At 73.8% G+C, this 56,977-nt stretch carries 51 protein-coding genes, 1 tRNA gene and 1 riboswitch (2 of these 53 running past the window's edge); of the genes, 19 read left to right on the top strand and 33 right to left on the bottom strand.

The genetic code is table 11. The annotated features are described in order from the left end of the window. Window positions 1-1,884 carry the 3' portion of a glycoside hydrolase family 18 chitinase gene (locus RMN57_RS30850; RefSeq protein WP_313766572.1) on the top strand. The gene continues 372 nt to the left of window position 1, outside the view, so the window shows 1,884 of its 2,256 coding nt (coding positions 373-2,256); its start codon lies off the left edge, out of view; the stop codon is at window positions 1,882-1,884. 76 nt (window positions 1,885-1,960) lie between these two features. On the opposite strand, the gene RMN57_RS30845 is transcribed toward RMN57_RS30850, so the two are convergent. From RMN57_RS30845 to RMN57_RS30815, 7 genes are all read right to left on the bottom strand, one after another. After that, a complete protein-coding gene (locus tag RMN57_RS30845; protein ID WP_313766571.1) occupies window positions 1,961-2,671 on the bottom strand; it encodes a spermidine synthase in 711 nt (236 codons plus the stop codon). A 71-nt stretch (window positions 2,672-2,742) separates the two neighbouring features. Continuing rightward, the gene (locus tag RMN57_RS30840) at window positions 2,743-3,786 is read right to left on the bottom strand and encodes a putative sulfate exporter family transporter (RefSeq protein WP_313768027.1); all 1,044 of its coding nucleotides are present in this window, start codon (window positions 3,784-3,786) and stop codon (window positions 2,743-2,745) included. Between the two features lie 13 nt (window positions 3,787-3,799). Next, window positions 3,800-4,366 carry a cysteine dioxygenase family protein gene (locus RMN57_RS30835; protein WP_313766570.1) on the bottom strand — a complete coding sequence of 189 codons (567 nt, stop codon included), beginning with the start codon at window positions 4,364-4,366 and terminating at the stop codon, window positions 3,800-3,802. Window positions 4,367-4,453: 87 nt separating this feature from the next. Continuing rightward, complete coding sequence (locus tag RMN57_RS30830) at window positions 4,454-5,368, bottom strand: LysR family transcriptional regulator (RefSeq protein ID WP_313766569.1); 915 nt, start codon at window positions 5,366-5,368, stop codon at window positions 4,454-4,456. Window positions 5,369-5,658: 290 nt separating this feature from the next. Continuing rightward, window positions 5,659-5,904, bottom strand: coding sequence for a LapA family protein (locus tag RMN57_RS30825; RefSeq protein WP_313766568.1), 246 nt, complete (start codon window positions 5,902-5,904; stop codon window positions 5,659-5,661). A gap of 317 nt (window positions 5,905-6,221) precedes the next feature. Further along, window positions 6,222-7,994, bottom strand: a complete 1,773-nt coding sequence (locus RMN57_RS30820) for an ABC transporter ATP-binding protein (protein WP_313766567.1) — start codon at window positions 7,992-7,994, stop codon at window positions 6,222-6,224. Window positions 7,995-8,043: 49 nt separating this feature from the next. Further along, on the bottom strand, window positions 8,044-9,816 hold the full coding sequence (locus RMN57_RS30815) for an ABC transporter ATP-binding protein (protein WP_313766566.1): 1,773 nt from the start codon (window positions 9,814-9,816) through the stop codon (window positions 8,044-8,046). 423 nt (window positions 9,817-10,239) lie between these two features. Between RMN57_RS30815 and RMN57_RS30810 the strand changes: the two genes are divergently transcribed. After that, window positions 10,240-11,103: an aldo/keto reductase gene (locus RMN57_RS30810; protein WP_313766565.1), complete on the top strand. Its 864-nt coding sequence runs from the start codon at window positions 10,240-10,242 to the stop codon at window positions 11,101-11,103. A 160-nt stretch (window positions 11,104-11,263) separates the two neighbouring features. Here the strand turns inward: RMN57_RS30810 and RMN57_RS30805 are convergent, their stop codons facing one another. Continuing rightward, the gene (locus RMN57_RS30805; RefSeq protein WP_313766564.1) at window positions 11,264-12,160 is read right to left on the bottom strand and encodes a MarR family winged helix-turn-helix transcriptional regulator; all 897 of its coding nucleotides are present in this window, start codon (window positions 12,158-12,160) and stop codon (window positions 11,264-11,266) included. Between the two features lie 446 nt (window positions 12,161-12,606). Between RMN57_RS30805 and fabG the strand changes: the two genes are divergently transcribed. After that, window positions 12,607-13,374 (top strand): 3-oxoacyl-ACP reductase FabG, encoded by a 768-nt coding sequence (gene fabG / locus RMN57_RS30800; protein WP_313766563.1) that lies wholly within the window; start codon window positions 12,607-12,609, stop codon window positions 13,372-13,374. A gap of 230 nt (window positions 13,375-13,604) precedes the next feature. After that, entirely contained in the window at window positions 13,605-14,438 is an 834-nt protein-coding gene (locus RMN57_RS30795; protein ID WP_313766562.1) for a phosphatase PAP2 family protein, read from the top strand. Here the strand turns inward: RMN57_RS30795 and RMN57_RS30790 are convergent. Next, entirely contained in the window at window positions 14,389-14,577 is a 189-nt protein-coding gene (locus RMN57_RS30790; RefSeq protein ID WP_313766561.1) for an I78 family peptidase inhibitor, read from the bottom strand. The genes RMN57_RS30795 and RMN57_RS30790 overlap by 50 nt on opposite strands. Window positions 14,578-14,643: 66 nt before the next feature. Here RMN57_RS30790 and RMN57_RS30785 point away from each other — a divergent pair, with 66 nt between their 5' ends. Continuing rightward, window positions 14,644-14,916, top strand: coding sequence for a DUF6343 family protein (locus RMN57_RS30785; protein WP_313766560.1), 273 nt, complete (start codon window positions 14,644-14,646; stop codon window positions 14,914-14,916). A gap of 90 nt (window positions 14,917-15,006) precedes the next feature. Here RMN57_RS30785 and RMN57_RS30780 read toward each other — a convergent pair whose 3' ends face one another. The 15 genes from RMN57_RS30780 to RMN57_RS30710 all read right to left on the bottom strand — a co-directional run bounded on the left by RMN57_RS30780 (window position 15,007) and on the right by RMN57_RS30710 (window position 32,726). Further along, window positions 15,007-16,413 carry an aspartate aminotransferase family protein gene (locus RMN57_RS30780; RefSeq protein ID WP_313766559.1) on the bottom strand — a complete coding sequence of 469 codons (1,407 nt, stop codon included), beginning with the start codon at window positions 16,411-16,413 and terminating at the stop codon, window positions 15,007-15,009. Beyond that, window positions 16,403-18,313: a 1-deoxy-D-xylulose-5-phosphate synthase gene (dxs, locus tag RMN57_RS30775; RefSeq protein ID WP_313766558.1), complete on the bottom strand. Its 1,911-nt coding sequence runs from the start codon at window positions 18,311-18,313 to the stop codon at window positions 16,403-16,405. The genes RMN57_RS30780 and dxs overlap by 11 nt, the downstream gene beginning before the upstream one ends. Before the next feature lie 121 nt (window positions 18,314-18,434). Beyond that, the gene (hpnH, locus tag RMN57_RS30770) at window positions 18,435-19,460 is read right to left on the bottom strand and encodes an adenosyl-hopene transferase HpnH (protein WP_313766557.1); all 1,026 of its coding nucleotides are present in this window, start codon (window positions 19,458-19,460) and stop codon (window positions 18,435-18,437) included. A gap of 2 nt (window positions 19,461-19,462) precedes the next feature. Further along, the gene (locus RMN57_RS30765) at window positions 19,463-20,152 is read right to left on the bottom strand and encodes a 1-hydroxy-2-methyl-2-butenyl 4-diphosphate reductase (protein ID WP_313766556.1); all 690 of its coding nucleotides are present in this window, start codon (window positions 20,150-20,152) and stop codon (window positions 19,463-19,465) included. Next, window positions 20,149-22,239 (bottom strand): squalene--hopene cyclase, encoded by a 2,091-nt coding sequence (shc, locus tag RMN57_RS30760; protein WP_313766555.1) that lies wholly within the window; start codon window positions 22,237-22,239, stop codon window positions 20,149-20,151. Before shc ends, RMN57_RS30765 begins: the two co-directional genes overlap by 4 nt. Window positions 22,240-22,246: 7 nt before the next feature. After that, window positions 22,247-23,335 (bottom strand): polyprenyl synthetase family protein, encoded by a 1,089-nt coding sequence (locus RMN57_RS30755; protein WP_380233500.1) that lies wholly within the window; start codon window positions 23,333-23,335, stop codon window positions 22,247-22,249. 137 nt (window positions 23,336-23,472) lie between these two features. After that, window positions 23,473-24,906: a hydroxysqualene dehydroxylase HpnE gene (gene hpnE, locus RMN57_RS30750; RefSeq protein WP_313766554.1), complete on the bottom strand. Its 1,434-nt coding sequence runs from the start codon at window positions 24,904-24,906 to the stop codon at window positions 23,473-23,475. A gap of 175 nt (window positions 24,907-25,081) precedes the next feature. Next, entirely contained in the window at window positions 25,082-25,939 is an 858-nt protein-coding gene (gene hpnD / locus RMN57_RS30745) for a presqualene diphosphate synthase HpnD (protein ID WP_313768025.1), read from the bottom strand. 41 nt (window positions 25,940-25,980) lie between these two features. After that, window positions 25,981-26,916: a squalene synthase HpnC gene (gene hpnC, locus RMN57_RS30740; RefSeq protein WP_313766553.1), complete on the bottom strand. Its 936-nt coding sequence runs from the start codon at window positions 26,914-26,916 to the stop codon at window positions 25,981-25,983. Window positions 26,917-27,265: 349 nt separating this feature from the next. Then, the gene (locus RMN57_RS30735) at window positions 27,266-28,075 is read right to left on the bottom strand and encodes an ABC transporter ATP-binding protein (RefSeq protein ID WP_313766552.1); all 810 of its coding nucleotides are present in this window, start codon (window positions 28,073-28,075) and stop codon (window positions 27,266-27,268) included. After that, entirely contained in the window at window positions 28,068-29,009 is a 942-nt protein-coding gene (locus tag RMN57_RS30730) for an ABC transporter permease (RefSeq protein WP_313766551.1), read from the bottom strand. The genes RMN57_RS30735 and RMN57_RS30730 overlap by 8 nt, the downstream gene beginning before the upstream one ends. Before the next feature lie 184 nt (window positions 29,010-29,193). After that, window positions 29,194-30,039, bottom strand: coding sequence for a glycosyltransferase (locus RMN57_RS30725; RefSeq protein ID WP_313768024.1), 846 nt, complete (start codon window positions 30,037-30,039; stop codon window positions 29,194-29,196). A gap of 53 nt (window positions 30,040-30,092) precedes the next feature. Then, window positions 30,093-30,830 carry a CDP-alcohol phosphatidyltransferase family protein gene (locus tag RMN57_RS30720; protein WP_313768023.1) on the bottom strand — a complete coding sequence of 246 codons (738 nt, stop codon included), beginning with the start codon at window positions 30,828-30,830 and terminating at the stop codon, window positions 30,093-30,095. Window positions 30,831-30,921: 91 nt separating this feature from the next. Next, a complete protein-coding gene (locus tag RMN57_RS30715; protein ID WP_313766550.1) occupies window positions 30,922-31,983 on the bottom strand; it encodes an iron-containing alcohol dehydrogenase family protein in 1,062 nt (353 codons plus the stop codon). Then, on the bottom strand, window positions 31,971-32,726 hold the full coding sequence (locus RMN57_RS30710; RefSeq protein ID WP_313766549.1) for a phosphocholine cytidylyltransferase family protein: 756 nt from the start codon (window positions 32,724-32,726) through the stop codon (window positions 31,971-31,973). Before RMN57_RS30710 ends, RMN57_RS30715 begins: the two co-directional genes overlap by 13 nt. A 531-nt stretch (window positions 32,727-33,257) precedes the next feature. Between RMN57_RS30710 and idi the strand changes: the two genes are divergently transcribed. After that, window positions 33,258-33,914, top strand: coding sequence for an isopentenyl-diphosphate Delta-isomerase (idi, locus tag RMN57_RS30705; RefSeq protein WP_313766548.1), 657 nt, complete (start codon window positions 33,258-33,260; stop codon window positions 33,912-33,914). 147 nt (window positions 33,915-34,061) lie between these two features. On the opposite strand, the gene RMN57_RS30700 is transcribed toward idi, so the two are convergent. Further along, complete coding sequence (locus RMN57_RS30700; RefSeq protein WP_380233497.1) at window positions 34,062-34,568, bottom strand: ATP-binding protein; 507 nt, start codon at window positions 34,566-34,568, stop codon at window positions 34,062-34,064. Window positions 34,569-34,899: 331 nt separating this feature from the next. On the opposite strand from RMN57_RS30700, the gene RMN57_RS30695 reads away from it, so the two are divergent. Then, window positions 34,900-34,984, top strand: a tRNA-Leu gene (locus tag RMN57_RS30695). A gap of 397 nt (window positions 34,985-35,381) precedes the next feature. After that, window positions 35,382-37,067 carry an APC family permease gene (locus RMN57_RS30690; protein WP_313766547.1) on the top strand — a complete coding sequence of 562 codons (1,686 nt, stop codon included), beginning with the start codon at window positions 35,382-35,384 and terminating at the stop codon, window positions 37,065-37,067. Window positions 37,068-37,300: 233 nt separating this feature from the next. Here RMN57_RS30690 and RMN57_RS30685 read toward each other — a convergent pair whose 3' ends face one another. Further along, window positions 37,301-37,741: a hypothetical protein gene (locus RMN57_RS30685; RefSeq protein WP_313766546.1), complete on the bottom strand. Its 441-nt coding sequence runs from the start codon at window positions 37,739-37,741 to the stop codon at window positions 37,301-37,303. 59 nt (window positions 37,742-37,800) lie between these two features. Here RMN57_RS30685 and RMN57_RS30680 point away from each other — a divergent pair, with 59 nt between their 5' ends. Continuing rightward, window positions 37,801-38,268: a MarR family winged helix-turn-helix transcriptional regulator gene (locus RMN57_RS30680; protein WP_313766545.1), complete on the top strand. Its 468-nt coding sequence runs from the start codon at window positions 37,801-37,803 to the stop codon at window positions 38,266-38,268. A 249-nt stretch (window positions 38,269-38,517) separates the two neighbouring features. On the opposite strand, the gene RMN57_RS30675 is transcribed toward RMN57_RS30680, so the two are convergent. Further along, window positions 38,518-39,507, bottom strand: coding sequence for a class I SAM-dependent methyltransferase (locus tag RMN57_RS30675; protein ID WP_313766544.1), 990 nt, complete (start codon window positions 39,505-39,507; stop codon window positions 38,518-38,520). Between the two features lie 565 nt (window positions 39,508-40,072). Here RMN57_RS30675 and RMN57_RS30670 point away from each other — a divergent pair. Then, on the top strand, window positions 40,073-41,443 hold the full coding sequence (locus RMN57_RS30670; protein ID WP_313768021.1) for an aldehyde dehydrogenase family protein: 1,371 nt from the start codon (window positions 40,073-40,075) through the stop codon (window positions 41,441-41,443). A 61-nt stretch (window positions 41,444-41,504) separates the two neighbouring features. Here RMN57_RS30670 and RMN57_RS30665 read toward each other — a convergent pair whose 3' ends face one another. After that, on the bottom strand, window positions 41,505-42,965 hold the full coding sequence (locus tag RMN57_RS30665; RefSeq protein ID WP_313766543.1) for a glycine hydroxymethyltransferase: 1,461 nt from the start codon (window positions 42,963-42,965) through the stop codon (window positions 41,505-41,507). Window positions 42,966-42,994: 29 nt separating this feature from the next. Next, window positions 42,995-43,091, bottom strand: a riboswitch (ZMP/ZTP riboswitch). Window positions 43,092-43,363: 272 nt separating this feature from the next. Between RMN57_RS30665 and RMN57_RS30660 the strand changes: the two genes are divergently transcribed. From RMN57_RS30660 to RMN57_RS30650, 3 genes are all read left to right on the top strand, one after another. Further along, window positions 43,364-43,927, top strand: coding sequence for an EF-hand domain-containing protein (locus RMN57_RS30660; RefSeq protein WP_313766542.1), 564 nt, complete (start codon window positions 43,364-43,366; stop codon window positions 43,925-43,927). A 221-nt stretch (window positions 43,928-44,148) separates the two neighbouring features. Continuing rightward, window positions 44,149-45,213 (top strand): PhlD, encoded by a 1,065-nt coding sequence (locus RMN57_RS30655; RefSeq protein WP_313766541.1) that lies wholly within the window; start codon window positions 44,149-44,151, stop codon window positions 45,211-45,213. A gap of 285 nt (window positions 45,214-45,498) precedes the next feature. Beyond that, window positions 45,499-46,002, top strand: a complete 504-nt coding sequence (locus RMN57_RS30650; protein WP_313766540.1) for a flavoprotein — start codon at window positions 45,499-45,501, stop codon at window positions 46,000-46,002. Between the two features lie 99 nt (window positions 46,003-46,101). On the opposite strand, the gene RMN57_RS30645 is transcribed toward RMN57_RS30650, so the two are convergent. Further along, a complete protein-coding gene (locus RMN57_RS30645; protein WP_313766539.1) occupies window positions 46,102-46,677 on the bottom strand; it encodes a TetR family transcriptional regulator in 576 nt (191 codons plus the stop codon). A 157-nt stretch (window positions 46,678-46,834) separates the two neighbouring features. Then, window positions 46,835-47,869, bottom strand: a complete 1,035-nt coding sequence (locus tag RMN57_RS30640) for an EamA family transporter (RefSeq protein WP_313766538.1) — start codon at window positions 47,867-47,869, stop codon at window positions 46,835-46,837. Window positions 47,870-48,148: 279 nt separating this feature from the next. Between RMN57_RS30640 and RMN57_RS30635 the strand changes: the two genes are divergently transcribed. From RMN57_RS30635 to RMN57_RS30610, 6 genes are all read left to right on the top strand, one after another. Beyond that, window positions 48,149-48,562, top strand: a complete 414-nt coding sequence (locus tag RMN57_RS30635; protein WP_313766537.1) for a gamma-glutamylcyclotransferase family protein — start codon at window positions 48,149-48,151, stop codon at window positions 48,560-48,562. Window positions 48,563-48,758: 196 nt separating this feature from the next. Continuing rightward, complete coding sequence (gene cbiE / locus RMN57_RS30630) at window positions 48,759-50,012, top strand: precorrin-6y C5,15-methyltransferase (decarboxylating) subunit CbiE (RefSeq protein ID WP_313766536.1); 1,254 nt, start codon at window positions 48,759-48,761, stop codon at window positions 50,010-50,012. Next, window positions 50,009-50,770, top strand: coding sequence for a precorrin-4 C(11)-methyltransferase (gene cobM, locus RMN57_RS30625; RefSeq protein WP_313766535.1), 762 nt, complete (start codon window positions 50,009-50,011; stop codon window positions 50,768-50,770). Before cbiE ends, cobM begins: the two co-directional genes overlap by 4 nt. Continuing rightward, window positions 50,770-51,537, top strand: coding sequence for a cobalt-precorrin-6A reductase (locus tag RMN57_RS30620; protein WP_313766534.1), 768 nt, complete (start codon window positions 50,770-50,772; stop codon window positions 51,535-51,537). The genes cobM and RMN57_RS30620 overlap by 1 nt, the downstream gene beginning before the upstream one ends. Before the next feature lie 41 nt (window positions 51,538-51,578). Then, window positions 51,579-52,082, top strand: coding sequence for a DinB family protein (locus RMN57_RS30615; RefSeq protein ID WP_313766533.1), 504 nt, complete (start codon window positions 51,579-51,581; stop codon window positions 52,080-52,082). A gap of 33 nt (window positions 52,083-52,115) precedes the next feature. Next, window positions 52,116-52,622 (top strand): protein phosphatase, encoded by a 507-nt coding sequence (locus tag RMN57_RS30610; protein WP_313766532.1) that lies wholly within the window; start codon window positions 52,116-52,118, stop codon window positions 52,620-52,622. A gap of 32 nt (window positions 52,623-52,654) precedes the next feature. Here the strand turns inward: RMN57_RS30610 and RMN57_RS30605 are convergent, their stop codons facing one another. From RMN57_RS30605 to RMN57_RS30595, 3 genes are all read right to left on the bottom strand, one after another. Continuing rightward, entirely contained in the window at window positions 52,655-54,184 is a 1,530-nt protein-coding gene (locus RMN57_RS30605; protein WP_313766531.1) for a UDP-N-acetylglucosamine 1-carboxyvinyltransferase, read from the bottom strand. A gap of 138 nt (window positions 54,185-54,322) precedes the next feature. Further along, window positions 54,323-55,462 (bottom strand): cobalt-precorrin-5B (C(1))-methyltransferase, encoded by a 1,140-nt coding sequence (locus RMN57_RS30600; RefSeq protein WP_313766530.1) that lies wholly within the window; start codon window positions 55,460-55,462, stop codon window positions 54,323-54,325. 153 nt (window positions 55,463-55,615) lie between these two features. Then, window positions 55,616-56,977, bottom strand: partial view of a precorrin-2 C(20)-methyltransferase gene (locus RMN57_RS30595; protein ID WP_313766529.1) — the 3' portion only. 156 nt of this gene lie beyond the right edge of the window; 1,362 of the gene's 1,518 nt are visible here — the last part of the coding sequence; the start codon falls outside the window, past its right edge; the stop codon is at window positions 55,616-55,618.

Here is a 56,977-nt window from a genome sequence, read left to right as displayed (position 1 = left end):
AAGCTGAACGGCCTGCCCTGCGAGGGGGGCGGCGGGGACGTCGTCGCGCCCAGCGTTCCGGGCAACCTCCAGGCCGGCGCCACCACCCAGACCACCGTGGACCTCTCCTGGACGGCGAGCACCGACAACGTCGCGGTCACCGGCTACGACGTGTTCCAGGGCGGCACCAAGGTGGCCACCACGGACGGCGCCACCACCGCCGTCACCGTCCAGGGCCTGACCGCCGGCACCGCCTACCAGTTCACCGTCCAGGCCTTCGACGCCGCGGGCAACCGCTCGGCCGCCGCCGGCCCGGTCGGCGCCACCACCAAGCCGCCGGTCGACCCGGACAAGCAGCCGCCGACCACCCCCGGCACCCCCGCCGTCACCGGCTCGGACGCCAACAGCATCTCGCTGAGCTGGGCGGCCAGCACCGACAACGTCGGCGTCACCGCCTACGACGTCTACAACGGCACCGCGCTCGCCGCGACCGTCACCACGCCGTCCGCCACCGTCGGCAACCTGGCGCCGGACACCTCCTACACCTTCACCGTGAAGGCCCGCGACGCGGCCGGGAACGTCTCGCCCGCCTCCGGCCCGGTGACCGGCAAGACCAAGCCGGGCGGCACCAACCCCGGGGCGCTGAAGATCGGCTACTTCACCCAGTGGAGCATCTACGCCCGCGGCTACAGCGTGAAGAGGCTCGACACCTCGGGCTCGGCCGGGCGGCTCACCACGCTCAACTACGCCTTCGCCAACATCCACCCGACCACCAAGCAGTGCTTCATCACCAACAAGGCGGCCGGGAACGACTCCGACCCCAACGCGGGCGACGGCGCCGGTGACGCCTGGGCGGACTACGGCAAGGGCTGGGACGCGGGCAACTCGGTCGCCGGCACCACCGACACCTGGGACCAGAAGCTGGCCGGCAACTTCAACCAGCTGAAGCAGCTCAAGGCCAAGTACCCGAACCTGCGGATCCAGATCTCGATCGGCGGCTGGTCGTACAGCAAGTGGTTCTCCGACGCGGCCGCCACCGACGCCTCCCGCAAGGCGCTGGTCAGCTCCTGCATCGACCTGTACCTCAAGGGCAACCTGCCGGTCATCGACGGCCGCGGCGGCGCGGGCAGCGCGGCCGGCATCTTCGACGGCATCGACCTCGACTGGGAGTGGCCGAACTCCGACGGGCACCTGGGCAACATCTTCAAGCCCGCCGACAAGGCCAACTACACGCTGCTGGCCCAGGAGTTCCGCCGCCAGCTGGACGCGCTCGGCGCCACCACCGGCAAGCACTACACGCTGAGCGCCTTCCTCCCGGCCGACCCGGCGAAGATCACCGCGGGCATCGACGTGCCCGGCCTGTTCGGCGCCTTCGACTTCGCCACCATCCAGGGCTACGACTACCACGGCGCCTGGGAGATGACGACCAACCAGCAGTCCGCGCTCAAGGTCGCGGCCGGCGACCCGTCCACCCCCGACCGCCGGTTCAGCTCCGAGATCGCCATCAACGCGTACGTGAACGGCGGCGCCCCGAAGAGCAAGCTCACCCTGGGCGTCCCGTTCTACGGCCGCGGCTGGACGGGCGTGCCGCGCGGCACCACCAACGGCCTCTTCCAGAGCGCCACCGGGCCGGCGCCGGGCAGCTACGAGAACGGCTTCGAGGACTACCACAAGCTCAAGGACCTTGCCACGAGCGGCGGTTACACCCTCTACCGGGACCCGGTGGCCGGCTTCGCCTACCTCTACAACGGCACGGTGCTCTACACCTACGACGACCCGACCGAGATCGCCCGCAAGACCGCCTGGATCAAGTCCCAGGGGCTGGCCGGCGCGATGGTCTGGTCGTTCGACGGCGACACCGCGAACGGTGAGCTGATGGCCGCGGTCGACAACGGCCTCAAGTAGCTCGGGCCACCTCTCGGATCCGGCCGGCCCGCCGCCGCCCGCTCGACCGGCGCGGCAGGCCAGGCGGTGCAGCAGGTCAGCCGGTGCGGCGGGCCAGGTGCACGACGTCCGGCACCCCTCGGGCGACCGGGATCTCGTGGGTGGCCACGTCCGAGAAGCCCGCCGCGCGCAGCGCCTCCTCGAAGGCCGGGGAGGGCTGCGCGCTCCAGACCGCCAGCACCCCGCCGGGCTGCAGCCGCTGCCGGAGCACCGCGAGCCCGTCCGCGCCGTAGAGCCCGGCGTTTGAGTCGGTGACCGTCCAGTCCGGCCCGTTGTCGATGTCGAGGCAGAGCGCGTGGTAGCGCTCGCCGTCCGACGCCGCCAGGTACTCCAGCAGGTCGGTGTGGAGCACCTCGACCCGCACGTCCTCCAGCGCACCGGCCGAGAACGCGGCCAGCGGGCCGGTCCGGTGCCAGTCGATGATCGCGGTCTCGCGCTCGACGATCGCGATCCGGCCCCAGCGCGGCTCGGCCGCCGCGTACGCCAGGGAGAAGCCGACGCCGAGCCCGCCGATCAGCACCGAGGGCCGGATCGGGGCCGTGCCGGCGCGGTCCAGCTCGTCCAGTGCGGCCTGGACCAGCAGCCGCTCGGAGCGCCCGTCGGCGGTGTCCATCAGGAAGCAGCCGTTGGCGATGATCTCGAAGTGCTGGCCCCGCTGCCGCAGGACCACCTCGCCGAAGGGGCCCTCCCGCCGGTCGAGCGTGACGACGGCGTCGTGACCGTCCCGTTCGGGCAGTGCGGTGGACATTCGGGTTCCCCTGCAGACTCGGGTGCACGGACTACCCGCCCGACAATAGCCGAGGCCGCGCCCGCCCCGGGTCACGTCGTGATCAGTACCCCCGCGTAGGAGACGCCGGCGATCATCACCCAGGACGCCAGGCCGAGCAGGGCGATCCGCCCGCCGGTGCGCAGCAGGGTGGGCAGGTGGACGGCGCTGCCGAGGCCGAACAGGGCGGCGGCCAGGAGCAGCTCCTGGGCGTCCGCGGCGAGGGTGAGCGCCCGGTCGGGCAGCACGCCGGTGGTGCGCAGCACGATCATGGCGAGGAAGCCGGCCACGAACAGCGGCACGATCGGCGGCCGGGCGGCCTTGCCCTCGCCTTCGCCCCGGCCGGCCCGCGAGCGGCGCACCGCGACCACGACGCCGGCGACCAGCGGTGCCAGCAGCATCACCCGCATCAGCTTGACCAGGACGGCCTCCCGCAGCGCGCCGGCCCCGCCGGTCTGCGCGGTGGCGACCACCTGGCCGACGTCGTGCACGCTGGCGCCGACCCAGCGGCCGAACTCGGCCTCGCCGAGCCCGAGCGGGTGCTGGAGCAGCGGGAGGACGGCGATGGCGAGGGTCCCGCAGAGCGTGACCAGGGCGACGGAGGCGGCGGCGTCCTCCTCGTCGCTGCCGGCGGCCTGGCTGACCGCGCCGATCGCGGAGGCGCCGCAGATCGAGTAGCCGGTGGCGACCAGCAGCGGCTGGTCGCCGGGCAGGCCGAGCCGGCGCCCGAGCCACCAGGTGCCCGCGAAGGTGGCGGCGACCACGGCGATCACCATGGCCACGGTGGCCCAGCCGAGCCCGAGCACGTCGCCGAGGGAGAGTTTGAGGCCTAGCAGGACGATGCCGATCCGCATCAGCCGCTTCCCGGCCGTGGAGAGGCCGGGGCGGGCGACGCCGCGGACGACCGGGCGCAGTCCGGGCAGGTGCGCGGCGCCGATGCCGAGCACCACGGCCGCGGTGAGCTTGGGCACGGCGGGGACGGCCTGGTGGACGGCGAGGGCCGCGGCGACGCCGACGGCGGCGAGCAGCAGGCCGGGGGCGTCTCCGCCGAGCGGGGGGAGCAGGCGGGTGCGGACGTGCCGCTCCCGGACGGTCAGTGCCACCGGGTGCTCACTTCCGGCCGTCGGCGGGCAGCCGGTAGGTCCGTCGGACGCTGGTGCCAAGGCGGGAGATGTCGGCACCGTAGATGTGGATCGAGTGGGCGATGGTGGTGCCCGTGTTGCGGACGACGTGGATGTCGCCGGGCGGGGCGAAGGCGGCGACGCTGCCGGCCGGGGCGACCACGTGCTCGGTCTCCACCAGGTGGGCGGTGCGGCCGTCGGAGACCAGCCGGTAGCGGGTCTCGCTCTCCTGGCCCTCGTGGACGCCGGCCACGCACCAGGCGACGTGGTCGTGGATCGGGGTGTGCTGGCCGGGGAGCCAGACCAGGGCGACGACGGAGAAGCCGCCGTCGGGCTCGGCGTGCACGAGGTGCTGGCGGTAGCGGTCCGGGTCACCCTCGCGCTGGTCCTCGGTGAGCAGGTCGCTCTCGCGCAGGCGCGGGGCGAGGCGCTCGCCGACCAGGTAGGCGGTGAGCTCGGGCGGCAGTCCGCGGTCCACGACCGCGCGGACCTCGCCGACCAGGGCGGTCATACGCTCGGTGAGCCGGCCGCTGCCGACCGTGGCTGAGGGTGTCATGGCAGCAGGTTCGCGGTACCCCACCTATCACGTCCAACGATGGTTCGTTAGCCGTGTGCAAAATTCCGCTTATGGATCGCGGTGGCGTCAGCAGCCGACCCTGGCCGCGGCCGCCGACCGCAGGTGGTCCAGCACCAGGGCGGTCGCCGGAATCCGGCGATGCTCGCGGAGCACGTACGCGCTCACCTGGCGGCGCAGGTGCGGTTCGACCGCGCGCCCGGTGACCTTGCGGTGGCACATGAAGGAGAGCACCAGCGCGGGCATCAGTGCGATCCCGACCCCGGCGGCGACCAGGCTCTGCACGGCCAGGTTGTCGTCGGTGGAGAAGACGATGTCGGGCGCGAAGCCCTCCTCGGCGCAGACGTGCAGCAGGTTGGCCCGGCAGCGCGGACAGCCGGCGATCCACCGCTCGCCGTCGAGGTCGGACAGCCGGACGGCGTGCCGGCGCCCGAGCGGGTGGCCGACCGGCAGCAGGACGGTGAGCAGGTCCTCCATCAGGGGTATCTCGTCCACGCCGTCCGGCAGCTCGGTGACCACGCCGGGGTAGCGGAAGGCCAGCGCTATGTCGCACTCGCCGCGCAGCAGCCGCTGGACGGAGTCGGGCGGCTCGGCCTCCAGCAGCTCGACCCGGACGCCGGGGTGCTCGGCCAGCAGCCGGGCCATCGCCTCGGGGATCAGGGTGGCGTTGGCGCTCGGGAACGCGCAGACCCGGACCCGCCCGGCGCGCAGCCGGGCCAGCGCGGCGAGCTGCTGCTGGGCGGCCGAGAGGCTGCCGAGGATCTGTTCGGCGTGCCGGGCCAGCGCCTCGCCGGCTTCGGTGAGCCGCAGTCCGCGCCCGGCCCGGGTGAAGAGCGGGAGGCCGACGGAGCGTTCCAGCGCCTTCATCTGCTGGGTGATGGCGGGCTGGGTGTAGCCGAGTTCGCGGGCGGCCGCCGAGTAGGAGCCTGCCCGGACGACCTCGTGGAAAGTCCTGATGTGCCGCGAATCGAATACCGGCTCCACTGCCCCTCCGCCCGTCCGCTCCGCTGCAGTCCGGCAATCATAAGCAGACTTTGGAGGAGCCCGGCCTGACCCCGTGCGCACCTATGGTTTACGGCCGAAGCACCCACCCCACCGGAACCACGGGCCGGGCCCACGGCCGGGCCCACGGCCGGGCCCCTTCGCCGAAGTGCCAGGTGACCCCGCGCGGCTCGATCAGCGGCACGAAGACCGGGGCCGCCGGGCCGGCGGCCGGGGCGTCACCCGTTGGGCCGGCGGCCCGGGCGTCACCCGTTGGGCCGGCGGCCCGGGCGTCACCTGCTGCGACGGCCCTTCAGCAGCCAGCCCAGCGCGCCGCCGGCCACCAGCGTGGCGAGCAGGGCGATCCAGAGCGGGGCGGTGACGGTGAATACCCAGAACTGGATCTGGACCCTGTCGAGGTTGGCGAACAGGAACCACACCGCGAGCACGACGATGACCCCGATCCCGATGTACCGGGTGGGGATGCCGGCGATCTCGCTGCGCTTGGCGCCGGACGAGCCGTCTGAAATCTTGGTCACACGCGCAGTCTGCGATCCGACCGGCGGATTTCTCCGGTTACGCGCCCGGGAGTAGCCCGCACGGGGCAACCCACCGCGCGGGCCTCCGACCGCGTCGCCCCGGCCGCCCGGCGGGGCCGCCACCGCGGCCGGGCAAGGGACGGACGGCCCGGGGACGGACGGCCCGGGGGCGGACGGTCCGGGAGCCCGGCCAGGGAGCCCGGCCAGGGGACGGCAGCCCGAGCGACGGACGGGGCCGCCGAGCCGGGCCGGGGGCCGCCCAGGAGAGCCGCCCCCGGCCCGGCCGGTTCAGCGCTCGTCGCGCTGGCCCGGCCGGTTCAGCGCTCGTCGCGCCAGGACCGCCAGAGCGCCGCGTACGGACCGCCCGCCGCCACCAGCTCGGGGTGGCTGCCGTACTCACTGATCCGGCCGCCCTCGACCACGGCGATCACGTCCGCGTCGTGCGCGGTGTGCAGCCGGTGCGCGATGGCGATCACCGTCCGCCCCTCCAGCACCCGGGAGAGCGAACGCTCCAGGTGCCGGGCGGCCCGCGGATCCAGCAGCGAGGTGGCCTCGTCCAGCACCAGGGTGTGCGGGTCGGCCAGCACCAGCCGGGCCAGCGCCAGCTGCTGCGCCTGCGGCGGGGTCAGTGCGGTGCCGCCCGAGCCGACCTCGGTGTCCAGGCCCTCGGGCAGCGCGTCCACCCACTCGCCGGCGTCCACGGCGTCGAGTGCGCCGCGCAGCTCGGTGTCGTCCGCCTCCGGCGCGGCCAGCCGCAGGTTGTCCCGCAGCGTGCCGACGAAGACGTGGTGCTCCTGGTTGACCAGTGCGACCTGCGCCCGGACCCGCTCGGCCGGCATCCGGGCCAGCGAGGCCCCACCCAGCGTGACGGTGCCCCGGCCGGGGGCGTAGATCCCGGCCAGCAGTCGGCCGAGGGTGGACTTGCCGGCGCCGGACGGTCCGACCAGCGCCACCCGGCTGCCCGGGGCGACGTCCAGGCTGATGCCGTGCAGCACGTCGGCGCCCTCGCGGTAGCCGAACCGGACGTCCGTCGCCTCGACCCGGCGACCGCTCGGCCTGGCGTCCTCGTCGGTCTCCTGCTCGGGCACCTCGCGGACCCCGACCAGCCGGGCCAGCGAGGCCTGCCCGATCTGGAGCTCGTCGTACCAGCGCAGGATCAGGTCGACCGGTGCGGTGAGCGCCTGGGCGTAGAGCACCCCGGTGGTCAGCTGGCCGACCGAGATCCAGCCCCGCAGGGTGAACAGGCCGCCGAGCACCAGGGTGCCGAGCACGGCCAGGGTGTACACCGCGTCGATGGTCGGGAACCAGACCGAGCGCAGCCAGAGGGTGTACCGCTCCCAGGCGAGCCACTCGCCCAGCTTGCGGTCGGTCAGCCGGACCCGCTCGTCGCCCAGGCGTAGCGCCTCGACCGTCCGCCCGGCGTCGACCGTCTCGGCCAGCACGGTGTTCACCGCGGCGTAGCCGGCCGACTCGTGGCGGTAGGACTGCGGGGCGCGCCGGAAATACCAGCGCGAGGAGGCCAGCAGCAGCGGCAGGCCGATCAGCGCGGTGAGCGCGAGCAGTGGGGAGGTGAGCACCAGCGCGCCCATGACCAGCAGCAGCGACACCACGGCGACGGCCAGCTCGGGCACCGCCTCCCGGACCGACTTGTCGAGCCGGTCGATGTCGGTGGTGCCCCGGGAGACCAGGTCCCCGGTGCCGGCCCGCTCCAGGACGCCGGTCGGCAGCGCCACCGAGCGGACCAGGAAGTCCTCGCGCAGGTCGGCCAGCACCCGCTCGCCGAGGATGCTGCCGCGCAGCCGCGACCACCAGGTGAACGCGGAGTGCACCACCAGCGCCAGCAGGTACCAGGCCACCGCGACCGCGATGGTCGACTCGGCGGTGCCGGTGGCCAGCGACTCGACCAGGGTGCCGAGCACCCAGGGCCCGACCAGTCCGGCGACGGTGGCCACCGAATGCAGCAGCACCACCGAGGAGAAGCCGGCCCGGTGGCGCCGGGCGAGCAGCCGCAGGTAGGCGCGGACCGCGGTCGGGGAGCCGACCGGGAGGGTGGCGGCCGGCCCCTGTTCCCGTTGGACGGGGGGCTTCATGTCAGGCTCCTCAGCGGGTAGGTCGTCCGGTGTGCGGCGGGGTGGTCGGTCACACGCCCTCCCCGACCGGGGCCGGCTCCTCGTCGCGGGTGACCACGGCGCGGTAGACCGGCTCGGTGTGCATCAGTTCGCGGTGGCGGCCGGAAGCGATCGCCCGGCCGTCCTGGACCAGCACCACCCGGTCCGCCTGGTCGAGCAGCAGCGGGCTGGTCGCGAACACCACGGTGGTGCGGCCCTCCCGGTTCTTGCGCAGCCCGGCGGCGATCCGTGACTCGGTGTGGGCGTCCACGGCGCTGGTGGGCTCGTCCAGGACGAGCACCGGCGGGTCGGCCAGCAGCGAGCGGGCGAGTGCCAGCCGCTGGCGCTGGCCGCCGGAGAGCGAGCGGCCGCGCTCGGTGATCCCGGCGCGCATCGCGTCCCCGCCGCAGTCGGGCGAGCCGTCCATCAGGGCGTCAAGGACGTCCTCCGCCCGGGCCGCGGCCAGCGCCTCGGCCGGCGCGACCCGGCCCGAGGACGGGACGTCCAGCAGCGCGGCCAGGGTGCCGGAGAGCAGCACCGGCTCCTTGTCGTGGACCAGGACGGCCGCGCGGGCCTCGGCCAGCGGGACGGCGTCCAGCTCGGTGCCGCCGAGCCGGACCGAGGGCTCCGGTTCCTCGCCCTCGGCCAGCGGGACGTGCCCGCCGAGCCGCTCGGCGAGCGCCCCGGCGAAGTCCGGGTCGCCGCAGACCACCGCGGTCAGCTCGCCGGCCCGGGCCGTCAGCCCGGTGGCCGGGTCGTACAGGTCGGACCGGCCGGGGCCGGAGAGCCCGGCCTCGGCGGTGGCCGTGGTCCGGCTGAGCGAGAGCACCCGGACGGCCCGGCCGGCGGAGACCCGGGCGACGCTCCAGGCGTGCGCAGCCTCCCCCAGGATGCGCAGCGGCGCGGCCAGGAAGGCGGTGGCGCCGTAGACGGCGACCAGGGTGCCGACCCCGATCCGGCCGGAGGCCGCCAGGTGGGCGCCGTACCAGCTGACGCCGACCACGAACAGGCCGGGCAGCAGGATCTGCTGGGCCTGCATCAGGGACCAGACCCGGGCCGACCGGACGGCGGCGGCGCGGACCTTCTGGGACGCGGCCCGGTAGCGGTCGAGGAACAGCTCCTCGCCGCCGATGCCGCGCAGCACCCGGAGCCCGGCCACCGTGTCGGCGGCCAGCTCGGTGGCCTTGCCGCCGAGCGCGCGCTGCTCCGAGTAGCGCCGCTCGAACGGGCCGAGCAGCGGCCAGACGGCGGCGGCCAGCACCGGCACCCCGAGCAGCACGGCGAGGCCGAGCAGCGGCTCGGTGACGAGGACGGCGCCGCTGACCGCGAGCCAGACGACCACCGCGCCGCGGACCCGCGCGACCAGCTCGACGTACCAGCCGATCTTCTCGACGTCGCCGCTGCCGACCGCGACGATCTCGCCGGTGGCGATCCGCCGGGCGAGCCCGCTGCCGAGCCGGGAGGCCTGACGGGCCACCAGCTGGCGGACCTGGGTCGCGGCGTGGATCCAGTTCCACACCGCCTGGCGGTGCAGCAGGACGGTGCCGAGCGCGGCGACGGCGGCGAGGGCCAGGGCGAGGCCGCCGGCCCGCCAGATGCCGGCGGCGTCGCCGTCGACGGCGGCCTGGACACCCAGGCCGAGCGGGACGGGGAGGGCCGCCTGGCAGCCCATCTCCAGCACGGACCAGCAGGTGGCCAGTACCTGGCCGCGGCGCTGGCTGCGCTGGAGCCAGCGCAGGAAGGCGAGGGGGGAGGACAGATCGGGACTGCCGGGATCGGCCAGCGGCAGGGTCTTGAGCGGCATGACGCTCCGTTGCGGATGGTACGGGCGGTTGGCGCGGGGAGTGCGGCGACGCTGGTGGCGTACGAAGGCGGCCGCGCGGGTGGCGCGGGGCGACGGGGGACCGGCCGGTGGGGTCACGGCCGTGACGAGCTGGTCAGGAGGTCATGGCAGTGAGACTGCCAACCCCGGTGTGACCTGCGCAACAGGTTTTCCCGCCGCGCGCGCCCCCTGCCCGCCCCCCTCCGCGCCCGACCGCCCCCGGCCCCCGGCCACCGGCCACCGCTTACGGACCCCTGCCGCAACCCCGCCACAACCCGCTGGCGCAACCCGCTGCGCACGCCGGTACCACGCGTCAGAAATTTCTTTCCCGAACCGGGAACAATCCGGACACGGAGCCGGTTCTGGCACTGGAAGCACTTGGACAACCCGGAGGCACCCCTTCCCGTGAGCAGCATCCCGAGCGTCACCCTCAACAACGGCGCCCAGATCCCGCAGCTCGGCTTCGGCGTCTGGCAGGTCCCGGACGCGGAGGCCACCGCCGCCGTGCACGCCGCCATCCAGGCCGGCTACCGCTCGATCGACACCGCCGCGATCTACGAGAACGAGGCCGGCACCGGCCAGGCGATCGCCCAGGCGCTGGCCGGCGGCGTGGCCCGCGAGGACCTCTACATCACCACCAAGCTGTGGAACTCCGGCACCCGCGACTGGTCGGGCGAGCAGGGCCGCGACGCGGTGCTGCGCGAGTTCGACGCCTCGCTGGCCAAGCTGGGCCTGGACTACGTGGACCTCTACCTGATCCACTGGCCGCGCCCGATGCACGGCAGCTACGCCAACGTCTGGAAGGCGTTCGAGCAGCTGGCCGCCGACGGCCGGGCGAAGTCGGTCGGCGTCTCGAACTTCGGCCAGGAGCAGCTCACCCGCCTGCTCGACGAGTCCTCGGTCGTCCCGGTGCTGAACCAGGTCGAGCTGCACCCCTACTTCCCGCAGGACGAGCTGCGCGCCTTCCACGCCGAGCACGGCATCGCCACCGAGGCCTGGAGCCCGCTGGGCCAGGGCAAGGACCTGCTCGCCGAGCCGGCGCTGCTGCAGATCGCCGAGAAGCACGGCCGCACCGTCGCCCAGGTGGTGCTGCGCTGGCACCTGCAGAGCGGCGTCATCGCGATCCCGAAGTCGGTCACCCCGTCCCGGATCAAGGAGAACCTGGACGTCGCCGGCTTCGAGCTGGACGCGGCCGACATCGCCGCGATCGCGGGCATCGCCACCGGCCAGCGGATCGGCCCGGACCCGCAGGGCTTCGACTGGAACTGACGCCCCACCCGGTCGCGGTCGGCCACCGGCCGCGACCGGCCGGCGGTCACCGCGACCGCCGGGGGTCAGTCAACCCCGAAGGCCGCCTTCCCTCTTCCGGGTCGGCGGCCTTCAGTACGTTGGCGAATCGTTTTGGCTGGAGATTCCAGTGCTTCCCAGCCTAGAACCGCGCCGCCTTGGCGATCAGCGCCAGCGCGGTCTCGTGCTCGTGCTCCTCCAGCGGGGCGAGCAGCAGCCGCTGGACCTGGGCGACGCCCGCGGCCGAGCGGTGCAGCAGGTCCTGGCCCGCCGGCGAGAGCGACAGCAGGTTGCGACGCCCGTCCGAGGGGTCGCGCCGGCGCTGCACCAGACCGCGCCGGACCAGCCGGCTGACCATCTCGGCCATCGTGGCCTTGTCCAGCGAGGCCAGCTCGCCCACCGTCCGCTGGTCGGCACCCGGCTCCAGTTCGAGCGCGTCCAGCACCGCGTACTGCGGCGCCGTCAGCTCCGAACCGACGTGCTCCGACCAGAGCTTGGTGTGCACCTGCTGGCTCACCCGGATCAGGTAGCCGATCGCCCGCTGGGCGTCCAGCATCGGTCGCGCGTCGCTGAGGACGGCGACCTGGGCCGGCTCCAGCCTGGCTATCTTGGCCATCACCCGCACGATCTCCAGCTGCTCCTCCGGGGAGAGCGGCTCGAACAGCGTGCGCTGCACGCGGACCACCCCGCCAGTGGCCTCGCGCACCGCCTGGGCACCGCCCTGCGAGAGCGCGAGCAGTTTGCGCCGGCCGTCGGCCGGGTCGCGGCGTCGCAGCACCAGACCGCGCCGGACCAGCCGGGCGACCATCTCGGCCATCGTGGCCTTGTCCAGCGAGGCGCGCTCGCCGACCGTCCGCTGGTCGGCACCCGGTTCGAGGGCCAGGACCAGCAGTACGGCGAACTGCGGAGCCGTGAGGTCGGCTCCGACGTGTTCGGACCACAGACGGGTGTGAACCTGCTGTGCAACGCGGATGAGGTGCCCGGGCGACTGCTGCAGTCGCGCGGACACGCGGGTCGTCGGGATCTCCCCCAGCACCATGTATCCGTCCCGATGTCACACCCGGTGTGTGTGGGACACCCGGGTGGGGCAGTAACGGCGAGTGGGCGTCCCGCTGTGAGGGAGGGCGCTCCAGCCGTGCAGCCGGTGGCTGCTGGCGGACACTATACAAACGGCAGGCCCTCGCTGGCAGGCGGGGGCGGATAGTAGACGCAGGTTCGCCAACATTGGCATATTTACGCGCCGTGCCGACTCGACAGTAACCCGAACGCAGGAGAAAGCCGACCGGCCGGTCCTTACCCTCGGTCACCTGCGGCTTCGCCCTGGCCGCGCACCCTACCCGCCGGTAGGGTGTGGCCACTCGACGGTCCGCCCCGAGCCGCCGCTCCGCGCGACGCCCGCGCGGACCCCGCGACGCTCCGCACCGGATCCGGCGAGACCCGAGCGGGATCGACGATCCCGCAGATCCGAGAGAGACGAGAGCGAGCATGACCGAGCAGACCACCGCCCCCCGGGTCGCCGTCGTCACCGGCGCCGCACGCGGACTGGGCGCCGCCACCGCCGAGCGCCTGGCGGCCGACGGCTACGCCGTCGCCGTCCTCGACCTGGAGGAGGCGGCCGGCAAGGACACCGTCGACCGGATCACCGCGGCCGGCGGCCGGGCGATCGCCGTCGGCGCGGACGTCTCGGACGCCGAGCAGGTGCAGGCCGCGGTCGACCGGATCGTCGCCGAGCTCGGCGCCCCGGTCGTTCTCGTCAACAACGCGGGCGTTCTGCGCGACAACCTGATCTTCAAGATGTCCGAGTCCGACTGGGACACGGTCATGAACGTCCACCTCCGCGGCGCCTTCCTGATGACCCGCGCGGTCCAGAAGCACATGGTCGACGCCGGCTTCGGCCGGATCGTCAACCTGTCCTCCTCCTCCGCCCAGGGCAACCGCGGCCAGGCCAACTACTCCGCCGCCAAGGCCGGACTCCAGGGCTTCACCAAGACCCTGGCGATCGAGCTCGGCAAGTTCGGCATCACCGCCAACGCCGTCGCCCCCGGCTTCATCGCCACGGACATGACCGCCGCCACCGCCGCCCGGGTCGGCATGGACTTCGAGGACTTCAAGCGCGCGGCCGCCACGCAGATTCCGGTCCAGCGGGTCGGCGTGCCCGAGGACGTCGCGAACACCATCTCGTTCCTGGCCGGCGAGGGCGCCGGATTCGTCTCCGGCCAGGTCATCTACGTGGCCGGCGGCCCCCTCGACTGAGCACCGGACCTACACAGGGTGACCACGGAGTGGGAGCCGGCTCGGCCGGTCTCCCGCTCCGTTCGCTTTGCCCGCCCTTGGGAATGCCTGCCCGAATACCGGACGTACGAGCGATCGAAGAATATCGGAAAAGCATCCCTGTATGACCGGATTCCGGCCGCATCGATGCTTTCCGGAGAATTCCGAATTCCCCGGCCGGCGGCCCCGACCCCGTGGGTATGGTCACCGGCGTGCAAGCGCCGAGTGAATTGCCGGAGAACGGGACCACCCGCCGTGAGCGCGTGCGCCGCACCCCCGCCCAGCCCGGCCGGGACGCCTGCCGGGAGCCCGGCCGGGACGCCGGCTGGCCGCCGCTGAGCCGGCGCCACGCCGGCCTGCTCGCCCTCACCTGCCTCGGCTACCTGCTGGTGGTGGCCGGCGTGCTGCTGGACACCGCACTGGTCGACCTCGACTGGTCGCTCCGCCTGCTCCACCCCCGTGAACGGTGGCCCGGCCTGCGACCGCTGCTCGACAACTGGGTGGTGGCCGGGCAGCGCGGTCCCTCCGCGATCGCGGCCCTCGCCTGGCTCGGCTGGCGCGCCCACCGGCTCCGGCGGCTGCGCCCGCTGCTGGTGATGGGCGCCGCACTGCTGCTGCTCAACGTCACCGTGGGCGCGGTGAAGATCGTCACCGGCCGGCTGGGCCCGCACTACGCCCACTACGTCGGCTCACCCGAACTGTTCTCGGGCGGCACCATATTCCCCTCCGGCCACACCGCCAACGCCGTCGTCACCTGGGGCGTCCTCGCCTACCTGGCCGTCCGCTGGCGGCGCACCGGCGCGGTGCTCGCCGCCGCCACCGCCTGCTCGGTCGGGCTGACCACCGTCTACCTCGGCACCCACTGGGTGTCCGACGTGCTGGCCGGCTGGACCGCCGGGCTGCTGGTGCTGCTCGCGCTGCCGCTGCTCGAACCCCTGGTGACCGCCGCCGAACAGCGGGTGGCCGCCCGCCGGGCCCGCCGGGCGGCGCCGGCGGTCATCCCTCCCAGGAGCGTTCCACGACCCCGTCGCGCACCGCGAGGTTGAGCCGGCCCTCCCGGTGGTCCATGGTCATCGCCGCGCCGGGCGGCAGCACCCGGACCGAGGCCCAGCCGTGCCGGCGGGCCAGCTCCTGCGCCCGCTCCACCCGCAGCCCCGCGTAGCCCTCCGCGTCCGCCTCGGTCATCGTGCCTCCCCGCTTCCCGGCCCGGACGTACGCTGGAATCGTAGACCGCCGAAGGAGGTGACGGGCGTGCGCACCACGACTCCGCGCCGGTGGCGGAGCGGCACCGAACCCGCCACCGCCCGCAGCGATCTCAAGCTGCGCTACCTGCTCTCGCTGACGTTCACCCCGCTGTTCGCCCTCGCGACCGCGGCCTTCGCGATCTGGGCCGCCAACGCACCCGAGTACGGCGCCCCCAGCCGGGGCACGCTCACCGGCTTCGCGGTGGCCTGCGGGATCCTCACCCTGTTCGCCGTCGTCGATCTCGTCGTCGTGGTCCGGCGCCGCCGGACCGAGCTCTGACGCGGTGTCTCCCCCGGAGGGGGCGGCCGGGCCCGCCCGGCCTCCCCCTCCACGGTGCCCCGAACGAGAGGCTCTGGGACCGGACAGGACCTAGCGGTTGCCGACCGCCTGCTTCACCAGGGTCCGGCCGAAGTCCCACATCAGCCCGCTCCCCCGGTGGGCGTCGTCCATCACGTCGACGAAAGCGTCCATGAAACGGTCGACGTCCCGCTCGGTGATGATCAGCGGCGGAATCAGTTTGATCACTTCCAGGTGGTCCCCGGACACCTGGGTGAGGATGCGGTGCCGCTGCAGCAGCGGGACGACCACCATCTGCGCGAACAGGCCCTTCCGGGCGGCCTGCAGCGCCGTCCAGCCGGTCCGCAGCTTGAGCGACTTCGGACGGCCGAACTCGATGCCGATCATCAGGCCCCGGCCGCGGACCTCGGCCAGCAGCTCGTACCGGTCGACCAGCGCCGCCAGCCGCTCGCGGAACAGGTCGCCGATCCGGCCCGCGTTCTCGACCACCTTCTCGTCCCGCATCACCTCCAGGGTGGCCAGGCCCGCCGCCATCGCCTGCGCGTTGGAGCCGAAGCTGGCCGAGTGCACCAGCACCCGGTCCATCGAGGAGTACACCTTCTCGAAGATCCAGCTCTTGCCGAGTGTCGCCCCGACCGGCACGTAGCCGCCGGAGAGCGCCTTGGCCGCGCAGACCAGGTCCGGCAGCACGCCCTCCTCGTGCTGGTAGGCGAAGAAGTCGCCGGTGCGGCCGACGCCGGTCTGCACCTCGTCGCAGATCAGCAGCGCCTTGTGCGCGTGCAGCAGCTCCTGCGCCTCGCGCAGCCAGCCCGGCGGCGGCGCCTGCACGCCCTTGCCCTGGATCGGCTCCACGATCAGCGCCGCGACGTCGCCCTTCTTCAACTCCTTGGCCAGGGCCGCGAGATCGCCCAGTGGGACGGCGGTGTCCGGCAGCAGCGGGTCGAAGCCCTTGCGGAACCCGCTCTCCCCGTTGACCGAGAGCGAGCCGGTGGTCAGCCCGTGGAAGGCGTGGTCCGCGTAGAGGATCCGCCGGCGGCCGGTCGCGTACCGCGCGAACTTGAGCGCCGTCTCGACCGCCTCGGTGCCGCTGTTGCCGAAGAAGACGCGGTCGAGCCCGGGCGCGTACGAGAGCAGCCGTTCGGCGAAGAGGCCGGGCAGCGGCGAGCAGTCGAAGCGGACCAGGTCCGGCAGGTCGAGGTCCATCACCTGCTGGATCGCCGAGCGCACCACCGGGTGGTGGCGGCCCAGGGCGAAGATGCCGAACCCGGCCAGCATGTCCAGGTACTCGTTGCCCTCGGCGTCGTAGAAGTACGGACCCTCGGCGCGCTCGTAGTACTTGTCGAAGCCGATCGTGTGCAGCATCCGCGGCAGCTGCGGATTCAGGTAGCGGCTGTGCAACTCGTAACGCTCGGCGCCGCGTTCGGCGATCAGGGCGGCGAGGTCGAAGCGGGGACCGGTTCGGTCGGGGTCAGCCGGCATGGCGCTGTTTCGCTCCTCGGGTCGGTAGCAGGTTCTTGGCGAAGGCGGCGGTCTGGGCGGCGACCCCGGTGCCGGTCAGGCCGGTCTCCTCCAGGATCTCGCCGCGGGCGGCGTGCCCGAGGAACTCCTGCGGCAGGCCGAGCACCCGCACCGGGACGTCCACGCCGGCGTCCTGCAGTGCCTGGGCGACCGCGGCGCCGACACCGCCGGTGCGACCGTTGTCCTCGACGGTGACGACCAGCCGGTGCTCGGCGGCCAGCACGGCGAGGGCCGGGTCGACCGGCTTGACCCAGCGCGGGTCGACGACGGTCGCGGTGAACCCCTCGGCCAGCAGCAGCCGGGCCGCGTCCAGCCCGGCGCCGGCCGTGGTGCCGACCGCGACCAGCAGGATCTCCGGCAGCTCGCCGGTGCGCAGCAGCACGTCCACGCCGCCGACCCGCTCCACCGCGGGGACGGCCGGCCCGATGTTCGCCTTCGGGAAGCGGACCACGGTCGGGGCGTCCGCGACGTCCACCGCCTCGCGCAGCTGTGCCCGCAGCTGGTCGGCGTCGCGCGGTGCGGCGAGCCGCAGGCCGGGGACGACCTGGAGGATCGACATGTCCCACATGCCGTTGTGCGAGGCGCCGTCCGGGCCGGTCACGCCGGAGCGGTCCAGGACGAAGGTGACGCCCAGCCGGTGCAGGGCGACGTCCATCAGCACCTGGTCGAAGGCCCGGTTGAGGAAGGTCGCGTACACCGCCACGACCGGGTGCAGCCCGCCGGTGGCCAGCCCGGCCGCGCTGGTCACGGCGTGCTGCTCGGCGATGCCGACGTCGAAGGTCCGCTCCGGGAAGGCCTTGGCGAACTTGGCGAGCCCGACCGGTTGGAGCATCGCCGCGGTGATCGCGACCAGGTCCGGCCGCTCCGCCCCCAGGGCGTACATCTCGTCGCCGAACACGGACGTCCAGGAGACCCCGCCGCTCGGCGAGATGGGCAGGCAGGTGTACGGGTCGATCGGGCCCACCGCGTGGAACCGGTCCGCCTCGTCCTGTTCGGCCGGGCGGTAGCCGCGGCCCTTGACGGTCAGGCAGTGCACGATCACCGGACCGCCGAAGCCGCGCGCCTGGCGCAGCGCCTGCTCGATCGCCGGCAGGTCGTGCCCGTCGATCGGCCCGAGGTACTTGAGCCCGAGGTCCTCGAACATGCCCTGCGGGGCGAAGGCGTCCTTGAACCCCTTCTTGGCGCCGTGCAGCGCGTCGAAGATCGGCTGGCCGACCAGCGGGGTGCGCTGCAGGGCGCCCTTGCCGAGCGCGAGGAAGCGCTCGTAGCCCTGGGTGGTGCGCAGTGTGGCGAGGTGGTTGGCCAGGCCGCCGATGGTCTTGGCGTAGGAGCGCTCGTTGTCGTTGACGACGATGACCAGCGGCCGGTCCCGGGCCTCGGCGATGTTGTTGAGCGCCTCCCAGGCGAGCCCGCCGGTGAGGGCGCCGTCGCCGATGACCGCGACGGTCTGCCGGTCGTACTGGCCGAGCAGACGGGCCGCCTTGGCCAGGCCGTCCGCGTAGGACAGCGCGGTGGAGGCGTGCGAGTTCTCGACCAGGTCGTGTTCGGACTCGGAGCGCGAGGGATAACCGGAGAGCCCGCCCCTGCTGCGCAGTTTCGAGAAGTCCTGCCGTCCGGTGAGCAGTTTGTGGACGTAGCTCTGGTGGCCGGTGTCCCAGACGATCCGGTCGTAGGGCGAGTCGAAGACCCGGTGCAGGGCGATGGTCAGCTCCACCACGCCGAGGTTGGGGCCGAGATGGCCGCCGGTCCGGGTGACGGCGTCGATCAGGAAGTCGCGGATCTCGTCGGCGAGGAGTGGTAGCTCGGCGGCCGGGATCTTCCGCAGGTCGGCCGGGGACTTGACGCTGGAGAGCAGTGACATGTGTTCACCTCACGACTCGGGGTGGTGCGGTGGTACCGGTGGTACCGCTGGTGCGGCGGTACCCCTGGTGCAGGGGCCGCCCGGCCCGGGAGGCCGTTCCCGTGCCGGGCGGGGGGTGCGATCAGCGGCGGCGGTTGGCGCCGACGGTGTCGGTGATCGCACGCAGCGATTCCTTGAGCGAGCCCATGGTGGCGAGCACGGCGGTCGGCTCGTAGCCGCAGTGCGCCATGCAGTTGGCGCAGCGGGCGTCCCGGCCGCGGCCGTACTTCGACCAGTCGGTCTCCTCGATCAGCTCGCGGTAGGTGGCGACGTAGCCGTCCGCCATCAGGTAGCAGGGGCGCTGCCAGCCGAACAGCGAGTAGTTGGGGATGCCCCAGGCGGTGCACTCGAAGTCGACCTTGCCCTCCAGGAAGTCCAGGAAGAGCGGGCTGTGGTTGAGCCGCCAGCGGCGCCGGTTGCCGCCGGCGAAGGTCTTGCGGAAGAGCTCCCGGGTCTGTTCGACACCGAGGAAGTGCTCCTGGTCGGGGGCCTTCTCGTAGGCGAACGCCGGGGAGATCATCATCTCGTCGACCTGGAGTTCGTCGTTGAGGTAGTCCAGGACGTCGATGATGGTCTGCGGGGTGTCGGTGTTGAAGAACGTGCTGTTGGTGGTGACCCGGAAGCCGCGGCGCTTGGCCTCCTTGATCGCCTCCACCGCCTCGTCGAAGGTGCCCTCCTTGGCCACCGAGGCGTCGTGCCGCTCGCGCAGCCCGTCGATGTGCACGGTGAAGGTGAAGTAGGGCGAGGGCGTGAACTTGTCGAGTTTCTTGCGCATCAGCAGGGCGTTGGTGCAGAGGAAGACGTACTTGCGGCGCGCGACGAGCTGCCGCACGATCTCGTCGATCTGCGGGTGCATCAGCGGCTCTCCGCCGGCGATCGAGACCATCGGCGCACCCGACTCCAGCACCGCGCCGACAGCCTGCGCGACCGGCATCCGCTGCTTCAGCACGCCCGCCGGGTGCTGGATCTTGCCGCACCCCTCGCAGGCCAGGTTGCAGGCGAAGAGCGGTTCCAGTTCGACGATCAGCGGGAACTTCTCCCGCCGCCTGAGCTTCTGCTGCATGAGGTAGGTACTGACCCGCACGGTCTGGCGCAGCGGCATGGCCATGGCTAGCTCGCCTCCTGGGGGATCGAGGGTGTGGGGTGGGTGAGGGCGCCGGGTGCCGGGCGCCGCCGGTCCGGCCGGTTCTGTTCGTGCCAGTCGACCAGCGCGGGCACGGCGGCCCGCAGCGTGCGCCAGGCCCGGACGCCGGCCGGCAGGGTGCCCGGGCGCAGCAGTTCGTGTTCGGGGGTGTCGACCACCACCCGCAGGACGGCCGCGGGCAGCACCGGGCGGAGTTCGTGCAGGGCGGCGAGGACGGCGGCGGCCTCCATGTCGACGGCGAGCGCCCCCTGCAGGTGCAGGGCGCGCCGTTCCAGGCCGCGCACCACGTGGTCGGCGGTGTGGTGGGTGCCGGTGTGGGCGGTGAGGCCGCGCGCCGTCAGGGCCCGGGTGAGGTCCGGGCCGGAGTCGACGGCGAAGTGGTTCCCCTCGGCGTCGCGCACCCCGTCCGCGACGATGATGTCGGCGGGGGCCACACCGGGCCCGACGGCGGCGCCGAAGCCGGCCACCACGACGGCGCCGTAGCCGCCGGGGGCCGAGGTGAGCAGCCGTCGTACGGCGTGCGAGGCGCGCCGCCGCCCGACGCCGGTGCGCACGAGCACCGGTGGACCGCCGGCCGCGCCGCGCCAGTCCCCTCCGCGCAGGGCCCAGACCTCGGGGCCGAGCGCGCAGAGCACCAGCAGCGGGGCAGGGTTCACCGGGCCGCCCCGATCGCCGGGGTGCCGGTGGCCGGGCGGCCGGTGGCGGGGTTGCCGTGCAGGTACCGGCCCAGTGCGGTGACCGGGAAGACCAGCCGGTACAGGTGGTAGTTGATGGAGAAGTCCCAGGGGAAGCCGGTGCCGGTGAACTGCGGTTCGTCCCAGGTGCCCTCGGGCAGCTGGGTGCGGACCAGCCAGTCGACGCCGCGCTCGACCGCCGGGTTGGCCCGGCCGTCGGGGCCCTCGCCGGCCGCGAGCAGGGCCATCAGCGCCCAGGCGGTCTGCGAGGCGGTGGAGTCGCCGCGCCCGGCCCAGCGGACCGGGTCGTCGTAGGAGCGCATGTCCTCGCCCCAGCCGCCGTCGGTGTTCTGCCGGTCCTCCAGCCAGCGGACGGCGCGGCGGATCGCGGGGTGCTCGTCCGGGACGCCGACGGCGACGAGGGCGGGCAGCACCGAGCCGGTGCCGTAGATGTAGTTGGTGCCCCAGCGGCCGAACCAGGAGCCGTCCGCCTCCTGGTTGCGCAGCAGCCACTCGACGCCCCGCCGGGTGCGCGGGTCCTTGGCCTTGCCGACCTCGGCGAGCATCTCCACCACGTGCGCGGTGACGTCGGCGGACGGCGGGTCGACCACCTCGCCGAAGTCGCAGAACGGCAGCTTGTTGGGCAGGGTGCTGGTGTTGTCGACGTCGAACGCGCCCCAGGCGCCGTTCTTGGACTGCATGCCGAGGTTCCAGCCGACGCCGCGGTCGACCGCTCCGCCGACCTTGCCGGGGTCGGGGTGGTGGACCCGGCGCAGCGCGAGGACCACCTCGGCGGTGTCGTCGATGTCGGGGTAGGTGTCGTTCTCGAACTCGAAGGCCCAGCCGCCGGGGGCGAGCGAGGGCCGCTGCACGGACCAGTCGCCGCGCCGGGTGATCTCCTCGGCGAGCATCCAGTCGACGGCGGAGACCAGGGCGGGGTGGTCGGCCGGCAGCCCGGCGTCGACCAGCGCGATGGTGGCCAGGCAGGTGTCCCAGACCGGGGACTGGCAGGCCTCCAGCCAGCGGCGGCCGTCCTCGGTGTGCACGGTGAAGCGGTCGAAGGAGGAGAGCCCGGCCTGCATCACCGGGTGGTCGAGCTCGTAGCCCTCCAGGTGCAGGGCGATCAGCGAGTAGACGGCGGGCGGCTGGATGCCGCCCCAGCAGCCGTCCGCCTCCTGGCGTTCGACGATCCAGCGGCAGGCCTGGGAGACGGCGAGCCGGCGCAGCGGGCGCAGGGCCCTGCGGTGGTAGGCGTGCAGGACCTTGTCCAGGCGTTCGAAGACGCCGTCCCAGCTGGTGGCGGGGGCGAGCGGGCGCTCGGGGAAGGGGTGGTCCGGGTCGGTGTGCAGCTCGCTGAGCGGGAAGGGCGCGGGGCGGACCGGGCGGTGGGCCGAGACGATGGTCAGCGGCACGATGGTCTGGCGGGCCCAGCAGCCGAAGGCGTAGATGTTCAGCGGGAGCCACTTGGGCAGGAACATGATCTCGGGCGGCATCTCGGGCAGCCGTTCCCAGGGCCACCAGCCGAAGAGCGCGAGCCAGATCCGGGTGAAGACCCGGGCGGCCGCGATGCCGCCGGCGGATCTCACGTAGCGGGCGGCGGCGGCCATGTGCGGGTCGTTCGGGTCGTCGCCGGCGAGTCTGAGGGCGACGTAGGCCTCGACGGTGGTGGAGAGCTCGGGCGGCCCGCCGTGGAAGGTGGACCAGGTGCCGTCCTCCCGCTGTTGGGAGCGGATCCACTCCGCGGTGGCCTTGGTCTGGTCCTCCGTCCGGATCCCGAGGAACTGCCGGAGCAGTAAGTCCTCCGCGTCCATGGTGACGTTGGTTTCCAGGTCTCCCTTCCACCAGCCCTCGGAGCTCTGCAGCGAGAGCAGGTGGGTGGTGGCCCGGGCCAGGGCCTCCTCGGCGGAGGCGGGCCCGGGCGGCTGGTCGGGCGCCTCGGCCGCCCGTACCGGCTCGGGCCCCGCGGGCTGCCACCGGCCGGCGCTCAGCAGCGCCGGCGGGCGGTCGCCCACCGCGACCGGCTCGGAATCGTACTCAGGGTCGAGCCGGCCGTCCGCGGTTGCTGTCAACGTAACGTCACCTCTCTCGTACCACCACGAATTCGGCGAGTGCGACGAAGTGCTCGCGCACCGCGTCGGGCATGGGCACCTCGTCCAGGGCGGCGAGGGCAGTCGTGTGCTGGCGGCGGGCCTCTTCCCGGGTCCAGGCGCGGCCGCCGGCCTCCTCGATCAGGGCGGCGCGGGCGGCGAGCTCGGGCTCGCTCTCCTCGCCGCGGCCGGTCGGGTCGGCCAGCTGCTCGGCGAGCTTGCGGGAGGCGGCACCGCCCTCCGCGAGGGCGGCGGCGACCGGCAGCGACTTCTTGCGCTGGCGCAGGTCGCCCCAGTGCGGCTTGCCGGTGACCTCGGTGGCGCCCCAGATGCCGAGCAGGTCGTCCACCGCCTGGAACGCCAGGCCCAGGTGGTGTCCGTAGCGCTCCAGCGCGCCCGAGACGCGGTCGTCGGCGCCGGCCAGGACGGCGCCGATCGCCGAGGCGGCGGCGAGCAGGGCGGCGGTCTTGCCTCCCTCCATCTCCAGGCACTCGTTGACGGTGACGCTGTCCCGCTGCTCGAAGGCGACGTCCATGGCCTGGCCGTCGATGAGTTTGCGGGTCGCGGTGGTGAGCAGGCGGACGGCGCGCGCGGCGTCGGTGGCGCTCGCGTCACCGGAGGTGGCCGCGTCGAGCAGCACCTCGGTACCGAGCGTCGCCAGTGCGTCGCCGACCAGGATCGCCTGGGCCGGACCGAAGACCGTCCAGGCGGTGGCCCGGTGCCGTCTGGTCTCGTCACCGTCCATCAGATCATCATGGAGCAGGGAGAAGTTGTGCACCAGTTCAACGGCCACCCCGCCGGGTACGCCGGCCTCGGCCGGAGCGCCCACGGCCTGGGCGGAGAGCAGCGCCAGGGCCGGGCGGACGGCCTTGCCGCCGTCCCCCGCGGACGGCGTGCCGTCCCGGTCGATCCAGCCGAAGTGGTACGCGGCAACGGTGTCCATCGGTGCCGCCAGACGGGCGACGGCGGCCTTCAGCGGCGGGGTGCAGAGCGTTCGGCTACGGGCGAGCAGTTCCGGCACCGAGACCGGTTCGGCGTGCGCCGTGCCTCCGACGGCAGTGCCGGTGCGTGACTCCACGTGCGTTCCCTCTCCCTGGTGGTGCCGGGCCGCACGGGACGGCCGGGCGCTTGCGATGTCGATGAGACCGGTACGGCCGACGGCGGCGGACCCGCCGGCTCTCGCGGGGTCGCCGGGGCCGGCGGCGGGGCCCTGGGTCACCTGGGCCACCTCCCGTCGCCCCGGTCCACCGGGAGCCGGGTGCCGGCGGCGGCCAGCGCGGCGTCGGCGGCGGCGTGGCCGCTGCGGACGGCGCCTTCCATGGTGGCGGGCCATCCGGTGGCCGTCCACGCGCCGGCCAGCAGCAGGCCCGGGACCCTCGTCCGGGCGGACGGCCGCACGGCGGCGGTGCCCGGGGCCGGGTCGAAGGTGGCGGTGCGTTCGCGGGTGACGAAGAAGTCCAGCACCTCGGCGCCGCCGGCGGCCGGGAGCAGGCGGGCCAGCTCCGGCAGGTAGCGGCGGCGCAGCTCGGCCACCGGCAGGTCGATCTCGTCCTGCACCGCGGACTGCGAGAGGGCCAGGTACTGGGCGCCGGGGTGCGCCCGGCCGAGCGCGGTGCCGGCCAGGCCGGAGTGCTCGGTGCGGTCGAAGACCCACTGCACCGGCGAGCCGAGCGCGGCGAAGAACGGGCGGCGCAGCACCTTGCGGTCGTAGACCACGTGGACGTTGAGGATCGGCGCGGTGCCGAAGCCGGCCAGGCGGTCCTGCCCGGGGACGGCGTCCGGCGGCAGCAGCGCCACGGCGGTGTCCTGGGCGCCGGCCAGCACCACGGTGTCGGCGGTGAGCAGCTCGCCGCCCTCCAGCCGGACGGCGTGCTGCGGCGCGGCCGGCTTGAGCTCGGCGGCCCGGGCGCGCAGCAGCACCGTGACGCCGGCCCGTTCCAGCTCGGCGAGCGCCCGGTCGTGGTGGATCCGGCCGAGCGGGACGGCCGCCATGCCGATGTCGGAGGCACCCGGATCGGAGAGCAGGCCGGTCTTGAACACCATCGCGGCCAGCGCCAGCGACACCTGGTCGGCCCGGGCGTTCAGGGTGGCCACGCCGACCAGGTCCCAGAGGGCGGCGACGGTCCGGTCGTTCTGCCCGTTGCCGCGCAGCCAGGCGCCGAAGGAGACGGCGTCCAGGGCCGGGTCGGCCAGGTCCAGGCCCTGCAGCGCGAGCGCGCCGCGGACCACCCGGGCGCGGTCGGCCGGGCCCAGGTGCGGGTAGCGGGCCAGGCTGCCGGCCAGGTGGAGCGGGACGGGCAGGCCGGCCCGGCGCAGCCGGCCCAGGGTCCGCTCGGGAGCGCCCTCGGGGCCGGAGACGCCGAGCACCGGCACGTCCAGCCGGTCCTGGAGGTGGACCAGCCGGCCGGCGCCGAGGCGGTCCAGCAGGCCGCGGTAGGCGGTGCAGCAGCGCAGGTAGACGTGCTGGCCGTTGTCGACGGTCAGCTCGCCGCGCTGGAAGGAGAAGGCCAGGCCGCCCAGCCGGGGGCGCCCCTCGACCAGGGTGACCCGGTGGTCGGCCTCGGCCAGCCGCAGCGCGGCGGTGATGCCCGCGAGGCCGCCGCCGACGACCACGGCGGCCGGGCGCGCGGCATCGGCTCGCCCGGTCATCGGCCCTCCCCCTCGCATCCGGCGCCCGGCCGGACGGCGGCCGGGGCGCTCGTGGTCAACACGGTCGTGGCCGAGGCGGCCGCGCCCGGCACGGTCGTGCCCAACACGGTGGACAAAACGGTTCCACCCATCAGTGATTCCCCGCTGACACAGCGTGACAGAACTGCGGCAAGAATCAAGAACGCCCCCCGGCGAGCCCGGAAAGCGCCACGTACGCCTTCTCCCAGCCCGGCAGCGAGACCCGGCCGCGCAGCACCGACTCCGGGTCGGCGGCGATCCGGCCGAGCAGCCGGTGGTAGATGCCGGCCATCGCCGCGGTGCAGGCGCGGCTGCGGCGGTCGAGCATCGGCAGCAGCCGCAGGCCCTCCTCGAAGGCGGCCTGGGCCCGGGCGGCCTCGAACGCCACCAGGCCGGCGAAGTCCGCCCCGGCCGGCGGCCTGGACAGCGCGAAGCCCTGCTGGCAGCCGAACCGCACGAGGTCCTCGGCGGGCAGGTACGTCCGGCCGTTCAGGGCGTCCTCGCGCAGGTCGCGCAGGATGTTGGTGAGCTGCAGCGCCAGGCCCAGGGTGTCGGCGTACTGCGCGCCGCGCTCCGGGTCCTCGCAGCCGTAGACGCCGAGCGAGAGCCGGCCGATCGCGCCCGCGACGCAGCGGCAGTAGACCTTGAGCTCCTCGTACGTCTGGTACTCGGCGCCCTTGAGGTCCATCTCGACGCCGTCGATCAGCTCGTCGAAGCCGCCGAGCGGGATCGGGAAGCGCCGGGCGGCGTCGGCCAGGGCGACCTTGATCGGGTCGGTGTCGTCCTCGGCGACCACGCCGGCCCGGATCTCGTCCAGCAGCTCGCGGGTGCGCAGCAGCGCTTCGGCCTTGCGGTCGTCGGGGAGGTCCCCGTCGCCGATGTCGTCGACCCGGCGGGCCAGGGCGTACAGGGCCGACATGGCCAGCCGCTTCGGCTCCGGCAGCAGGCGGATGCCGTAGCTGAAGTTGCGGGCCTGCAGTCCGGTGACTGCCTCGCAGTACCGGTACGCCGCCATGACCTGCGCCGACGCCAGTGGTGATGCCGCCACTCGGGCGTTCACCTTCCCTTCGCGAAGATGGCCGCCGCCTTCGCTGCGAGGCGGCGCTTGTCCGGCTTCGCCTGCTGGGCGAGCACGTCGTACCCGGCGTCCTCGATGGCCGCCAGGGCCGCGTACCCCCCGGCGGTGAATCCCGCCAGGAGCAGTCGAAGCCTCCCCCGAACCGTACCTACCAATGGCGCGCCGCGGTCGAGCAGGGTGCGGGCCCGCTCCGCCTCGAAGGCGATCAGCTCGCGGACCGCGCCGCTGGCGGTCGGCGCGGCGAGCTCGGCCTCGGTGACGCCGAACCGGGCGAGGTCCTCGGCCGGCAGGTAGATCCGGCCGTGGGAGAGGTCCTCCGCGACGTCCTGGAGGTGTTCGACCACCTGGAGGGCGCTGCAGACGGCGTCCGAGAGCTCGATCCGCTCGGGGGTGGAGCCGCCGGCGATGGCCAGGACGAGGCGGCCGACCGGGTCGGCGGAGAGCGTGCAGTAGCCGATCAGGTCGTCGTAGGTGGCGTAGCGGGTGGTGGTCTGGTCCACCCGGTTGGCCTCGATCAGACGGCGGAACGGCTCCGGGGTCAGCCCGTGCCGGTCCACCACGGGGACGAGGGCGCGCAGCAGCGGGTGGCGGGGGGCCTCGGCGGCCGCGGGGTGCAGGGCGGACTCGAAGACCCGGTCGAGGTCCTGCTCCAGTCCGTCGAGCAGGGCGAGCCGGAAGGCGGTCTCCGCCGCAGTGGGCGGGCCGCTCTGGGCCGAAGGGGTGGCGGGGGGCCGTTCGGCCACCCCGAGCAGCCGGGCGGCGGCGCCCGGGTCGGCGAGGTCGCCGTCGCCGGCGTCGTCCACCAGCCGGGCGAAGCCGTAGACGGCCATCAGGTCTCCCCGCCAGGCGGCGGGCAGGAAGAACGGGGCGACGGGGAAGTTCTCCGCGTTCGCCTTGTCCAGCGTCACCCCCATCGAACGGTCCGCTGGCTCACTACTGGGCTGGGCCGAAGCCGACACTGCAGTCACTCCCCCGTTCTACACCGCTCCGCACGCCCGGCCCGAGTCGGACACGCGTCCGATACCGGGAGTCCCGTACGACACACCACCCCCGCGCCTTACAGCCTGACACCACCGGCCGCGCCGGAGAAGGGCGCCCCGCCCGGCGCACGGGGCGCTCACCCGGGCAGCGGCGGGCCACCCGGGCGACCGCCCCGAAGGCGCCCGAACGCCCGCCCGGCGCCCCGGGCGGGCCCGGGAACGCCGCAGGGGCCGGTGACCGGGTGTCCCGGTCACCGGCCCCGTGCGTGCGGGCCGGGCGGCGCTACGGGCGCTCGCCGCGCTCGTACCGGCCGACGACCTCCTCGGTCGGGCCGTCCATGACCAGCTCGCCGGCTTCGATCCAGATGGTCCGCTCGCAGACCTCGCGGATCGATGCGTTGTCGTGGCTGACCAGGAAGACCGTACCGGCGGACTTGCGCAGCTCGTCGATCCGGGCCTTGCTCCGCTGCTGGAACGACTGGTCGCCGGTGGCCAGCGCCTCGTCGATCAGCAGCACGTCGTGGGTCTTCGCCGCCGCGATGGAGAACCGCAGGCGGGCGCCCATGCCGGAGGAGTAGGTGCGCATCGGCAGGGAGATGAAGTCGCCCTTGTCGTTGATGCCGGAGAAGTCGACGATCTCCTGGTAGCGCGCCCTCACCTGGGCGGGGGTCATACCCATGGCCAGGCAGCCGAGCACGACGTTGCGCTCGCCGGTGAGCTCGTTCATCAGGGCCGCGTTGACGCCCAGCAGCGAGGGCTGGCCGTTGGTGTAGATGGCGCCGCGCTCGGTCGGCAGCAGGCCCGCGATGGCCGCGAGCATGGTCGACTTGCCCGAGCCGTTGGAGCCGATCAGACCGATCGCCTCACCCTTGTAGGCGGTGAAGCTGATGCCCTTGACCGCGTGCACCTCACGTACGCCGGCGGCGCGCTTGCGGCTGATGATGCGGCTCATCGCGGAGGTGGCGCTGCCCTTGCCGGAGCCGGCGCCGTGCACCTTGTAGACGATGTGCACGTCGTCGACGACCACGGTGGGCTCGCGCGCCACGTCGGTGTCCTGGATGCTCAGACCCTTGCGCAGATCGGTGTCAGCCACGGCCGTACTCCTCCTCGGCCTTCCAGAAGAAGACGTATCCGACGACGAACATCCCGACCGCCCAGGCGATGCCGAACTTCCACTGGTGCGCCGGGAACTCCTGGTGCGCCGGGAGGTGCTTGTTGTAGATGACGGGGGCGAAGGCGTGCCGGACCAGGTCCATGTAGACCGAGGCCGGGTTGAGCTGCATCACCTTCTGCCAGAACGGCGGCCAGGTGTTGATCTTGTCCTGGATGCTGAACATCACGCCGGACAGGAACATCCACGCCCGCATCGCGAACGGGATCAGCTGGGAGATGTCACTGGTCTTGGAGCCGATCCGGGCCATCACCAGGGCGATGCCGGTGTTGAACATCGACTGCAGGAGCAGCGCCGGGACCACCAGGACCCAGGTGCGGCCCGGGGCGATCCCGCTCGCCAGCACGACGCCGACCAGCACGACCATCGAGATCAGCAGCTGCTGGAGCTGGATCACCGTGAAGGCGATCGGCAGCGAGGCGCGGGGGAAGTGCAGGGCGCGGATCAGCCCGAGGTTGTCGGCGATCGCCCGGGTGCCGGACTGCACCGCGTTCTGGGTGAACTGGAAGACGAAGACACCGATGCAGAGCCAGGCGGTGTAGGTGCCCTCGGGGAAGTTGTCCTTGCTCTTCAGGATCACGCCGAAGACGAGGTAGAAGACCGCGCAGTTCAGCAGCGGGGTCACGACCTGCCAGAGCTGGCCGAGCTTGGCGTCGGTGTACTGGGCCACCAGGCGGGCGGTGGCGAAGGCCCAGATGAAGTGCCGGCGGGCCCAGAGCTGCTTGGTGTAGGCGACCAGGCCGGGTCGTCTGCCACTGACCGCCAGGCCGTACTTGTCCGCAAGCTGCTTGGGGGTCAGGCCTGCGTCCGCCCCCCTCGGGGCTGAGAGGCTGACGGGTTCACTCACTGTCGACACATTCGTCCTTCGCGCGGGATCGGGTCGGGGCGGGCCGGTCGGCGGGGGTCCGCCGGCCTTTCGCCGAGGGGGATCCACTCGGATCACGGGGGTTGCGGCCGGTGCTGGTCCACCGGCCGGTGCGATCGGCCTGCCCTGCGGCTCGCGACGCAGTGGCAGGCCGTCGCTTCGGTCGTCTGGCGGATCAGACGACCGGCGGTCGGCCCAGCCTGGTCAGTTGCCAAACGGTACGCCATCGCATGGGCCGCCGCTTACCGCAGGGTTCGCGCCAGCCCGCCCGGAACCCGCCCCACCAGGCCTTCAGCGCCTCCTTGGAGGGGCGGCGGGCCAGCGTGAGCAGGAACCAGGTTCCCAAGTAGAGAGGCACCAACAGGGCCGGAAGGTTCCGCCGGGCGAGCCAGACCCTGTTCCGGGCCACGTTGTGGAAGTACGCGGCGTGCCGAGCGGGCGAGGTCGCCGGGTGGTACAGCACCACGTCGGCGCGGTAGTCGATGGCCCAGCCGGCGTCCGCCGCGCGCCAGGCGAGGTCGGTCTCCTCGTGCGCGTAGAAGAACTCGGCGGGCAGCTGGCCGGCCTGCTCGAACACCGTGCAGCGCACCGCGCTCGCACCGCCCAGGAAGGTGGTCACCCGGGAGGACCGCAGCGGGTCGCTCGCCCGCAGCCGGGGGACGTGCCGGCGCTGGGTGACGCCGGTCTCGGGATCGGCGATCCGGAAGCTGACGATGCCCAGCCGCGGGTCGGCCGTGAAGGCCTCGCGCAGCAGCCGGGCCGAGTCGGTGCCCGGCAGCAGGCCGTCGTCGTCCAGGAAGAGCACCGCGTCGACGTCCCGGCCGTCCTTGCCGAACAGCTCGATGCCGACGTTGCGCCCGCCCGGGATGCCGAGGTTCTCCGGCAGCTCGACGCTGCGCACGTCGCCGGGGAGGGACGGCAGCGGGGCGCCGTTGGCGACCACGGCCAGCTCGACCCGCGGGCCCTCCTGGGCGCGGACCGAGGCGATCAGGGCGTTGAGCTCCTCCGGCCGGTTGCCCATGGTGATGATGACCGCGCCGAGCCGGAAGGTGTCGGCCCCGGTCTGCACGGCGCTCACCGCAGCCTGCTCGAAAGGACGATGCTCAGCAGGTGGAGCACGGTCTGCAGCATGGCGATCGCGGCCAGCACGACCACCGCGAGCCGGGTGAAGAACAGCCCGCCGTGCACGGCGTCCGCGACGCCCGCGGCGAGGATGAACAGCGAGGCCTCGACCGCACCCACCAGGCGGTGGAACTTGAGGACGGAGGCCGCGCGGCGGGCCTTGGCGACGCCGGCCGAGCGCGGCACCGAGGCGCTGTCCTCGACCGCGGTCATGCCGCTGCGGGCGCGGGCCACGTCCACCAGGTCGGTCTCGGACTTGATCAGGATCGCGCCGAGCGCGGCCAGGGTGCCGAGGAAGGCCCACTCCCAGTGCGAGCCGCCGCCCTCGCGGTGCAGCAGGTCGGTGGCGCGCAGGCCGAGGCCGGTGAGCAGGGCCGCCTCGGACATGTAGTGACCGACCCGGTCCAGGTAGACGCCGGTGAGCGAGGTCTGCCGGCGCCAGCGGGCGACCTCGCCGTCGACGCAGTCCAGGAGCAGGTAGACCTGGATGAGCAGGGCGCCGAGGACCGCGCCGACGAGGCCCGGGACGACGAGCGCGACACCGGCCAGGATGCCGGTGAACATCATCAGGTAGGTCAGGCCGTTGGGCGTGATCGCCGTCATGGTGGAGAGCACGCGGGTGATCCGCAGCGAGATCTTCCGCATGTAGAGGCGGCCGGCCCAGTGCTCCGCGCTGCGGCGCTGGAGCATGCCCTCCGGGTGGATCACCGCGCGCAGCTCCTCGATGGAGGGGCGGCGGGTGAGGTCCACCGGGGCCGGGGGAGAGCCCTTCGTGGCGGGGTCAGCTGTTGACGGCTTGGACATAGTCGGCGTACGCGTCCCTGATGGCTGAAGGGGAGAGGTCGAGGTGCTCGAGGATGGTGAAGCGGCCCGGACGGGTGTTCGGAGCGTAGTGCACCGCTTCGGTGAACTCCGCCTCCGTGAAGCCGATCTGAGCTGCGGTCACCGGCAGCCCGTGGCGCGCCAGGCGCTCCACGATCAGACCGGTCAGCTCGCGCTCGCCCCGCAGGAAGCTGGCGAAGGCGGCCCCGAGGCCGACCTGCTCGCCGTGCTGGGCGGACCGCTTGGGATACAGCACGTCCAGGGCATGCGAGATCTCGTGGCAGGCGCCCGAGGAGGGCCGGGTGCTGCCCGCGATGTTCATCGCGATGCCGGACAGTACCAGGGCTTCCGCGAGCGCAGTAAGGAGGTCCTGATCCTGAAGGTTTCCTGGGTGGCGCAGCAGGTTCTCGCCGGCCGAGCGGGCCATCGCGACGGCCAGTCCGTCCACCGGTTCACCGGTCACGGCCTGCGACAGCTCCCAGTCGGCGCAGGCCGAGATGTTGGAGATGACGTCGCCGATCCCGGCCGCCACGAAGCGCGGCGGGGCCTGCCGGATCACGTCCAGGTCCACCACGATCCCGATCGGGCTCGGCACCCCGTAGGAGCCCCGGCCGGCGTCGTTGTCGAGGGTGGAGACCGGCGAGCAGATGCCGTCGTGCGCGAGGTTGGTGGCGACCGCGACCAGCGGCAGGCCGACCCGCGCCGCGGCGTACTTGGCGGCGTCGATGATCTTGCCGCCGCCGAGGCCGACGATCGCGTCGTAGTGCCCGCCGCGCATCGCCTCCGCCAGCCGGACCGCGCTGTCCAGGCTGCCGTCGTCGACGTTGTACCAGTCGGCACCGGGCAGGGCCGGCTCCAGCCGCGCGCGCAGCACCGCCCCCGAGCCGTTGCTGATCGCCACCGCGATCCGGCCCGAGGCGGAGAGCCGCTGGTCGGCGAGGATCCCGCCGAGCGCGTCCAGCGCGCCCGAGCGGATCTCCACGAAGACCGGCGACGGCACCAGCCGGGTCAGTACTGGCACGCGATCTCCCGCGCCTTGGCCAGGTCGTCGTGGTTGTCGACCTCGACCCAGGACACCTCGCCGATCGGCTGCACGTCGATCCGCAGGCCGCGGTCGACCATCTCCTGGTAGCCGTCCTCGTAGTACAGCTGCGGGTCGCGCTCGTAGGTGGCGCGCAGCGCGTCGGTGAGGTCGGCGGCGGCGGCCGGGTTGATCACGGTGACGCCGATGTACTCGCCGGTGGCCTCGGCCGGGTCCATCAGCTTGGTGATGCGGCGCATGCCGGCGGCGGGGTCGACGACGACCTTCATCTCCTCGTCGGCGAGCTTCTTCACCGTGTCGAGGGCGAGCAGGATGCCGGGGGCGTCACCGCTCTCGGCGAGCCGGGCGTTGCCCTCCAGCATGGTCCGCTGGACGGAGGCCGGGTGGACGGTGTCGCCGTTGGCGAGCAGCAGGCCCTCGGTGAAGAGCTCGCGGGCGCACCAGAGGGAGTAGGCGTTGTTCCACTCCTCGGCCTTGTCGTTCTCGACCAGGGTGAGCTTGACGCCGTACTTCTGCTCCAGCGCCGCCTTGCGGTCGTACACCGCCTCCTTGCGGTAGCCGACGACGATCGCCGCCTCGCGCAGGCCGACCTCGGCGAAGTTGCCGAGGGTGAGGTCCAGGACGGTCCGCTCCCCGTCGACCGGCACCAGTGCCTTGGGCAGGGTGTCGGTGTACGGGCGCAGTCGGCGGCCGGCGCCGGCTGCCAGGACGAGGCCGATCATGCGGGGGTCTCCTGATCCGTCGTGCTCTGGTGATCCGTTGATCCGTCGTGTCCGCTGGTCCGCCGGTCCGGTGCGGTCCGTGCGGTCCCTCGGTGGGTGCGCTGCCGCCCGTCCGTCCCGCGGGGACGGAGCGCCGCCGGCGCGCGGGTGGCGCGCCGGTGCCGGCGGGGGTGCGGGCACCGCGTCGTATGTGATGGTAGGCGACCGCGGCGACCAGCCCGAACGGGGCCGGGGCCCCGCGCACACCGGGCCCCGGGCGACCGGCGGGCGCTCCGGGCCGGCGCGGCGGGGGTTGTGAAGGAGGAGTGCCGCCGACGTGTCGGTTTCGCCGTGCGTGCACCATCGGATCGAACGCCGGCCGAACGAGACCCGAACGGTTCTGCTAATCCATTGCCCGTTCCGGGGACGGGATCGGACCGGGTTCGGTCATGATCGGCCCGGTTGTGCGTGGGACCCCTGTGCACCGCCACCCGTACGGCAGACTGGAGCACGACGCCACCGGCGCTCCCTTTTGCCCCCGAAAGAGGCCTCATGCCCCAGAGTCTGCCGCCCAGCCCGACGCACTTCACCTCCGAGATCGACACCGGTCTCGACGTGGAGACCGACGTGACGGCCGACCCGACGGCCTCGACCGGGACCGGGGCCGCCGGGCCGGAGATCCTGCTGGAGCTCGTCGACGACGAGGGCGTGACCATCGGCACCGCCGAGAAGCTCTGGGCCCACCAGCAGCCGGGCCGGCTGCACCGGGCGTTCTCGGTGTTCCTCTTCGACCGCCAGGGCCGCCTGCTGCTGCAGCGCCGCGCCCTGGGCAAGTACCACTCCCCCGGCGTCTGGTCGAACACCTGCTGCGGCCACCCGTACCCGGACGAGCAGCCGTTCGTGGCCGCCGCCCGGCGCACCGCGGAGGAGCTGGGCGTCGCCCCGGCGCTGCTCTGCGAGGCGGGGACGGTCCGCTACGACCTGCCGGACGAGGCCTCGGGCCTGATCGAGCGGGAGTGGAACCACCTGTTCGTGGGGCTGGCCACCGCGCCGGTGCGGCCGAACCCGGAGGAGGTGGACGACTTCGCCTTCGTCACCGCGCAGGAGCTGCGCGAGCTGCAGGAGGAGCGGCCGTTCTCGGTCTGGTTCCGGACCGTGTTCGAGGCGGCCCTGCCCGGGATCCGCGAGATCGCCGGCCGGGACTGGTAGGCGCTTCGCCGGGGCCGGGCGCTGCGCCGACGTCCGGTCGCCCACCCGGCCTCGGGCCGGTTTCTGGCCGGCCACCCGACCTCGGGGCGGTCACCCGGCGTCGGGGGGTCACCCGGGCCGGCGTCCGCCACTCCGGCTTCTCGCCGGTCACTCGGCCTCGGGCCGGTCCGCGTCCTGCCGGGGGATGGGCAGCGAGGCCCAGATGACCTTGCCGCCCTCCCCGGTGCGCTCGACGTCGCAGATCCCCCCGGCCTGCAGCGTCACGCTCTTCACCAGCAGCAGCCCGCGCCCACCGGTCCGCCCGGTGTCGCTCTCCAGCGCCTTCGGCCGGTACGGGTCGCCGTCCTCGACCGAGACCCGCACCCAGCCGCCCCGCACCGCCAGCTCGGTGGTCACCTCCGGGGAGAGCTCCGCGGCGTGCGTCACGGCGTTGCCGACCAGCTCGGAGACGATCAGCAGCAGGTCGTCCACCAGCTCCTGGTAGCGCACCCCGGCCATCCCCTGGGCCAGCAGCCGGTCCCGCACCGCATGCCGGGTCCGCGGCACGGAGGCCTCGGCGGCGGGCACCGCGAACCGCCACACCCCCTCGACCGGCCCGGCCCCGGCCCGTCTCGGCCCGGCCTCCGCCGCCCCGCTGATCTGCTCCAGCTCCACGTCCAGCCGCCCTTCGTCCGCGACCCCGGGAATCAGGCGTTCCGCTCATGGCGCCCTCGGTCCACAGAGGCTAGGAGAGCCGCCGGGGGGTCCGGGGCACCGTCGACAACTTGCCCGTGTCGGATCGCTCCCGCCCGATTCCGATCGCTCCCCCCTCTCAACCCGATCGATTCCCGCCCCCGAAACCACCGGTTCGCTCAGATCATCGACCCGTCCCGGCCACCCCCGCGATCCCCACCGGGGAAACGCAGGTGAGAAGCACTCCAGAACCCTGGTAATGTTCTCTCTGTCGCCGAGGGGGCGAGAGAAAAGCCCCCGAAGCACACACCCCGTCCGGGTGGCGGAATGGCAGACGCGCTAGCTTGAGGTGCTAGTGCCCTTTATCGGGCGTGGGGGTTCAAGTCCCCCCTCGGACACCGGCGATTCCCCGTGGGAACTCGAAAGAGATCCCACGGGGAATTTCTCTTTGCGGGGCCCCTTTTGCGGCTCCGCGGTGGGGGCATTGCTGCGGGGGCGCTGCCGCTACAGCGCAATTCCGGCCCGATCCCGGCGCTGTTCCCGATCCGGCCCCGATCCGGCCCCGATCCGGCCACCGGCCCGCTCCGCGGCACGCGATCGCGCACACGCGCCACTCCTCCCGACCGGCCTCCGCGCCGCCGCCACGCCCCTGACCTGCGGGCATCGTGCTCCGATAGTCGGACACGAGATGGCAACGATCGAACGATCTGAGCTTCACCTGAGGCTTTCGCCCGATTTCGCACCATAGTCTGCTCTGCGTTTGTCCTGACCCCGACGAGAGAGAGGACCGATTCGTTGAGCGCGCCCGATTCGACGACGGCATCGACGGCCTCCCATCAGAACTACCGACGTTCGCTCGGCACCATCAGCCTGACCGCGGTCGGGCTCGGCTCGATCATCGGGTCGGGCTGGCTGTTCGGAGCCGAGCGCGCGGCCAGACTGGCAGGCCCCGCGTCGATCGTCGCGTGGGTGATCGGGGCCGCGGTCGCGCTGACCATCGCGCTGACCTACAGCGAGCTCGGTTCGATGTTCCCCAAGGCCGGCGGGATGGTCCGGTACGGCCAGTACTCGCACGGGTCGCTGGCGGGCTACCTGGCCGCCTGGGCCAACTGGATCGCGATCGTCTCGGTGATCCCCGGCGAGGCGACCGCCTCGGTCCAGTACATGAGCTCCTGGGACTTCGGCTGGGCCAAGGACCTCTACGACGGACAGGAGCTGTCCGTCAGCGGCGTCGCCCTGGCCAGCGTGCTGCTTGTCGGCTACTTCGCGCTGAACTGGTTCGCGATCACGCTGTTCGCCAAGACCAACACCGCGATCACCGTGTTCAAGGTCGTCGTGCCGACGCTGACGGCGGGCGCGCTGCTGCTCGCCCACTTCGACACCGCCCACTTCACCGACCACGGCGGCTTCGCCCCGAACGGCTGGAGCGCGGTCTTCACCGCGGTCGCCGTCTCCGGCATCGTCTGGGCCTTCAACGGCTTCCAGTCCCCGCTGAACCTGGCCGCCGAGGCGCGCAACCCCGGCAAGTCGCTGCCCAAGGCCGTGATCGGCTCCATCCTGATCTCCCTGGTGATCTACGTCGCGCTGCAGGTCGCCTTCCTGGGCGCCATCCCGGCCGCGGACCTCTCCGGCGGCTGGGGCTCGCTCGGCTACACCTCCCCGCTGGCCGACCTCTCCATCGCCTGGGGCCTGAACTGGCTGGCGCTGCTGCTCTACGCGGACGCCTTCGTCTCCCCCAGCGGCACCGGCATGATCTACGCCGCCACCACCTCGCGCATGATCCACGGCGTGCAGGAGAACGGACACCTGCCGTCCCTGTTCGGCCGGGTGGACCCGAAGACCGGCATCCCGCGCCCGGCCCTGCTGCTCAACCTGCTGATCGCCTTCCTCTTCCTCGCGGTCTTCCGCGGCTGGGGCTCGCTCGCCGAGATCGTCTCGGTGGCCACCGTGATCTCGTACATCACCGGCCCGGTCGCCGTCATGGCGCTGCGCCGGCTGGCCCCCGAGCTGCCGCGCCCGGTCCGCCTGCGCGCGATGCCGGTCATCGCCCCGGTCGCCATGGTCTTCGGCTCGCTGGTGCTGTACTGGGCCCGCTGGCCGCTGACCGGCAAGGTCATCCTGCTGATGGCGGCCGGCCTGCCGATCTGGGCCTGGTACGAGCTGCGCAAGCCGTTCGCCGAGCTGAAGCCGCACCTCAAGGCGGGTGCCTGGATGGTGGCCTACCTGTTCGTGATGGCCGCCGTTTCCTGGGCCGGCTCCGCCGACTTCGGCGGCCACGGCTACCTGCCGGAGGGCTGGGACCTGCTGATCGTCGCGGCGATCGGTCTCGCCTTCTACCAGTGGGGCGTCGCGAGCGCCTGGGCCAACCCGTCCCTCGCCGCCGTCAAGGCCGAACTCGCCGCCGAGGCCGCGGACGCCGACGAGGACCCCGCCGGCGCCACCCGGCTGCCCCACCAGGCCGGCGAGACCTCACGGGTCTGAGCGGACCGCGCACTGACAAGGGGAGAGGGGTGTGTCGAGCTTGAAGCTCGACACACCCTCTCCCCTTTGCCGGTGCATCCTCATGCATGCCGTGTACCGACACGTGCGGCCGAACGGCCTGCCGCCGGTGTCGACCTCCCGAGGGGTACGGCCCGGCAGTTCTTCGAAGCGCCGGTCGAGTCGACTCGACCGGCGCTTCGGCGCTGGGAGGGGCGTCCTCGGCTCCGGGGTGGTCAGGCGGATGCAGGGTCGGCGGTACGGCCGGCCGTGGGGTGGTCGGCGGTGCGGGCGAGGCGGGCGGCGAGGCCCAGGTGGAGGACGGCGAGCACGGCGCCGCCCGCGGTCATCCCCGGGTTGTGGGCCACCAGGCCGATGGCGGCGTCGCCCGCCTGGACCGCCCCCGCGACCAGCAGTAGCGGCACCAGACCACGCCCGGTCCGGCTGACGAGCAGCTGACGCAGCAGGGCCGCGCCGAGCGGCAGGGCCCGGACCACGTACGCCTGGACGTACAGCTCGGTGAGCGGACCGGCGTGCTCGGCGGCGCCCGGCAGGGCCAGCTCCGGGGAGAGCAGGCCGACGACGGCGGAGGCCATGGAGAGCGCGGCCCCGGCGGCATTGGCGATGGCGAGGGCCCGCATGCCCCGGGTGGTGGCGAGGGTGGAACGGCGCAGCATTGAGTCACTCCCCGAATCGTTCTGACTCTGAATGGTTCCCGCATGCTAGCGTTCCTCATGTGAACGATGTCAAGCCCCCGCAGGCCGCCGCCCGACCCGTGACGACCTCCGTGGTGTTCCGGCTCGGCACGCTCGGCAGTGTCGTCACGGCCCGGTACACCGAGGCGCTGGCGGAGATCGGGCTCAAGCCCAAGCACGTCGGCCTGATGGTCGCGCTGGACTCCGGCGCGCCGCCGTCGCAGCTGGAACTCGCCCGGACCATGGCGGTCGCACCCAGCCTGGTGGTCTCGCTGGCCGACCACCTGGAGCAGATCGGCGCGGTGGACCGGGTCCGCGACCCGGCGGACCGGCGGCGCCAGGTGCTGGCCCTGACCGGCGCCGGGCGGGCGCTGCTCGCCGAATGCGCGGCGCTCGCGCACCGGCTGGACGAGGAGGTCACCGCCGCGCTGGGGGCTTCGGAGCGCGAGGCACTGCGGCGCACGCTCGGCGTCCTGGGCGCCGAGGCGGGGCTGCCGACCCACGACTGAGACCGGTGCGGCGGCCGGCTGTCCGGCGGGGACGCGGGCTGTCGGTGCCGCCCGGGAGTGAGAACGGCGAGAGCCGCGCGGCACGGGGCCACGCGGCTCTCGGGCGCACTCTCGCGGACGGGGTGCGCCGGGCGCGGTCCGGCGCCCGACGGTTCGGTGGTTCAGCGATCCAGCGATTCGGTGATTCGGTGATTCGGCGATTCAGCGGATCACAGCAGTCGACGGGTCGGGCGCCGGCGGCCCCGGGGGTCAGCCGCGGCGGGCGCGGCGGATGGCGGAGGTGACGACGGGGGGGAGCAGGTCGCCCGCGACGCGCTTGGCGACGTTGACCGGCCGCCGGCGCTCGGCCGCGCGGGCGCGGCGGGCGTCGAGGTCGGCCGCGGCCGCACGCTGTGCCCGCTGCTCCTCCTCCGCCGTCTGCTCGGCCTCGCGGCGGGCGGCCTCCGCGGCCAGCCGGTCGTGGTGGCGGGAGGGCCGGAACGGGGCGATCCGCAACGGGTTGTTGCCGATGCGCACCATGCGCCGGCCGTTCAGCACCTCGACCGTGAGGTCGCAGTCCTCGGACAGGTCCACCCGGTCCAGCAGGTCGCGCTGGGCCGGCTCGGGGTCGCCCCAGGTGCCGTAGAACTTGCCCTCGGTCAGCACGATCGGCTTCAGGTCGTGGTTGAAGACCGCCTCCCAGGTGGCGGCGGCGACGCCGGGGGTGTGCGCCGAGCGGTAGTCGTCCAGGACCACCACGCCCTCCGGCTGCAGCGCCACCCGGGCCACCTGCAGATCGCCCACCACGTGCTCGTACAGGTGCGAGGCGTCGATGTGGATGAAACGGAAGGCGCCGGCCGGGATCCGGCCGCCGGCCAGGCTGGAGGTCGGCGCCTGGATGATCTCGGGGAGCTCGTCGTGGAAGGAGAGGTAGTTCTCCTCGAACGCGGACCTGGTCAGCGTCCTCCGGTAGGACATCTCCATCTCGGCGGCGTTCTCGTCGTCCGGGGCGTCCGAGTCGAACAGGTCACAGACGGTGAAGGTCTCGGACGGCTGCAGGTGGCCCCCGATGACGATGGCGCTGCGCCCCAGGTAGGCGCCCATCTCCAACAGGTCGCCGGTCACCCCCGCCTTCTCCTGCCGGGTGAGGAACCACTCGAACAGGTGGCGGTCGTGGTCCCAGAACCAGCCGGGGACGTCGTCGAGCACGGCGGGCTCGGCGGGCCGGTGCTGCTCGGTGCGCAAGGCGGCGTCTGTCACGAGGTAGCTCCTTACACGGTACGGACGACCGATGGGAACGGTCCCTGGACTCGGGACGGCGGGTCCCGGACCGCGAACGGTCTCCCACCCATCATCCGGAGGAGCCGGCGGACCGGCACGGCGAAAACCCGCCCGGACTCGCCACCGGCACCACTGCCGAAGGCCCGAGTGCGCTGCAATCTACCCTCCAGTGACCGGAGTTGAGGAGCTTTTGCACAAGGAATCGGCCGCGACCCGTCAATCCGCCGGGAAGGGGCGAACGGTGGCATCGAAATGAAGGGGAACGCACACCACCCAGCGCGCGCCGGGCACCTGCGCACGGCGACGAGCCGCCCCGCACCGGACGGCGGAGGCGGTTTCCGGCCAGGTGGGCCGCCGGATCCGGCTCTTGCGCACGCCCGCCCGACCGTCCTTGACTGGCCTCCGACCAGCGATGGTAGTTGAGACGCCGATCACACGAAAGGACCAAGCGGTGCAGCAGCACGCGGAGTACCAGCGCGCGGAGGACGCCGTCCCGTACGGCGAGCACGGCGACCAGTACGTCGACGGCGGCTGGCGCCCCTCGCTGGACACCGGCGCGATCACGGTGCTGAATCCGGCCACCGAGCAGGTGCTCGCCACCGTTGCGGCCGGCGGCGCGGCCGACGTGGACGCCGCCGTCACGGCCGCCCGCCGGGCCGCGCGGGCCTGGGGCGCGACCACCCGCGAGGAGCGGCTGGCCCCGCTCACCCGGCTGCGCGACGGCCTGGCCGCGTACCAGGAGGAGATCGCCGCCACCGTGGTCGCCGAGCTCGGCGCGCCGATCGGCTTCGCCGCCGCCGTGCACGCGGGGCTGCCGCTCGCCGTGGCCGGCTCGTACGTGACGCTGCTCGCCGACCACCCCTTCGAGGAGCGGGTCGGCAACTCCGTGGTGTTCGCCGAGCCGGCCGGCGTGGTCGCGGCGATCACGCCGTGGAACTACCCGCTGCACCAGATCGTGGCCAAGGTGGTGCCCGCCCTCGCGGCCGGCTGCCCGGTGGTCCTCAAGCCCGCAGAGGACACCCCGCTGGTCGCCCGGCTGTTCGCGCGGCTGGTCCACGAGGCGGGCTTCCCGGCCGGGGTGTTCAACCTGGTGACCGGCACCGGCCCGGCGGCGGGCGCGGCCCTGGCCGCCCACCCCGGGGTGGACGTGGTCTCGTTCACCGGCTCCACCACCGTCGGCCGGAGCGTCGCGGAGACCGCCGGCCGCGGGATCAAACGGGTCACTCTGGAGCTGGGCGGCAAGTCGGCCAACGTCGTGCTGCCCGGCGCCGACCTGGCCCGGGCGGTCAGCGTCAACGTGGCCAACGTCTTCGCCAACTCCGGCCAGACCTGCAGCGCCTGGACCCGGCTGCTGGTGCACCGGGACCAGTACGAGGAGGCGGTGGCGCTCGCCGCGAAGGCCGCCGGCAAGTACCTGCCCGGCGACCCGGCCGATCCGCAGACCCGGGTCGGCCCGCTGGTCAGCGCCCGTCAGCGCGAGCAGGTCCGCGGCTACATCACCGGCGCGCTGGCCGAGGGCGCCCGGCTGGTGGTCGGCGGCGCCGAGGCCCCGGACGGCCTGGCGGCCGGCTACTACGTCCTGCCGACCGTCCTCGCCGACGTCACCGCCGACATGACGGTGGCCCGGGAGGAGGTGTTCGGACCGGTGCTGGCGATGCTGGCCTACCGCGACGAGGACCACGCCGCCGAGTTGGCCAACGCGACCGAGTACGGCCTGGCCGGGGGTGTCTGGGCGGCGGACACCGCCACCGCCGCGGCCTTCGCCCGCCGCCTCGACGCGGGACAGATCGACCTCAACGGCGGCCGCTTCAACCCGCTGGCGCCGTTCGGCGGTTACAAGAACTCCGGCCTCGGCCGCGAGCTGGGCCGGCACGGCCTGGAGGAGTTCCTGCAGTACAAGTCCCTGCAGTACTGAGGCGGTCGGGGCCGCCGGAGGCCGAGGGGCGCGGGCCCCCCGACCTCCGGCGGTGCCGGCGTCAGACCAGGTCGACGCCCGGGTAGAGCGGGAAGCCGGACAGCAGGTCGGCGGCGCGCTTGGCGACGCCCTCGCTCAGCGCGGCGTCCAGGGTGTACTGGGCCTTGGACGGGGCGCCCGCGGCGGTGGTGACCGGGGTGGTGCCGCGCAGGACGGTGTCGACCAGGGCGGCGACCTCGTCCATCTCGGCGGTGCCGAGGCCGCGGGTGGTGAGCGCCGGCGTGCCGAACCGGACGCCGGAGGTGTACCAGGCGCCGTTCGGGTCCTGCGGGACGGAGTTGCGGTTGGTGACGATGCCGGAGTCCAGCAGCGCGGCCTCGGCCTGGCGGCCGGTCAGGCCGTAGCCGGAGACGTCGGCGAGGACGAGGTGGTTGTCGGTGCCGCCGGTGACCAGCTTGCCGCCGCGCCGCAGCAGGCCCTCGGCGAGCGCCCGGGCGTTGTCGACCACCTGGTGGGCGTAGGCCCGGAACTCCGGACGGCGGGCCTCCGCGAAGGCGACGGCCTTGGCGGCCATCACGTGCGAGAGCGGGCCGCCGAGCACCAGCGGGCAGCCGCGGTCGACGTGCTCGGCCAGCTCGGAGGCGCAGAGCACCATGCCGCCGCGCGGGCCGCGCAGGGACTTGTGGGTGGTCGTGGTGACGATCTGGGCGTGCGGCACCGGGTCGTGGTCGCCGGTGAGCACCTTGCCGGCGACCAGGCCGGCGAAGTGGGCCATGTCGACCATCAGGGTCGCGCCGACCTCGTCCGCGATCTCGCGCATCCGGCGGAAGTTCACCAGCCGCGGGTAGGCCGAGAAGCCGGCCACCAGGATCAGCGGGCGGAACTTCTTGGCGGTGGCGCGCAGCGCGTCGTAGTCGATCAGGCCGGTGGCCGGGTCGGTGCCGTAGCTGCGCTGGTCGAACATCTTGCCCGAGATGTTGGGCCGGAAGCCGTGGGTGAGGTGGCCGCCGGTGTCCAGGGACATGCCGAGCATCCGCTGGTTGCCCAGTTCCTGGCGCAGCTCGGCCCAGTCCTGCTCGGTCAGGTCGTTGACGTTGCGCACCCGGGCGCGCTCCAGGGCCGGGCTCTCCACCCGCTGGGAGAGGACGGCCCAGAAGGCGGTCAGGTTGGCGTCGATGCCCGAGTGCGGCTGGACGTACGCGTGGTCGGCGCCGAAGAGGGCGCGGGCGTGCTCGGCGGCGATGGTCTCGACGGTGTCGACGTTGCGGCAGCCGGCGTAGAAGCGGCGGCCGGCGGTGCCCTCGGCATACTTGTCGCTGAGCCAGTTGCCCATGGCCAGCAGGACGGCCGGGGAGGCGTAGTTCTCGCTGGCGATCAGCTTGAGCGAGGCGCGCTGGTCCTCGATCTCCTGGCCGATCGCGGCGGCGATCCGCGGCTCGACCTCGCGGACGGTGTCCAGGGCGCTGCGGAAGGCGGTGTTGGCGACGGCACTCGCGGTGGTGTGGGGCTGCTGGGCGGCCAAGGCGGTCTCCTCGTGTCCTCGTGACGCGTTCGGACGGCCCAGGCGCTCGGCAACTTGACGTGGCGTTCCACGGAGCCGCTTCCCGATGGTTGATTCCATCCGTGCGCGCCAGTCGCGGCTCGCCCGGATCGTATCAACACCGGAGGGACGGCGAGGGCGGTCTCAGAGTTCGGGACGGGCCGCCCCCGCGGGCCCGTGGCCGCGCCCGTCCCGGGCCCCCGGCAGCGCGCCGCGGGGGTGCCCGGGACGGGCGGGGACGGGCGGGGCCACGGGCCCGGACGTGCAGGCGGGAAGCGGTGCGCCGGGCGGGCTTCCACTCCCCCGGCGTTCGGCTGCGCGGCCGGCCCCGGAGGCACTAGCGTGCGAGCAGGAGTGATCACCAACCCGAGGGGCCACTTGTGTCGGACGACCTGCTCATGGCGAAGATCCACCACGGCTTCGACCACCTCGACGCCGACGGCGACGGACTGCTGACCGAGCGGGACCACGTGCTGATGGGCCACTCGGTGGCACGTTCGCTCGGGCACCCGGAGGGGTCGGAGGCCGAGGCCTGGATCGTCCGCGCCTACCTGACGATCTGGCACGACCTGCACCTGGCCCACCTGCCCGCCGACACCCAGGCGATCACCCGCGAGCAGTTCGTCGCCTCGACCGGCTCGCTCGCCGACGACCCGGAGGCCGCACAGGCCAGCCTGGGCGCGCTGGCCGGCGCCTTCCTCGCCGTCGCCGACACGAGCAAGAGCGGGACGGTCGACGCGGGCGAGTTCTTCGTCTTCCAGCGCGGCCACTTCGCCGGGCTCTCCCGCGACGACGCCGACGAGGCCTTCCGGCGGCTCGACCGCGACGGCGACGGCAGGCTCTCCGCCGCCGAATTCACCAGCGCCATCATCGAGTTCTGGACCAGCCGCAACCCCGAGGCCCCCGGCAACTGGTGGACCGGCCGACCCCCGTTCGCACGGTAGCGGCGGCCCGGAACCCGCGTTCCGCGATGCGGGACCCGTGCGGTCGACCGGCCGGGGCGGGCGGGACGGCCGGGTAGCGTGGGAGTGTCTGTGTCCGGGCGGGGGCAGCCGAGGACGGCACGGTGCGAGGCGGCGCACCGGCATTCGTCCGGCCGCCGCACCGGCGCCGGCTGCCGTGTCCGACCGGGCGCGGTACCGACCTCCTCCGAGGACTCCGCGCCATGCCCACCACCGCCTACCTCAGCCGCCCCGCCCTGGTCGTCGGCCCGCACGCCGTCCGGGCCGAGCGGATCCGGGACGACATCCTCGCCCGCAACCCCGGCTACTCGGCTCGCCAGGCCCAGACCGTCCGGATGGCCCTGGGCAACCTGCCCGGCACCCGGCGCTACTTCCAACCGTACGAAGTGGTCACCTCCCCCGGCCGCACCGCCGCCGAGCGCAAGACCACCGTGATGGCCGATCTGCTGACCGCCGCCGAGCACGCCGTGGCCGCGGCGATGGCGGACGCCGGGGTGGCGGCCGGCGACGTCGACTGCGTCATCGTCACCAGTGCGACCGGGGACGGCGTGCCGGGCCTGGACGTCCAGCTGCAGCAGCGGCTCGGGCTGCGCCCCGACATCAGCCGCCGGCCGCTCACCCAGCTGGCCTGCGCGGGCGGTGCGCACGTGCTGATCATGGCTGAGGAGCACCTGGCCCGGCACCCGGACGCGGTCGTCCTGGTGGTCGCCGCCGAGTCGCTCTCCTCGCTCTACCAGGACAGCCAGACCTCGATCGAGGACCAGATCTACAAGGCGCTCTGGGGCGACGCGGTGGCCGCGGCCGTCGTGACCGCGGAGCAGCGCACGCCCGGGCTCCGCCTCGACCACACCTTCGAGTACACCATCCCGCAGACCACCGACCGGTACCGGAAGCTGACCGACGGGCGCGGTGACCACTTCGCCTCCACCCGCGCCTCGCTGCGCTCCGTCACCGACCTGGGTCCGGCGCTGCTCGGCTGGCTGGACAAGCACGGCGGCCGGGAGCTGGACTTCGGCGTGCTGCACCCGGGCGGCCCGGCGATCCTCGACCGGCTCGGCGGCCTGCTCGGCCTGGACGAGGAGTTCCTGCGCCACTCCAAGGGGGTGCTCGGCGAGGAGGGCAACCTGGGCGGCGCGACGATCTTCTCCGTGCTCGCGCGCACCCACGGCGCGCCGCCGGCGGACGGGGCGCGCGGGCTGGTCTTCGGCCTGGGGCCGGGCGTCGCGCTCAGCGCCCTGCTCGTCGGCTGGGCCGGTCCGGCCGCCTGAGCGCGGCAGCCGGTGTCCGTGGGCGGGGGCCGTGGGGTTCTGCCGTCGGGGGGCCTGGGCGGGGTTCTGCCGAGGGGCCCTGCCGTCCGGATCGTGCCGTCCGGGCCGTGTCGGTCGGGCCGTGCCGTCCGGGCCTGGGGTGGGCTGTCCGGGCCCGGGATGATGGACCCGGCAACAACCCCACGGACGGATCCGCCGGCCACGGAACCACCACCGCCCACCGCAGCCCCCGACACCACCGACGCCAGTGACACCGCCGCCGCCACTACGCCAGGGAGCCCACCCGTGCCCTTCCTCTACGTCGTCGTCTGCGCCTCGGGACGCGCGCCCGAGGCGCCGGCGCTGATCGCCGCCGCCCAGGCCGAGGGCTGGGAGGTCGGCGCCGTCGCCACGCCCGACGCGCTCGCCCTCGTCGACGGCTCCGCGCTCGCCGAGCTGACCGGGTATCCGGTCCGCTCGGCCTGGCGCAAGCCCGGCGAGCCGAAGCCGCTGCCTCCGCCGGACGCGATAGCCGTGGCGCCCGCGACGTTCAACACCGTCAACAAGTGGGCCGCCGGGATCTCGGACACGCTCGCCCTCGGCATCCTCTGCGAGGCGTACGGGCTGGGCGTGCCGACGGCCGTGCGCCCCGTCCTCAGTCCGGCCCAGGCGGCCCACCCCGCGTACGCGGACAGCCTGGCGCGGCTGCGGTCGATGGGTGTGCTGGTGAGCGAGGACGGCGACCTCACCGGGGTGCTGGGCCTGCTGCGGCCGGTCCTGGCGGCGTCCCGGGAGCGGTCGGACGGGTGAGCGCCCGGGCACGGTGCCCGGGCGCCGGTGCCGGGCGGAGTCGCCCGGCACCGCCCGGCACCGCACGGCGCCGCACCGAGCCGCCCGGTGCCGGCGTGGTCAGGCCGCCGGGACGATCTGCTCGACCAGCGAGTCGATCAGCGCCCCGAGCCCGTCCGCGCCCAGCACCTCCGGCAGCGTGAGGTGTTCGAGGATCAGGCCGGTCATCGCCAGGTAGAGCGCGACGACGGTCTCGCGGCCGCCCGGCATGCCTTCGGTCAGGTGGTAGGCGATGTTGGCCTCCAGCTCGTCCCGGATCGTGCCGGTGAGGGCGGCGCGCAGTCCGGGCCGGCGGGTGGCCTCCAGGCGCAGCTCCAGCATGGCCAGGTAACCGGCCCGGTCGGCGGTGATCCGGCGCATCAGGTCGTGCATCAGGGCGCCGACCAGGGCGCGGTCGCGCGGGGCCCGCAACAGGTCGGCGATGACGGCCGGGTCCGGGACGAGGCGGTGGTGGATCTGCCGGGCCGTCTGGTCGAGCAGGTCGTCGCGGTTGGCGAAGTAGTTGGACGCCGTCCCGGTCGGGACGCCGGCCTGGACGTCGACCGCGCGGAAGGTGAGGCCGCGGGCGCCCTCGCGGGCCAGGACGTCGATGGCGGCATCGGTGAGGGCGGCACGGCGGGCGGGGTTCTGGGCCACGGCGCGGCTTCTCCTTCAAGAGGCACGGAACAACCACTGCAGACAAAGCACTATAGCTGCAGTGGTTGAGTGCGGGGTGCCGATCCACCGGGCAGAGTCACGGGCAGCGCCACCGGGCGCCCCCCTCCGGCGACCGAGGACGACGGCGACGTCGCCGTCAGCCTCCGGAAGACGTCCGCCGCAGTGCCCGCCACGGGCCCCGCCCCGGCGTCCGGTCCGAGGTCCTCGGCGCGCGACTGACGCTGACCACCAGACAGACGCCCACGACCACGATCGCCCCGCCCGCCAGGGTGGGGCCGGTCAGCGGCTCGGCCAGGACCAGCCAGCCCAGCGCCACCGCCACCACCGGGTTCACGTACGCGTAGGTGGCCACCAGGGTCAGCGGCGCGGACTGCAGCAGCCAGGCGTACGCGGTGAAGGCGACCAGCGAGCCGACCAGCACCAGGTAGCCGAGCGCCAGCCAGGATCGCGTGGAGAAGGCGGCCGGGTCCAGTCCCCGCTGCTCGCCGCGCGCCAGTCCGATCAGCACATTGCCGAGCCCGCCCACGAGCATCTGGTAGGCGCTCGCCGCGAAGACGTTGCCCGGCATCGGGAGCCGCTTGGCGGCGAACGAGCCGGCTGCCCAGGTCAGGGTGCCACCGATGACCGCGACCACGCCGACCGGTGCGATGTTCCCGCCGATCGCGGGCGCGGAGAGCACCGCGAGGCCGACCAGCCCGAGCAGCACCCCGGTCAGCTCGGCCGGCTTCGGACGGCTCCCGGCCGCCGCCGTCAGCAGCACCATCCAGAGCGGGACCGCCGCGACCAGCAGTGCGGCCAGCCCGGAGGAGATGTAGTTCTCGCCGAGCACCACCAGACCGTTGCCACCGGTCAGCAGCAGGACGCCGACCAGCGCCGACGAGCCGAGCTGCCGGACGTTCACCCGGAGTGCGGCCGTGCCGTGCCGGACCAGGATGAAGCCGGCCAGCACCAGCCCGGCCAGCACGAAGCGCGCCCCGGCGGAGAGGAAGCCGGGCATCGTCTCCAGCGCGATCCGGATCGCCAGGTAGGTCGACCCCCACACCACGTAGACCACGGCGAGCGCCGCCCAGACCGCGCCGCTCAGCCGGGCCGGCCCGCCCGCCGCGCCCCCGGCCTTCCCCGGCACGGCGTCGACGGGGCTGCTCGCAGGGCGCGAAACGGGAGCTGTCATGGGTGTCCCCCTCGGACGGTACTGGCGGTTCACCCGCCATGACAGCGCATCAGCGCCGGGAGCGCCAGTGGGTATCACCAGATGATCCGACCGGTCGGGCCGACGGCGTGGCGCGGCGGGCGTACCGTGGGGCCCCCGGAGCGCCGAGCCCGCGCGCCCGGTCACGCTGCCGCCCCCGTTCGCACCCCTGCTTCGGCCTTTGCTCCCGTTCCCTCCTCCCACTCCCTCCTTCCGTTCCTCTCCTTCCGCTCCTGACCGGCCATCGGAGGTCCGCGTCCCGTGACCGCCCTGCCCTTCTTCGTCTACGGCACGCTGCGCACCGGCGGCGCCAACCAGGCCGTCCACCTCGCCGGGCGGTGCGCCGACGTGCGGCCGGCCGTGCTGGAGGGTGCGATGCTGCACGCAGGACCGGGGTACCCGTACGCGGTGCCGGACCCCGACCCGGAGCAGCACATCACCGGCGAGCTGGTGGCGATCCGTCCCGGCGCGTACGACGCCGCGCTCGCGGCGCTCGACCGGCTGGAGGACTGCCGGGCCGACGGGACCGGCGAGTACGTGCGGCGCCGGCTGCCCGTCCGGCTCCCGGACGGGCGGACGGCGGACGCCTGGGTCTACCTGGCCGGTCCGACGGTCGCCGCCGGGTTGCGGCTCCGCCCGGCGCCGGTCGCCTCCGGGGACTGGTTCCGGCGCTGACGGCCCGCCGGCCCGCCGGACCACCGGCCCGACGCACCCGGCCGCCCCTCCCGCCGGGAGGGCCGGACCACCATCCGCCCTCCCTCGCCGCGCCGGTCCCGGACCGGCGGACGCACGCACCCTGACCTGCCCGTGGCCGCCTACCGCCAGGTAGGCTGCCCCGGCCACCCTTCGCCGACCCCCGAGGAGCCTCCCGGTGCCCGAGCTGCCCCCTCCGGTCTCCGTCGTCGGGATCGGGGCCGACGGCTGGCCCGGCCTCGCCGGCACCTCGCGTGCCGCCCTGCGCGCCGCCGAGGTGGTGATCGGCGGCCCGCGACAGCTCGCGCTGCTCCCCGAGGACGAGGTGGCCGCCACCCGGGTGCCGTGGCCGTCCCCGCTGCGCCCGGCCGTGCCCGGCCTGCTCGCCGAGCACGCGGACCGCCGCATCGCCGTACTGGCCAGCGGCGACCCGATGTTCCACGGCATCGGCCGCACCCTCGCCGAGACGGTCGGCGCCGACCGGCTGCGCATCCTGCCGCACCCGTCCTCCGTCTCCTACGCCTGCGCCCGGCTCGGCTGGCCGCTGGAGGCCACCGAGGTGGTCAGCCTGGTCGGCCGGCCCCTGGAGACCCTCGCGCTCGCCCTGCACCCCGGCCGCCGACTGCTCGTCCTCAGCGCCGACGCCCGCACCCCCGCCGCGGTCGCCGCCCTGCTCACCGCGCGGGGCCACGGCGCCGCCCGGCTCCGGGTGCTGGAGCAGCTCGGCGGGCCCGGTGAGCGGCAGTCGGAGGGTCCGGCGGACGGCTGGCCGCACCCGCCCGGCGACCCGCTCAACCTCATCGCGGTCGAGCTGCCCGCCGACGGCCCGCGTGGCTCGCTGGTGCCCGGCCTGCCCGACGCCGCGTACGAGAGCGACGGCCAGCTGACCAAGCGCCACGTCCGGGCCGCCACCCTCGCCACGCTCGCCCCCGCACCCGGCGAACTGCTCTGGGACGTCGGCGGCGGCTCCGGCTCGATCGCGATCGAGTGGCTGCGCGCCCACCGCGACAACCGGGCCGTCAGCATCGAGCGGGACCGCACCCGGGCCGAGCGGATCGCCCGGAACGCGGCCGCGCTCGGCGTGCCCCGGCTGCAGGTGGCCACCGGCCCCGCGCCCGCCGCACTGGCCGGACTCCCCACCCCCGACGCGGTCTTCGTCGGCGGCGGCCTCACCGCGCCCGGGCTGCTGGAGGCCTGCTGGGCCGCGCTGCCGGCGGGCGGCCGGCTGGTCGCCAACACCGTGACGCTGGAGTCCGAGGCTCTGCTCACCGAGTGGTACCGACGCCACGGCGGCGAGCTGCTGCGGATCGCCACCGCGCACGCCGTCCCGGTGGGCGGCTTCACCGGCTGGCGGCAGGCGATGCCGGTCACCCAGTGGTCCGCCGTCAAGCCCCACGACCCCCAGCACGACCTCCAGGAGGACGCCTCGTGACCGTCTACTTCATCGGAGCCGGCCCGGGCGCCGCCGACCTGATCACCCTGCGCGGCGCGCGGCTGCTGGCCCGCGCCGAGGTCTGCCTCTACGCGGGCAGCCTGGTGCCGCGCGAGCTGCTGGACGAGTGCCCGCCGGACGCCCGGCTGGTCGACACCGCCAACCTGGACCTGGACGCCATCACCGCCGAGCTGGTCGCCGCCCACCGCGACGGCAAGGACGTGGCCCGGCTGCACTCCGGCGACCCGTCCGTCTTCAGCGCCGTCGCCGAGCAGATGCGCCGCCTCGACGCGGCCGGCGTCCCCTACGAGGTCGTCCCCGGCGTGCCCGCCTTCGCCGCGGCCGCGGCCGCGCTCAAGCGCGAACTGACCGTGCCGACCGTCGGCCAGACCGTCATCCTCACCCGGATCGCCAAGCGCGCCACCCCGATGCCGGAGGGCGAGGACCTCGCCACCCTCGGCCGCAGCGGCGCCCTGCTGGTGCTGCACCTGGCCGCCGGCTACGTGGACGACGTGGTCGAGCAGCTGCTGCCGAACTACGGCGACGACTGCCCGGCCGCCGTGGTCGCGATGGCCAGCCGGCCCGACGAGCTGGTGCTGCGCGGCACGCTCGCCGACATCGCCGGGCAGGTGAAGGAGGCGGGGATCGTCCGCACCGCAGTGATCATCGTCGGCCGGACGCTGGCCGCCGGGCAGTTCCGCGACAGCCACCTCTACTCCGCGGACCGCGAGCGGCCGCACGAGCCCTGCGGGGCGTGATGGCGCGCCACCTGCTGGTCCTCGGCGGGACGACCGAGGCGCGGGCGCTGGCCGCCGCGCTGGCCGGATCACCGCTGCGGGTCACCAGCTCCCTCGCCGGGCGGGTCGCCGAACCCCGGCTGCCCGCCGGCGAGGTCCGGATCGGCGGCTTCGGCGGGCCGGACGGGCTGGCCGCCTGGCTGCGCGCCGAGCGGGTGGAGGCCGTCGTGGACGCCACCCATCCGTTCGCCGCGGCCATCTCCGGCAACGCCGGGCTGGCCGCCGCCGCGACCGGCGTGCCGCTGCTGGCGCTGCGCCGTCCGGGCTGGACCGCGGTGGCCGGGGACCGCTGGCACCCCGTGGCCGACCTGGACGCGGCCGCCGCCGCGCTGCCGGCGCTCGGCCGGCGGGTCTTCCTCACCACCGGCCGGCAGGGCATCGGCGCCTTCGCCCACCTGGACGGCCTGCACTTCCTGGCCCGCTCGGTCGACCGGCCCGAGCCGCCGATGCCCGCCGACCTGGACGTCCTGCTGGACCGCGGCCCGTTCAACCTGGACGGCGAGCGGGCGCTGCTGCGCGAGCACCGGATCGACGTCCTGGTCACCAAGGACAGCGGCGGCGCCGCCACCGCCCCCAAGCTCACCGCCGCCCGCGAACTCGGCCTTCCCGTGGTGGTCGTGCAGCGCCCGGCCCCGCCGGCCGGCGTCCCGGTCGCCGAGTCCGTCCCGACGGCACTGGCCTGGCTCGGCGCCCGCGGGTTCGGCGGGCCGGGCGACGACATCCGGTAAACCCCGTACCGATGCCCGTTCCGGCCTGCCAGGATGCTGCGATGAGCGACTTCCCACGCACCCGGACCGAGCAGACCGCCGACGAACGGGCCACCCTGGCCAGCTTCCTGGACTTCCAGCGGGACACCCTCGCCATGAAGTGCGCCGGGCTGACCACCGAGCAGCTGCGGGCGCGGGTGCTGGCGCCGTCCGAGCTCTCACTGCTCGGGCTGGTCCGCCATCTCGCCGAGGTCGAGCGCGGCTGGTTCCGGAACACCTACAACAACGAGGCCCGGCCCGGCTTCTGGAAGCGCCCGGACGGCGGCTTCGCCGAGTTCGACGTCGACACGGCCGACCCGGAGGAGGCGTTCGCCGTCTGGCGCGGCGAGTGCGACCACGCCCGGGAACTCGTCGCCGCCGCCGAGTCGTTGGACGTCCTCGGGCACCACGGCGAGGAGGCCTTCTCGCTGCGCTGGATCCTCACCCACATGATCGAGGAGTACGCCCGGCACAACGGCCACGCCGACCTGCTCCGCGAGCACCTGGACGGCGAGACCGGCGAGTAGCCCGGGCGCACCGGAACGAGCGACGGAGAACCGATGCCGACCCGCCAGAAGGACCGCGACACCCCCGGACCTCCGGAGCGGTGGAGCGAGATCGCGCCCGGGCTCTGGATGGGCGGGCACTTCGTCACCCCACCCCGCCGACCGCTGGAACCGGTCGTCGTGGAGCGGGAGTTCGACCTGGTGGTCAGCCTGCACACCCAGCCCGGGCACGGGCCGGCGCCGGGGGTGGAGCACCTGGTCCGCGAGGTGCCGGACGGGCCGCTCTCCGCCGCGCAGTTGCTGGCCGTCGGGGAGGCGGCGGCGTACACGGCCGGGGCCGTCCGGCAGGGACGGCGCGTCCTGGTGCGGTGCCACTCCGGCTACAACCGCTCCGGCCTGGTGGTCGCCCAGGCGCTGGTCGAGCTCGGCCACGAGGCCGACCGGGCGGTGGAGCTGGTCCGCGAGCGGCGGTCGCCGTGGGCGCTGAACAACCGGCTGTTCGTGGAGTACCTGGCGGCCGGGTTGGGCACGGCTGCGCTGCTGGCCGGCCTCGACGGGTGAGGCCGGCCGGCAGCGCAGGAGTCGGGTGACCGTCAGATGTCGCGGAAGGTCTCGATCTGGGCGCCGATCGAGTTGAGGCGCTCGGCGAGGTCCTCGTAGCCGCGGTTGATGACGTACACGTTGCGCAGCACCGAGGTGCCCTTGGCGGCGAGCATCGCGAGCAGGATGACCACGGCCGGGCGCAGCGCCGGCGGGCAGACCATCTCGGCGGCGCGCCAGCGGGTCGGGCCCTGGATCAGGACGCGGTGCGGGTCGAGCAGCTTGATGTCCGCGCCGAGCCGGGTGAGTTCGGTGAGGTAGATGGCGCGGTTGTCGTAGACCCAGTCGTGGATCATCGTGGTGCCGTGGGCGGCGGCCGCGATCGCGGCGAAGAACGGCACGTTGTCGATGTTGATGCCCGGGAAGGGCATCGGGTGGATGGTGTCGATCGGCGCGGTCAGCTTGGACGGGCGCACGGTGAGGTCGACCAGCCGGGTGTGGCCGTTGTGGGCGCGGTACTCGGGGGTGCGGTCGTAGTCGAGGCCCATGCCCTCCAGCACCGCGAGCTCGATCTCCAGGAACTCGATCGGCACCCGGCGGATGGTCAGCTCGGAGGAGGTGACGACGGCGGCGGCGAGCAGGCTCATCGCCTCCACCGGGTCCTCGGCCGGGGTGTAGTCGACGTCGCAGGTGATCTCGGGCACGCCGTGCACGGTGAGGGTGGTGGTGCCGATGCCCTCGATCCGGACGCCCAGCCGCTCCAGGAAGAAGCAGAGGTCCTGGACCATGTAGTTGGGGCTGGCGTTGCGGATGACGCTGACGCCGTCGTGCCGGGCGGCGGCGAGCAGGGCGTTCTCGGTGACGGTGTCGCCGCGCTCGGTCAGCACGATCGGCCGGTCCATCGGGGTGCCGGGCTCGACCGAGGCGTGGTAGGCGCCGCCGGTGGTGGCGACCTCCAGGCCGAACCGGCGCAGCGCGGTGAGGTGGGGCTGGACGGTCCGGGTACCGAGGTCGCAGCCGCCGGCGTACGGGATGGCGAACTTGTCGGCGCGGTGCATCAGCGGGCCGAGGAACATCAGCACGCTGCGGGTGCGGCGGGCGGCCTCGACGTCCATCGCCGCGAGGTCGAGCTCGGCGGGCGGGGTGAGTTCGAGGTCGCGGCCGTCGTTGGTCCAGCGGCTCTTGACGCCGATGCTGGTGAGCACCTCAAGGATGCGGTAGACCTCTTCGATCCGGGCGACCTGCCGGATGGTGGTGCGGCCGGTGGTCAGCAGCGAGGCGCAGAGGATCGCCACGCAGGCGTTCTTGCTGCTGCGGACGTCGATCGCGCCGGAGAGCCGGGTGCCGCCGGCGACCCGCAGGTGCATCGGGCCGGCGTAGCCGAGCGAGACGATCTCGCTGTCCAGCGCTTCGCCGATGCGCGCGATCATCTCAAGGCTGACGTTCTGCTTGCCCTGCTCGATGCGGTTGACCGCGCTCTGGCTGGTGCCGAGGGCCTCGCCGAGCTGGGCCTGGGACCAACCACGGTGCTGGCGCGCGGTACGGATGAGGGTGCCGATACGGGTGAGGTAGTCGCCTGTCACCCGGCAGACCATATCTCATGGCTGAGATAGCACCAGAATCGACGATGGGCGCCACGCCACATTTGTCCGTTTCTCACCCCGTATGGACGTCAGATCTTCACATCATGACGACGGTTCACGCCCCGGGCAAAGGAACGGTCAGGCCTGCGAGGGCCCCAGCGGCTCCGCCCGGCCGACGACGGTGCCGGCCCGGTCGATGCAGATGACGTCCACCGCGACCGGCGAGCCGACCAGCACGCCCAGCGCGGTGGCCCGGGCCGCCTCGGCGACCAGGTCGCCGAGCGGCACGCCCGCCGCACGGCAGAGCTGGATCGCCTCCAACGCGGTGTTGGCGGCGGCCACGGCCTGCACCAACTCCGGCCCCGCGCCGCCCTGGCGGGCCAGCTCCGCGAGGAAGCCCTTGTCCACCTGGGAGCGCGCCGAGTGCAGGTCGAGGTGGCCGGCGGCGAGCTTGGACAGCTTGGCGAAGCCTCCGGCGATGGTGAGGCGGGGCACCGGGTGGCGCTTGAGGTACTTCAGCACGGCACCGGCGAAGTCACCCATGTCCAGCAGCGCGTCCTCGGGCAGGCCGTGCTCGGCGACGGCGACCTTCTCCGAGGTCGAGCCGGTGCAGCCGGCGACGTGGGTCCGTCCGGCGGCGCGGGCCACGTCGACCCCGCGCCGGATGGAGTCGATCCAGGCCGAACAGGAGTAGGGGACGACGATGCCGGTGGTCCCGAGGATGGAGAGGCCGCCGAGGATGCCCAGCCGGGGGTTCCAGGTGGAGCGGGCGATCTCCTCGCCGTGGTCCACCGAGATCTCCACCACGACGTCTCCGGCCGCGCCGAACTCCGCGGCGACCTCGGCCACCGCGTCCCGGATCATCTGCCGGGGCACCGGGTTGATGGCGGGCTCGCCGACGGGCAGCGGCAGGCCCGCCTTGGTCACCGTGCCGACCCCGGGACCGGCCCGGAACACCACCCCGGAGCCGGGCTCCCCCGCCCACACCGTGGAGCGGATCAGCGCGCCGTGCGTCACGTCCGGGTCGTCCCCGGCGTCCTTCACCACCCCGGCCGTGGCCCGCGGGCCACCGGGCCCGTCCGCCAGCCGCTCGGCGGCCAGGGCGAAGGCGGGCTGCTGGCCCTTGGGCAGCGTGATCACCACCGGATCGGGAAACTCCCCGGTCAGCAGCGCCTGGTACGCCGCCCTGGTCGCCGCGGTCGCGCACGCCCCGGTCGTCCACCCGTGCCGCAGCCCGCTGCTCCGCAGCTGCCCGGCCCGACCACCGACCTCACTCACGACCGCTCCTCGCCACGCACGCTGTTCCCGGACGCCCCCATCCTCCCTGCTCGGCCGACCACCGACCCAGCCGGGGCAGCGACCGACACGGGCGATTGTGTAGCCGCAGCCGGCGGCGGGCCGGGGCAGTCGGCCCCGGCCCGCCGCCCGGGCTCAGGCCTCCGGGTAGCGGCGCGGCGTCCAGACCACCTCGGTGGCGTTGCCGCGTTCGACGGCCCGGGTCTGCGAGGAGCCGATCAGCAGGATGGTGCGCATGTCGACCTGGGTGGGGTCCAGGTCGCCGAGGCGGACCGTACGGACCCGCTCGGTCGGGCCGCCGACGTCGCGGGCCATCACCACCGGGGTCTCCGGTGCGCGGTACTCCAGCAGGAGGTCCCGGGCCCGGCCGACCTGGGTGGTGCGGGACTGCGAGCCGGGGTTGTAGAGGGCGAGCACCAGGTCGGCCTCGGCGGCCGCGCGCAGTCGCTTGGCCACCGCCTCCCACGGCTTGAGCCGGTCGGAGAGCGAGACCACCGCGTAGTCGTGGCCGAGCGGGGCGCCGGCGCGGGAGGCGGCCGCGTGGGCGGCGGTCATCCCGGGCACGATCCGGACCGGGACGTCCCGGTAGGCCTCCTCGCAGGCCACCTCCAGGACGGCGGTCGCCATCGCGAACACGCCCGGGTCACCGGAGGAGACCACCGCGACCCGGTGGCCGCGGCGGGCCAGGTCGAGGGCGAACTCGGCCCGCTCGGACTCGACCTTGTTGTCGGAGCCGTGCCGCTGCTGGCCGGGGCGGACGGGCACCCGGTCCAGGTACGTGGTGTAGCCGACCAGGTCGGTCGCGGCGGCGAGGGCGCCGCGCGCCTCGGGGGTGAGCCAGAGCGGGCCGGCCGGGCCGGTGCCGATGACGGTGACGCTGCCCGTCCCGTCGGCGAGCCGTACCTGCGGCTCCAGCGGCGCGACCTTGCTGGGCAGCACGGCCACCGAGAAGTACGGCACGGTCCCGGCGTCCACCTCGGCCAGCGGCGCGGTGCGCTCGCCGTCCATGAAGGCGCGCTCGACGTACTGGGCGTCCTCCAGCCGGCCGGCCCGCTCCAGGGCGCGGCGGACGGCCGGGAAGGTCCGGCCCAGCTTCATGATCACGGCGGAGTCGGCGGAGGCGATCCGGGCGGCCAGCTCCTCCTCGGGCAGGGTGCCCGGGATGACCGTGAGCGTCTCCTCCGCCTCGGTGAGCGGCTGGCCGAGCCGGGCCGCGGCGGCGCTGACGGAGGTGACGCCGGGGACCACCTCGGTCGGGTAGCGGTGCGCCAGGCGCTTGTGCATGTGCTGGTAGGAGCCGTAGAAGAACGGGTCCCCCTCGGCCAGCACGACGACGTCGCGGCCGGCGTCCAGGTGGGCGGCCAGCCGGGCGGCGGCCTCCTCGTAGAAGTCGTCGAGGGCGCCCCGGTAGCCGCCCGGGTGGTCGGTGGTCTCGACCGTGATCGGGTAGACCAGCTTCTCCTCGATCTGACCGCCCGTCAGGTAGCGCTCGGCGAT

It is taken from the genome of Kitasatospora sp. CM 4170, assembly GCF_032110285.1.
GTDB classification, from domain to species: domain Bacteria; phylum Actinomycetota; class Actinomycetes; order Streptomycetales; family Streptomycetaceae; genus Kitasatospora; species Kitasatospora aburaviensis.
The sequence above is the reverse complement of the archived record's forward strand: the minus strand, read 5'-3'. Positions and strand labels throughout refer to the sequence as shown.

Excerpts from the sequence above, each read along its gene's own strand:
- RMN57_RS30710 (WP_313766549.1), bottom strand. The coding sequence starts at position 32,726 with ATGATCGGCCTCGTCCTGGCAGCCGGCGCCGGCCGCCGACTGCGCCCG.
- RMN57_RS30640 (WP_313766538.1), bottom strand. The coding sequence starts at position 47,869 with ATGACAGCTCCCGTTTCGCGCCCTGCGAGCAGCCCCGTCGACGCCGTG.
- RMN57_RS30655 (WP_313766541.1), top strand. The coding sequence starts at position 44,149 with ATGCCCACCACCGCCTACCTCAGCCGCCCCGCCCTGGTCGTCGGCCCG.
- RMN57_RS30790 (WP_313766561.1), bottom strand. The coding sequence starts at position 14,577 with ATGACCGAGGCGGACGCGGAGGGCTACGCGGGGCTGCGGGTGGAGCGG.
- RMN57_RS30685 (WP_313766546.1), bottom strand. The coding sequence starts at position 37,741 with ATGCTGCGCCGTTCCACCCTCGCCACCACCCGGGGCATGCGGGCCCTC.
- RMN57_RS30820 (WP_313766567.1), bottom strand. The coding sequence starts at position 7,994 with ATGAAGCCCCCCGTCCAACGGGAACAGGGGCCGGCCGCCACCCTCCCG.
- RMN57_RS30780 (WP_313766559.1), bottom strand. The coding sequence starts at position 16,413 with ATGCCGGCTGACCCCGACCGAACCGGTCCCCGCTTCGACCTCGCCGCC.
- RMN57_RS30815 (WP_313766566.1), bottom strand. The coding sequence starts at position 9,816 with ATGCCGCTCAAGACCCTGCCGCTGGCCGATCCCGGCAGTCCCGATCTG.
- idi (WP_313766548.1), top strand. The coding sequence starts at position 33,258 with ATGCCCCAGAGTCTGCCGCCCAGCCCGACGCACTTCACCTCCGAGATC.
- RMN57_RS30620 (WP_313766534.1), top strand. The coding sequence starts at position 50,770 with ATGGCGCGCCACCTGCTGGTCCTCGGCGGGACGACCGAGGCGCGGGCG.
- RMN57_RS30835 (WP_313766570.1), bottom strand. The coding sequence starts at position 4,366 with ATGACACCCTCAGCCACGGTCGGCAGCGGCCGGCTCACCGAGCGTATG.
- fabG (WP_313766563.1), top strand. The coding sequence starts at position 12,607 with ATGACCGAGCAGACCACCGCCCCCCGGGTCGCCGTCGTCACCGGCGCC.
- RMN57_RS30805 (WP_313766564.1), bottom strand. The coding sequence starts at position 12,160 with ATGGTGCTGGGGGAGATCCCGACGACCCGCGTGTCCGCGCGACTGCAG.
- hpnE (WP_313766554.1), bottom strand. The coding sequence starts at position 24,906 with ATGACCGGGCGAGCCGATGCCGCGCGCCCGGCCGCCGTGGTCGTCGGC.
- dxs (WP_313766558.1), bottom strand. The coding sequence starts at position 18,313 with ATGTCACTGCTCTCCAGCGTCAAGTCCCCGGCCGACCTGCGGAAGATC.
- hpnC (WP_313766553.1), bottom strand. The coding sequence starts at position 26,916 with ATGGGGGTGACGCTGGACAAGGCGAACGCGGAGAACTTCCCCGTCGCC.
- hpnD (WP_313768025.1), bottom strand. The coding sequence starts at position 25,939 with ATGGCGGCGTACCGGTACTGCGAGGCAGTCACCGGACTGCAGGCCCGC.
- RMN57_RS30720 (WP_313768023.1), bottom strand. The coding sequence starts at position 30,830 with ATGCTCCAGCGCCGCAGCGCGGAGCACTGGGCCGGCCGCCTCTACATG.
- hpnH (WP_313766557.1), bottom strand. The coding sequence starts at position 19,460 with ATGGCCATGCCGCTGCGCCAGACCGTGCGGGTCAGTACCTACCTCATG.
- RMN57_RS30845 (WP_313766571.1), bottom strand. The coding sequence starts at position 2,671 with ATGTCCACCGCACTGCCCGAACGGGACGGTCACGACGCCGTCGTCACG.
- RMN57_RS30725 (WP_313768024.1), bottom strand. The coding sequence starts at position 30,039 with ATGGGCAACCGGCCGGAGGAGCTCAACGCCCTGATCGCCTCGGTCCGC.
- RMN57_RS30615 (WP_313766533.1), top strand. The coding sequence starts at position 51,579 with ATGAGCGACTTCCCACGCACCCGGACCGAGCAGACCGCCGACGAACGG.
- RMN57_RS30610 (WP_313766532.1), top strand. The coding sequence starts at position 52,116 with ATGCCGACCCGCCAGAAGGACCGCGACACCCCCGGACCTCCGGAGCGG.